The organism is Mycobacterium europaeum, assembly GCF_002102155.1.
GTDB lineage: Bacteria > Actinomycetota > Actinomycetes > Mycobacteriales > Mycobacteriaceae > Mycobacterium > Mycobacterium europaeum.
The window spans coordinates 1-56,519 of sequence record NZ_LQOU01000065.1 but is presented as its reverse complement, the minus strand read 5'-3'; the positions used below and the strand labels follow the sequence as shown (position 1 = coordinate 56,519).

General features: G+C 69.6%; 53 protein-coding genes (1 of these 53 running past the window's edge). 18 read left to right on the top strand and 35 right to left on the bottom strand.

Annotated features, from left to right (window positions below; all coding sequences use genetic code 11):
* A protein-coding gene (locus tag AWC03_RS25100; RefSeq protein WP_085243506.1) for an Hsp20/alpha crystallin family protein crosses the window boundary here: on the top strand, nt 1–424 show its 3' portion. Its footprint begins 26 nt before the window's first position; 424 of the gene's 450 nt are visible here — the last part of the coding sequence; its start codon lies off the left edge, out of view; its stop codon occupies nt 422–424.
* 90 nt (nt 425–514) lie between these two features.
* Nucleotides 515–1,195, top strand: coding sequence for a PAS and ANTAR domain-containing protein (locus AWC03_RS25095; protein WP_085243401.1), 681 nt, complete (start codon nt 515–517; stop codon nt 1,193–1,195).
* On the opposite strand, the gene AWC03_RS25090 is transcribed toward AWC03_RS25095, so the two are convergent.
* Entirely contained in the window at nt 1,190–2,566 is a 1,377-nt protein-coding gene (locus AWC03_RS25090; protein ID WP_085243400.1) for a WS/DGAT/MGAT family O-acyltransferase, read from the bottom strand. The genes AWC03_RS25095 and AWC03_RS25090 overlap by 6 nt on opposite strands.
* Before the next feature lie 109 nt (nt 2,567–2,675).
* Between AWC03_RS25090 and AWC03_RS25085 the strand changes: the two genes are divergently transcribed.
* The 4 genes from AWC03_RS25085 to ppsA are packed head-to-tail and all read left to right on the top strand — an operon-like array spanning nt 2,676 to nt 11,353.
* Nucleotides 2,676–4,349 carry an NAD(P)-binding protein gene (locus AWC03_RS25085; protein ID WP_249025968.1) on the top strand — a complete coding sequence of 558 codons (1,674 nt, stop codon included), beginning with the start codon at nt 2,676–2,678 and terminating at the stop codon, nt 4,347–4,349.
* Nucleotides 4,346–7,912 (top strand): pyruvate:ferredoxin (flavodoxin) oxidoreductase, encoded by a 3,567-nt coding sequence (gene nifJ / locus AWC03_RS25080; protein ID WP_085243398.1) that lies wholly within the window; start codon nt 4,346–4,348, stop codon nt 7,910–7,912. Before AWC03_RS25085 ends, nifJ begins: the two co-directional genes overlap by 4 nt.
* On the top strand, nt 7,912–8,928 hold the full coding sequence (locus tag AWC03_RS25075; protein WP_085243397.1) for a dihydroorotate dehydrogenase-like protein: 1,017 nt from the start codon (nt 7,912–7,914) through the stop codon (nt 8,926–8,928). The genes nifJ and AWC03_RS25075 overlap by 1 nt, the downstream gene beginning before the upstream one ends.
* Nucleotides 8,929–8,956: 28 nt before the next feature.
* On the top strand, nt 8,957–11,353 hold the full coding sequence (ppsA, locus tag AWC03_RS25070; protein ID WP_085243396.1) for a phosphoenolpyruvate synthase: 2,397 nt from the start codon (nt 8,957–8,959) through the stop codon (nt 11,351–11,353).
* A 20-nt stretch (nt 11,354–11,373) separates the two neighbouring features.
* On the opposite strand, the gene AWC03_RS25065 is transcribed toward ppsA, so the two are convergent.
* The 6 genes from AWC03_RS25065 to AWC03_RS25040 form a co-directional block, all read right to left on the bottom strand.
* On the bottom strand, nt 11,374–12,624 hold the full coding sequence (locus tag AWC03_RS25065; RefSeq protein WP_085243395.1) for an HNH endonuclease signature motif containing protein: 1,251 nt from the start codon (nt 12,622–12,624) through the stop codon (nt 11,374–11,376).
* Nucleotides 12,625–12,685: 61 nt separating this feature from the next.
* On the bottom strand, nt 12,686–13,573 hold the full coding sequence (locus AWC03_RS25060) for a beta-ketoacyl-[acyl-carrier-protein] synthase family protein (RefSeq protein WP_085243394.1): 888 nt from the start codon (nt 13,571–13,573) through the stop codon (nt 12,686–12,688).
* The gene (locus tag AWC03_RS25055) at nt 13,557–14,672 is read right to left on the bottom strand and encodes a 3-oxoacyl-ACP synthase III family protein (protein ID WP_085243505.1); all 1,116 of its coding nucleotides are present in this window, start codon (nt 14,670–14,672) and stop codon (nt 13,557–13,559) included. Before AWC03_RS25055 ends, AWC03_RS25060 begins: the two co-directional genes overlap by 17 nt.
* Before the next feature lie 37 nt (nt 14,673–14,709).
* Nucleotides 14,710–15,708, bottom strand: coding sequence for an Acg family FMN-binding oxidoreductase (locus tag AWC03_RS25050; protein WP_085243393.1), 999 nt, complete (start codon nt 15,706–15,708; stop codon nt 14,710–14,712).
* Nucleotides 15,709–15,807: 99 nt separating this feature from the next.
* On the bottom strand, nt 15,808–17,268 hold the full coding sequence (locus AWC03_RS25045) for a bifunctional aminoglycoside phosphotransferase/ATP-binding protein (protein WP_142278517.1): 1,461 nt from the start codon (nt 17,266–17,268) through the stop codon (nt 15,808–15,810).
* A gap of 15 nt (nt 17,269–17,283) precedes the next feature.
* A complete protein-coding gene (locus tag AWC03_RS25040; protein ID WP_085243504.1) occupies nt 17,284–18,171 on the bottom strand; it encodes a universal stress protein in 888 nt (295 codons plus the stop codon).
* A 188-nt stretch (nt 18,172–18,359) separates the two neighbouring features.
* Between AWC03_RS25040 and otsB the strand changes: the two genes are divergently transcribed.
* Nucleotides 18,360–21,992, top strand: coding sequence for a trehalose-phosphatase (otsB, locus tag AWC03_RS25035; RefSeq protein WP_420845697.1), 3,633 nt, complete (start codon nt 18,360–18,362; stop codon nt 21,990–21,992).
* A 122-nt stretch (nt 21,993–22,114) separates the two neighbouring features.
* A complete protein-coding gene (locus AWC03_RS25030; RefSeq protein ID WP_085243391.1) occupies nt 22,115–22,930 on the top strand; it encodes a universal stress protein in 816 nt (271 codons plus the stop codon).
* A gap of 9 nt (nt 22,931–22,939) precedes the next feature.
* Here AWC03_RS25030 and AWC03_RS25025 read toward each other — a convergent pair whose 3' ends face one another.
* From AWC03_RS25025 to AWC03_RS24970, 12 genes are all read right to left on the bottom strand, one after another.
* Nucleotides 22,940–23,308, bottom strand: coding sequence for a SpoIIAA family protein (locus AWC03_RS25025; RefSeq protein WP_085243390.1), 369 nt, complete (start codon nt 23,306–23,308; stop codon nt 22,940–22,942).
* A gap of 34 nt (nt 23,309–23,342) precedes the next feature.
* A complete protein-coding gene (locus AWC03_RS25020) occupies nt 23,343–24,221 on the bottom strand; it encodes a universal stress protein (RefSeq protein WP_085243389.1) in 879 nt (292 codons plus the stop codon).
* Between the two features lie 11 nt (nt 24,222–24,232).
* Nucleotides 24,233–24,766: a GNAT family N-acetyltransferase gene (locus AWC03_RS25015; protein ID WP_158090004.1), complete on the bottom strand. Its 534-nt coding sequence runs from the start codon at nt 24,764–24,766 to the stop codon at nt 24,233–24,235.
* Between the two features lie 86 nt (nt 24,767–24,852).
* On the bottom strand, nt 24,853–26,499 hold the full coding sequence (locus AWC03_RS25010) for a GAF domain-containing sensor histidine kinase (RefSeq protein ID WP_249025973.1): 1,647 nt from the start codon (nt 26,497–26,499) through the stop codon (nt 24,853–24,855).
* A 189-nt stretch (nt 26,500–26,688) separates the two neighbouring features.
* Entirely contained in the window at nt 26,689–27,357 is a 669-nt protein-coding gene (gene dosR / locus AWC03_RS25005; RefSeq protein WP_085243386.1) for a hypoxia response regulator transcription factor DosR/DevR, read from the bottom strand.
* Between the two features lie 58 nt (nt 27,358–27,415).
* On the bottom strand, nt 27,416–28,240 hold the full coding sequence (locus tag AWC03_RS25000; protein ID WP_085243385.1) for a universal stress protein: 825 nt from the start codon (nt 28,238–28,240) through the stop codon (nt 27,416–27,418).
* Between the two features lie 7 nt (nt 28,241–28,247).
* On the bottom strand, nt 28,248–29,018 hold the full coding sequence (locus tag AWC03_RS24995; protein ID WP_085243502.1) for a universal stress protein: 771 nt from the start codon (nt 29,016–29,018) through the stop codon (nt 28,248–28,250).
* Between the two features lie 70 nt (nt 29,019–29,088).
* A complete protein-coding gene (locus AWC03_RS24990) occupies nt 29,089–30,093 on the bottom strand; it encodes a 1-phosphofructokinase family hexose kinase (RefSeq protein WP_085243384.1) in 1,005 nt (334 codons plus the stop codon).
* 14 nt (nt 30,094–30,107) lie between these two features.
* The gene (locus tag AWC03_RS24985; protein ID WP_208859440.1) at nt 30,108–32,168 is read right to left on the bottom strand and encodes an erythromycin esterase family protein; all 2,061 of its coding nucleotides are present in this window, start codon (nt 32,166–32,168) and stop codon (nt 30,108–30,110) included.
* A 77-nt stretch (nt 32,169–32,245) separates the two neighbouring features.
* Nucleotides 32,246–32,485 carry a hypothetical protein gene (locus tag AWC03_RS24980; RefSeq protein WP_085243383.1) on the bottom strand — a complete coding sequence of 80 codons (240 nt, stop codon included), beginning with the start codon at nt 32,483–32,485 and terminating at the stop codon, nt 32,246–32,248.
* Between the two features lie 9 nt (nt 32,486–32,494).
* Nucleotides 32,495–32,764, bottom strand: coding sequence for a DUF1918 domain-containing protein (locus AWC03_RS24975; protein WP_085243382.1), 270 nt, complete (start codon nt 32,762–32,764; stop codon nt 32,495–32,497).
* 46 nt (nt 32,765–32,810) lie between these two features.
* The gene (locus AWC03_RS24970; RefSeq protein WP_085243381.1) at nt 32,811–33,788 is read right to left on the bottom strand and encodes an Acg family FMN-binding oxidoreductase; all 978 of its coding nucleotides are present in this window, start codon (nt 33,786–33,788) and stop codon (nt 32,811–32,813) included.
* Nucleotides 33,789–33,977: 189 nt separating this feature from the next.
* Between AWC03_RS24970 and acsA the strand changes: the two genes are divergently transcribed.
* The 7 genes from acsA to AWC03_RS24935 all read left to right on the top strand — a co-directional run bounded on the left by acsA (nt 33,978) and on the right by AWC03_RS24935 (nt 40,782).
* Nucleotides 33,978–35,777 carry an acetate--CoA ligase gene (gene acsA, locus AWC03_RS24965; protein WP_085243380.1) on the top strand — a complete coding sequence of 600 codons (1,800 nt, stop codon included), beginning with the start codon at nt 33,978–33,980 and terminating at the stop codon, nt 35,775–35,777.
* Nucleotides 35,774–36,745, top strand: a complete 972-nt coding sequence (gene pdhA / locus AWC03_RS24960) for a pyruvate dehydrogenase (acetyl-transferring) E1 component subunit alpha (RefSeq protein WP_085243379.1) — start codon at nt 35,774–35,776, stop codon at nt 36,743–36,745. The genes acsA and pdhA overlap by 4 nt, the downstream gene beginning before the upstream one ends.
* On the top strand, nt 36,742–37,719 hold the full coding sequence (locus AWC03_RS24955) for an alpha-ketoacid dehydrogenase subunit beta (RefSeq protein WP_085243378.1): 978 nt from the start codon (nt 36,742–36,744) through the stop codon (nt 37,717–37,719). The genes pdhA and AWC03_RS24955 overlap by 4 nt, the downstream gene beginning before the upstream one ends.
* The gene (locus AWC03_RS24950; RefSeq protein WP_085243377.1) at nt 37,716–38,933 is read left to right on the top strand and encodes a dihydrolipoamide acetyltransferase family protein; all 1,218 of its coding nucleotides are present in this window, start codon (nt 37,716–37,718) and stop codon (nt 38,931–38,933) included. Before AWC03_RS24955 ends, AWC03_RS24950 begins: the two co-directional genes overlap by 4 nt.
* Nucleotides 38,934–38,939: 6 nt before the next feature.
* Nucleotides 38,940–39,191, top strand: a complete 252-nt coding sequence (locus AWC03_RS24945; RefSeq protein WP_085243376.1) for an acyl carrier protein — start codon at nt 38,940–38,942, stop codon at nt 39,189–39,191.
* A gap of 54 nt (nt 39,192–39,245) precedes the next feature.
* Nucleotides 39,246–40,238: an Acg family FMN-binding oxidoreductase gene (locus tag AWC03_RS24940; protein ID WP_085243375.1), complete on the top strand. Its 993-nt coding sequence runs from the start codon at nt 39,246–39,248 to the stop codon at nt 40,236–40,238.
* 127 nt (nt 40,239–40,365) lie between these two features.
* Complete coding sequence (locus AWC03_RS24935) at nt 40,366–40,782, top strand: pyridoxamine 5'-phosphate oxidase family protein (protein WP_085243374.1); 417 nt, start codon at nt 40,366–40,368, stop codon at nt 40,780–40,782.
* Between the two features lie 8 nt (nt 40,783–40,790).
* Here AWC03_RS24935 and AWC03_RS24930 read toward each other — a convergent pair whose 3' ends face one another.
* The 6 genes from AWC03_RS24930 to AWC03_RS24905 all read right to left on the bottom strand — a co-directional run bounded on the left by AWC03_RS24930 (nt 40,791) and on the right by AWC03_RS24905 (nt 45,944).
* Nucleotides 40,791–42,185, bottom strand: coding sequence for a bifunctional lysylphosphatidylglycerol flippase/synthetase MprF (locus AWC03_RS24930; RefSeq protein ID WP_420845696.1), 1,395 nt, complete (start codon nt 42,183–42,185; stop codon nt 40,791–40,793).
* 8 nt (nt 42,186–42,193) lie between these two features.
* Nucleotides 42,194–42,985 (bottom strand): universal stress protein, encoded by a 792-nt coding sequence (locus tag AWC03_RS24925; RefSeq protein ID WP_085243372.1) that lies wholly within the window; start codon nt 42,983–42,985, stop codon nt 42,194–42,196.
* A 16-nt stretch (nt 42,986–43,001) separates the two neighbouring features.
* Nucleotides 43,002–43,643 (bottom strand): hypothetical protein, encoded by a 642-nt coding sequence (locus AWC03_RS24920; protein ID WP_085243371.1) that lies wholly within the window; start codon nt 43,641–43,643, stop codon nt 43,002–43,004.
* Nucleotides 43,644–43,736: 93 nt separating this feature from the next.
* Entirely contained in the window at nt 43,737–44,534 is a 798-nt protein-coding gene (locus AWC03_RS24915) for an HPF/RaiA family ribosome-associated protein (protein ID WP_085243370.1), read from the bottom strand.
* A 67-nt stretch (nt 44,535–44,601) separates the two neighbouring features.
* Nucleotides 44,602–45,432, bottom strand: coding sequence for a slipin family protein (locus tag AWC03_RS24910; RefSeq protein ID WP_085243500.1), 831 nt, complete (start codon nt 45,430–45,432; stop codon nt 44,602–44,604).
* Between the two features lie 26 nt (nt 45,433–45,458).
* A complete protein-coding gene (locus AWC03_RS24905) occupies nt 45,459–45,944 on the bottom strand; it encodes a flavodoxin family protein (protein WP_085243369.1) in 486 nt (161 codons plus the stop codon).
* A 217-nt stretch (nt 45,945–46,161) separates the two neighbouring features.
* Between AWC03_RS24905 and AWC03_RS27170 the strand changes: the two genes are divergently transcribed.
* The 3 genes from AWC03_RS27170 to AWC03_RS24895 are packed head-to-tail and all read left to right on the top strand — an operon-like array spanning nt 46,162 to nt 48,199.
* Complete coding sequence (locus AWC03_RS27170; protein WP_141659276.1) at nt 46,162–46,359, top strand: hypothetical protein; 198 nt, start codon at nt 46,162–46,164, stop codon at nt 46,357–46,359.
* Nucleotides 46,360–46,370: 11 nt separating this feature from the next.
* On the top strand, nt 46,371–47,777 hold the full coding sequence (locus AWC03_RS24900; RefSeq protein WP_249025965.1) for a trypsin-like peptidase domain-containing protein: 1,407 nt from the start codon (nt 46,371–46,373) through the stop codon (nt 47,775–47,777).
* Nucleotides 47,774–48,199 carry a DUF302 domain-containing protein gene (locus tag AWC03_RS24895; protein ID WP_085243367.1) on the top strand — a complete coding sequence of 142 codons (426 nt, stop codon included), beginning with the start codon at nt 47,774–47,776 and terminating at the stop codon, nt 48,197–48,199. The genes AWC03_RS24900 and AWC03_RS24895 overlap by 4 nt, the downstream gene beginning before the upstream one ends.
* On the opposite strand, the gene AWC03_RS24890 is transcribed toward AWC03_RS24895, so the two are convergent.
* The 10 genes from AWC03_RS24890 to AWC03_RS24845 all read right to left on the bottom strand — a co-directional run.
* On the bottom strand, nt 48,150–48,650 hold the full coding sequence (locus AWC03_RS24890) for a hydrogenase maturation protease (protein WP_085243366.1): 501 nt from the start codon (nt 48,648–48,650) through the stop codon (nt 48,150–48,152). The genes AWC03_RS24895 and AWC03_RS24890 overlap by 50 nt on opposite strands.
* Nucleotides 48,647–49,939 (bottom strand): Ni/Fe hydrogenase subunit alpha, encoded by a 1,293-nt coding sequence (locus AWC03_RS24885; protein ID WP_085243365.1) that lies wholly within the window; start codon nt 49,937–49,939, stop codon nt 48,647–48,649. Before AWC03_RS24885 ends, AWC03_RS24890 begins: the two co-directional genes overlap by 4 nt.
* On the bottom strand, nt 49,936–50,691 hold the full coding sequence (locus tag AWC03_RS24880; protein WP_085243364.1) for an NADH-quinone oxidoreductase subunit B family protein: 756 nt from the start codon (nt 50,689–50,691) through the stop codon (nt 49,936–49,938). Before AWC03_RS24880 ends, AWC03_RS24885 begins: the two co-directional genes overlap by 4 nt.
* Nucleotides 50,692–51,534, bottom strand: coding sequence for an FAD/NAD(P)-binding protein (locus AWC03_RS24875; protein WP_085243363.1), 843 nt, complete (start codon nt 51,532–51,534; stop codon nt 50,692–50,694). It lies immediately after the preceding gene.
* Nucleotides 51,527–52,651 (bottom strand): 4Fe-4S dicluster domain-containing protein, encoded by a 1,125-nt coding sequence (locus AWC03_RS24870; RefSeq protein WP_085243362.1) that lies wholly within the window; start codon nt 52,649–52,651, stop codon nt 51,527–51,529. Before AWC03_RS24870 ends, AWC03_RS24875 begins: the two co-directional genes overlap by 8 nt.
* Before the next feature lie 58 nt (nt 52,652–52,709).
* On the bottom strand, nt 52,710–53,270 hold the full coding sequence (locus tag AWC03_RS24865; RefSeq protein WP_085243361.1) for an Rv1733c family protein: 561 nt from the start codon (nt 53,268–53,270) through the stop codon (nt 52,710–52,712).
* Between the two features lie 41 nt (nt 53,271–53,311).
* Nucleotides 53,312–54,310, bottom strand: a complete 999-nt coding sequence (locus tag AWC03_RS24860) for an Acg family FMN-binding oxidoreductase (protein WP_085243499.1) — start codon at nt 54,308–54,310, stop codon at nt 53,312–53,314.
* A gap of 110 nt (nt 54,311–54,420) precedes the next feature.
* Nucleotides 54,421–54,690 (bottom strand): hypothetical protein, encoded by a 270-nt coding sequence (locus AWC03_RS24855; RefSeq protein WP_085243498.1) that lies wholly within the window; start codon nt 54,688–54,690, stop codon nt 54,421–54,423.
* Between the two features lie 86 nt (nt 54,691–54,776).
* Nucleotides 54,777–55,961, bottom strand: coding sequence for a cation:proton antiporter (locus AWC03_RS24850; RefSeq protein ID WP_244275379.1), 1,185 nt, complete (start codon nt 55,959–55,961; stop codon nt 54,777–54,779).
* 56 nt (nt 55,962–56,017) lie between these two features.
* Nucleotides 56,018–56,519, bottom strand: a 502-nt coding sequence (locus AWC03_RS24845; protein ID WP_085243359.1) for an MCE family protein, incomplete at its 5' end; no start/stop codon positions are given.

The window sequence follows — 56,519 nt, the reverse complement described above, 5'->3', positions numbered from 1 at the left end:
TGACCTCGACCGCTTTACCCAGCAGGCGTTCGGCACGGCCGCCCGGCCGGCGGTGATGCCGATGGACGCCTGGCGCCAGGGCGAGGAGTTCGTCGTCGAGTTCGACCTGCCGGGCATCAACGCCGACTCGCTGGACATCGACATCGAGCGCAATGTGGTGACCGTGCGCGCCGAGCGGCCCGGCCTGAACCCCGACCGCGAAATGCTCGCCACCGAGCGGCCGCGCGGCGTGTTCAGCCGGCAACTGGTGCTGGGTGAGAACCTCGATACCGACAAGATCGAGGCGTCCTACCGCGAAGGTGTTCTGCGCCTGCGCATTCCGGTAGCCGAGAAGGCCAAGCCGCGCAAGATCACCATCGAGCGCAGTGGCGCGCAGACCGCCATCGACGAGAACACCTCGCAGCGCGAGGTCATCAACGCCTGATCGCCGGCGGGCAGGGCGGCGGCGCGGGCCGGTGCCAACCGCACGGTGCCGCCGCCCGGCTCCCGGGCAGCACATTCGACGGGGTGCGAAATGAAGTGGGAACTCGACGGGCAAACGGCCGACGTCGAACTGGCCTTGGCCGGCGGTGCCGCGCAGCCGGCCGGCTGGTTTCGCTTCTACTTCACCGACCAGCGCTGGGAGTGGTCGGAACAGGTGCAACGCATGCACGGGTATGAGCCCGGCAGCGTCACGCCCACCACCGACCTGGTGCTCTCCCACAAGCATCCGGACGACCGCGGGCAGGTCGCGGCCACCATCGATCAGATCGTGAGCACCCGACAGGCATTCAGCACCCGCCATCGGATCGTCGACACCGCCGGGAACGTGCGCCACGTCGTCGTGGTAGGCGACCGGCTCTTCGACGATGACGGCGACGTGGTCGGAACGCATGGTTTCTACATCGACGTCACCGGGGCCCCGGGGCAGGCGAACGAAGAGCTCGTGAGCGAGAAGCTGGCCGAGATCAGCGAGAACCGGGCGGGCATCGAACAGGCCAAGGGCATGCTGATGCTCGTCTACGGCATCAGCGCCGGCGCGGCCTTCGAGTTACTCAAATGGCTTTCCCAGGAGGCGAATATCAAGCTGCGGCCGCTCGCCGAGCAGATCGCCGAGGATTTCCGCAGTGCCCGTCTGAGTCTGGGCGCCCAACCGGAGTTCGACCACTTACTGCTGACCGCGCACCAGCGCGTCACCCAAGCCGACGGGTCATGACGACTTGCGCCGCCGGGCGCGGGCGGCCACCACGAGCCGCGCGATGCCGTCCTCGATGCCGGCGGCGAGCGTGTCGATGTCGGGCGCGGTGTCGTAGTCGGCGGTGATGCCGAAGACGAAGGTGTCGGCGTAGCTGAGCATCGCGACGCCGGTGCGCACCTGAAGGGCGATCGGCGGAATCGGCAGCAGCTCCAGCACCCGACGACCCATCAGCCGCTGCCGGGTCCGCGGACCGGGAACGTTGGTGGCCAACGCGACCACCGCCCGCTGGGGCAGCCGGGAGAGCAACCGAATCGCCCACGCGGACAGCGCGAACGGGCTGCGTTGGGCCGCCACCACCACCGCGCTGCCACCCTCGCTCTGGCCGCTCGCCTTGGCACGGGCAAGCCGGTCGTGCACGAGCTTGAGCTGCCGCACCGGATCCGGCTCGTCGACCGGCAGCAACGGCAGCATCGCCGAGACCCGGTTACCCGCGACATTGAAGTGGTCGACCGCGCGCACCGAGACGGGAACGAGGGTGCGCAGCGAATCCGGGCCGGGCCGCTCGCCGCGCGCCAGCAAGACGGCCCGATAGCTGTGCGTGATCGCGGCCAGCGCAACGTCGTTCAGCGTGACGTCGAATGCCCGGGCCACCTTGTTCATGTCGGCCAACCGGGCGCGTGCGGCGCTGTACCGCCGCATCGTGGTGACCGACCCGTGCAGCGACGATTCCGGGGCGGGACGCAGTAGGCCGGCCGCCAGCTCGGCCACCCCGATCGCCGCGTGTTCGGCCGCGGCCACCGCGCCGAAGGTGCTCCGAGCGATTCCGCCGGCCCAGCTCAAGGGGTTGAGGCTCACCTTCGGGGCCGCCGCAGGCGCGGGCTTTCTCGCGGCGCCGACGTTGGCGGCGAAGGTGTCCCCGTGGCCGTCGTCGCTGAACTTCGCCAACAGCTGGGTGGTCGCGATGCCGTCGGCGATGCAGTGGTGGATCTTGGTCAGCACCGCCCACCGGCCCTTGCTCAGCCCCTCGATGATCCAGCATTCCCACAGCGGGCGCTCGCGATCGAGCCGGCGCTCCATCAGCGTGGCGACCATGTCGAACAGCTCCCGCTCGCCGCCGGGGTGCGGCAGCGCGACCCGGTGCAGGTGACGCGCGAGGTCGAAGTGGGGGTCGTCCACCCATTCGGGCGGCCGCAGGTCGAGCGGGTGGGTCCGCAGGACCTGCCGGCAGCGCGGGATGGTCTCGACGCGTTTGGCAAACGACGCGGCAAACTCCTCGTACGTCGGGGCCGGTCCCTCCACGATCGACACCCCGCCCACCGCCAGGCTGACGTGCGGGTCGGAATCCTCGACCTCGAGGAAACCGGCATCGAGCGCGGTCAATCGCTCCATGGTCGCTACTTTCCGCGCCGCAACGGCCCGCTGGCAGGGCCGTAAGTCCTCAACTACTGAGGCCAAACGGCGGCTGCGGCGGGGCGCCCCCGGCCATATCGTAAGGGGGGTGCAGGGACAGCAATTGAGCAGCGAGGCAGATGCTTTCGCCGCCGCGTCCCGCACCGACCTGACCGCACTGCCCGACCTCGTGCACGGGCGGCCGCGCGCGGGCCCGGTCCGCGAACGCCGCCCGATCTACGTCGATCTGCTGCCGCCGTGCAACGCCGGTTGCCCCGCCGGCGAGAACATCCAGGCGTGGCTCGCCCACGCCCGGAGCGGACGCTTCGAGCAAGCCTGGCGGCAGCTGACCGCCGACAACCCCTTCGCCGCGATCCACGGCCGCGTCTGCTACCACCCCTGCGAATCCGTCTGTAACCGGGCGCATCTGGACTCCTCGGTGTCGATCCACGCGGTGGAACGGTTCCTCGGCGACACCGCCCGCGCGCAGGGATGGCGGTTCGACCACCCGCCGCAGACGACGGGCAAGCGGGTGCTGGTGGTCGGCGCCGGCCCCAGCGGCCTGTCGGCCGCCTATCACCTCGCGCGGCTCGGCCACCTGGTGGAGGTCCGTGACACCGGCGCGCAGCCGGGCGGGATGATGCGCTACGGCATCCCGAAATACCGGCTGCCCCGCGACGTGCTGGACGCCGAGATCGACCGCATCGCCGCGCTGGGCGTGGAGTTCACGTGCGGGCACCGGGTGGAGGACCTCGCCGCCGAACGCGACGCCGGGGGTTTCGACGCGGTGTTCGTCGCCGTCGGTGCCCACCTCGCCAAGCGCGTGGACATCCCGGCCGCCGATGCCGCTTCGATGCTGGACGCGGTCTCCTTCCTGCGCGCCGTCGCCGTCGGCGAAACACCCGAACTCGGCCGCCGCGTCGCCGTGTACGGCGGCGGCGACACCGCGGTGGACGCCGCGCGCGTCGCGCGCCGACTCGGCGCCGAGGACGCCGTCATCATCTACCGCCGCACGGCGGCCCAGATGCCCGCGCACTCCCACGAAGTGCAGGAGGCCGAGCGCGAGGGCGTGCGGATCCACTGGCTGCGCACGATCACCGCCTTCGACGGCCCCGAACTCCAGGTGGAGCTCATGCGACTCGACGAATCCGGATGTCCGGTGCCGAGCGGGCAATTCGAGACGCTGGCGGCCGACACCGTGATCATGGCGCTGGGGCAGGAAACCGAGTCGGCGTTCATGCGCAGCCTGCCCGGTGTGGAGTTCGACGACGACGGTTCCGTGCGCGTGTCGTCGTCGCTGATGACCGGCTGCCCGGGGGTGTTCGCCGGCGGCGACATGGTGCCCTGCGAGCGCACCGTGACGGTCGCCGTCGGGCACGGCAAGAAGGCGGCCCGTCACATCGACGCGTGGCTGCGCGGCGTCGACGGGGAGCGCGCCCCCAAAAATCCGACCGCGGAGTTCGGCCTGCTGCACCCGTGGTACTTCGGCGACGCCTCCCGGCGCACCGAGCCCGAACTTCCCGCCACGCAACGCATTAGCGGGTTCGATGAGGTGGTCGGTGGCCTGTCGGCGCAGGCAGCGACGTTCGAGGCCGGCCGGTGCCTATCGTGCGGCAACTGCTTCGAGTGCGACGGCTGCCTGGGCGCCTGCCCGGAGGACGCGGTGATCAAGCTGGGGCCGGGTCACCGCTACCGCTTCGACTACGACCGCTGCACCGGTTGCGCCACCTGCTACGAGCAGTGCCCGGTGCACGCCATCGAGATGATCCCGGAGCCCCGGTGACGCGCGCCACGATCGACGGCAACGAGGCGGCGGCGTCGGTCGCCTACCGCCTCAACGAGGTGTGCTGCATCTACCCGATCACCCCGTCCTCGCCGATGGCGGAGCTGGCCGACGACTGGTCGAGCCGGCACCGGCCCAACATCTGGGGCACCGTGCCCACGGTGGTGGAGATGCAGAGCGAGGGCGGGGCCGCCGGAGCGCTGCACGGCGCCCTGCAAGGCGGCGCGCTGGCCACGACGTTCACGTCGTCGCAGGGCCTGTTGCTGATGATCCCGAACATGTACAAGATCGCCGGCGAGCTGACCTCCGCGGCGATCCACGTTGCGGCCAGATCAATTGCCGCGCAAGGTCTTTCGATTTTCGGCGACCATCAGGACGTGATGGCCGCGCGCCAGACCGGCTTCGCGCTGCTGTCGTCGGCCTCGGTGCAGGAGGCCCACGACCTGGCCCTGGTCGCGCAGGCGGCGACGCTGCGCACCCGAATCCCGTTCATGCACTTCTTCGATGGCTTCCGCACCTCGCACGAGCTGAACACCATCGAGCTACTCGACGACGACGACCTGCGGGCCCTGGTTCCCGAGGAGCTGGTGCTGGCGCACCGGGAGCGCGCCCTGTCCCCGGAGCGGCCGTTCATCCGCGGCACCGCCCAGAATCCCGACACCTACTTCCAGGCGCGCGAGACCGTCAACCCGTTCTACGCCCGGGTGCCCGAGGTGGTCGATGACCTGATGGCCGAGCTGGGCCGTCGCACCGGGCGGCCGATGCGCATCGTCGAGTACACCGGGCACCCGCAGGCCGAACGGGTGGTCGTGCTGATGGGATCCGGCGCCGAGACCGCCGCCGCGACGGTGGCGGCCCTCACCGAGCGCGGCGAGCGGGTCGGGGTGCTGCGGCTGCGGCTGTACCGGCCGTTCCCGGTGCGGGCGCTGCTGGCCGCCCTGCCGCCAGCCGTCCGCGCGGTCGGCGTGCTCGACCGGACCAAGGAACCCGGCTCGCACGGCGAGCCGCTGTATCTGGACGTCGTCGCCGCCCTCGCCGAGGCGTATGTGAGCGGCGAACGGTCGGCCCTGCCGATGGTGTGCGGCGGGCGCTACGGGCTGTCGTCGAAGGAATTCACCCCGGCCATGGTCGCCGGCGTGTTCGCCGAACTGGCCCGCGACCGGCCCCGGCCCCGCTTCACCGTGGGCATCGACGACGACGTCAGCCGGACGAGCATCGACTACGACCCGGCCTTCGACATCGAGCCGGCCGACACGGTGCGCGCGGTGTTCTTCGGCATCGGCTCCGACGGCACCGTCGGCGCCAACAAGAACACGATCAAGATCCTCGGCGGCGAGGACGACCTCTACGCCCAGGGCTACTTCGTCTACGACTCGAAAAAATCCGGCTCGCAGACCGTTTCGCACCTGCGGTTCGGGCCCGAGCCGATTCGCGCGCCCTACCTGGTGCAGCGGGCCTCCTTCGTCGGCTGCCACCACGAGCGGTTCCTGCACAAGCTCGACGTGCTGGGTGGCGCCGCCGAGAACGCCGCGCTGTTGGTCAACACGAGACGTCCGCCCGAGAAGGTGTGGGACGCCCTGCCGGGCAGCGTGCAGCGCCAGATCCTCGACAAGCGCATCCGGCTGTACGTCGTCGACGCCAGCGGCATCGCCCGCGAGGTGGGGCTCGCCGGACGGATCAACATCGTCCTGCAGACCTGTTTCTTCGCCATCTCCGGTGTGCTGCCGCTGGAACAGGCGCTCGCCCGGATCAAGGACAGCGCGGCCAAGACGTACGCCGGGCAGGGTGCCGACGTGGTGGCCCGCGAGGCCGAGGCCGCCGACCGCGCCCTGCAACGGCTGCACCAGGTCGACGTCCCGGACACCGCGACGTCGGCCGTCGCGCTCGAACCGCCGGTCGGACCCGACGCCCCCGAATTCGTGCGGGCGGTGACCGGCGAGATGATCGCCGGCCGCGGCGACGCACTGCCCGTCAGCGCCCTGCCGATCGACGGCACCTACCCCAGCGGCACCGCCGCCTACGAGAAACGCAACATCTCCGACCTCGTCGCCGTCTGGGACCCCGACACCTGCATCCAGTGCGGCAACTGCTCGTTCGTGTGCCCGCACAGCGTCATTCGCACCAAGTTCTACGACCAGGAACACCTCGAGGACGCGCCCGCGACGTTCCCCTCGGCACCGCTCGACGCAGTTGGCCTGCCCAACGCCCGCTACACCCTGCAGGTCTACGTCGAGGACTGCACCGGATGCGACCTGTGCGTCCAGGCCTGCCCCGCCGTGGTGCCCGGCACGCCGGTGACCAAGGCGATCAACCTGGCGCCGCGCGAACCGCTGGTCGCCCCCGAACGCGAGAACATCGCGTTCTTCGAGACGCTGCCGGTGGCCGACCGCTCGAGGGTCGATTTCGGCACCGTCCGCGGCACGCAGTTCCTGCAGCCCCTGTTCGAATTCCCCGGCGCGTGCGCCGGTTGCGGGGAAACGCCCTACCTCAAACTGCTGTCGCAGCTTTTCGGGGATCGGTTGGTGATCGCCAATGCCACCGGCTGCTCGTCGATCTACGGCGGCAACCTGCCCACCACGCCCTGGACGGCCAACGCCGAGGGGCGCGGGCCCGCCTGGTCGAACTCGTTGTTCGAGGACAACGCCGAATTCGGCCTCGGGCTGCGGCTGGCCGCCGACACCCATCTCCGCCAGGCCCGCCGGCGGCTGACCGAACTGCGTGACGCGCTGGGCCCCGACCTCGTCGACGCCGCCCTGGCCGCCCCGCAGCGCCGCGAATCCGAACTGGACGAGCAGCGCCGCCGCGTCGCCGAGCTGCGCGGCCGGCTCGACCGGCTGCAGGTCGGCGACGAATTGCAAAGCGTAATCGAGCATCTGGTGCGCCGCAGCGTGTGGATCGTCGGCGGGGACGGGTGGGCCTACGACATCGGCGCCGGCGGACTGGACCACGTGCTCGCCAGCGGACACAACGTCAACGTGCTGGTGCTCGACACCGAGGTGTATTCGAACACCGGCGGACAGATGTCGAAGAGCACACCGCTGGGGGCGGTGGCCAAGTTCGCCGCCGGCGGCAAGACCGTGCCGCGCAAAGATTTGGCGCTACAGGCAATTTCGTACGGCAACGTGTATGTCGCGCGCGTCGCCATGGGCGCCGACCCGCAACAGACGCTGCTGGCCTTCCGCGAGGCCGAGGCCTACGACGGGCCGTCGCTGATCATCGCCTACAGCCACTGCATCGCGCACGGCTTCGAGATGCGTCACGGGTTGGACCAGCAATACCGCGCGGTGGCCAGCGGACACTGGCCGTTGATCCGCTACGACCCCGTGCTGCGTGCGACCGACCGGCCGCCGTTCCTGCTGGACTCCCACCGGCCGCACGTCGCGCTTGCCGACTACCGCAACCGCGAGCTGCGCTACCGCAGCCTGGCCAATTCCGATCCCGACGAGGCCGACCGGCTGCTCGCGCTTGCGCAGGAGTCGGTCGACCAGCGGTGGGAGATGTACGAGGACATGGCTTCTCGGGCGCCCCACGAGTTCCCGTCCGACGCGCGCCGGGAGGGCTGATGGACCTATCCACGCGCTACCTCGGCCTGAGCCTGCACAACCCGCTGGTGGCCGGGGCGTCCCCGCTCAGCCATACCGTCGACGGCGTGCGCCGGCTCGCCGACGCCGGGGTCGGTGCGGTGGTGCTCTACTCGCTGTTCGAGGAGCAGCTGCGGCGCGAGGCGGCGCACAACGAGCGAATGGCGTTGCAGGGCAGCGAAAGCTACGCCGAGTCGCTGAGCTACTTCCCCGCCAACGTCGAATCGTCAGGCAACGGCGGCCCCGAGCGCTACCTGCGCCAGCTCGAGCGCGCGGTCGCCGCGGTCGACGTTCCCGTGATCGGCAGCCTCAACGCGTCCACGCCCGGCGACTGGGCGCACTACGCCCGCCGCATGCAGGACGCCGGCTCGGCGGCGATCGAGCTGAACATCTACTACCTGCCCGGCGACGCCGGCGTGGACGGCCGCGCGGTGGAGCAGCGCCACCTCGACGTGCTGGCCGAGGTCAAAAGCGCGGCCGGCATCCCGGTCGCAGTCAAACTCAGCCCGTACTTCAGCGCGACCGCCGACATGGCGCACCGGCTGGACGCGGCGGGCGCCGACGGCCTGGTGCTGTTCAACCGGTTCCTGCAGCCCGACATCGACCCCGAGACGCTCACCGCGGTGCGCACCGTGACGCTGTCGACGGCGGCCGAAACGCGCGTGCCGCTGACCTGGATCGCGTTGCTGAGCGGCCGGATTCGCGCCTCGCTGGCCGCCAGCACCGGGGTGGAGTTCGCCGGCGACGTGGTCAAGTACCTGCTGGCCGGGGCGGATGTCGTGCAGTCAGCATCAGCACTGCTGCGCCACGGTCCCGAGTACGCGGACGTGCTGCTGCGAGGGCTGTCGGAGTGGATGGCCCGCAAGGGTTTTCAGTCCCTCGCCGAGGTGCGCGGGCTGCTGGCCGCGCCCGATACCGAGCACTCCGGGCTCCGCGAACGCGCGGATTACGTCTGGGCGGTCCGCAAGGCCAACAACGGTATCTACGAAGCATATTGACGCGGTAACTACAGGGAGGAAAGAGACGATGAGCGACTTGACCTACATTCGCTTCTTCGAGGAGGTCGGCATCAGCGACGTCCCGCTGGTCGGCGGAAAGAACGCCTCGCTCGGCGAGATGTTCCAGAAGCTGTCCGGGCAGGGCATCCGGGTGCCGCACGGGTTCGCGACGACCGCCGCGGCCTACAAGCACGTCCTGGACAGCGCCGGGGCGTGGGACGCGCTACACGCCGAGCTCGACGATCTGGACCCGGGCGACGTGGCCGCGCTGGCGCGCAAAGGTAAACGCGCCCGCGAGATCGTCTACGGCGCAGGCCTTCCCGACGACCTGGCCGCCGAGATCGTGGCCGCCTACCGGATGCTGCAGGACGAGTACGGCGAGGATGTCAGCCTGGCGGTTCGGAGCTCGGCCACCGCGGAGGACCTGCCGACGGCGAGCTTCGCCGGCCAGCAGGAGACCTTCCTCAACGTCACGGGGGCCGAGAGCCTGCTCGACGCGTGCCGCCGCTGTTTTGCCAGCCTGTTCACCGACCGGGCCATCCACTATCGCATCGACCAGGGCTTCGACCACTTCAAGGTCGCGCTGTCGATCGGCGTGATGAAGATGGTGCGCTCCGACCTCGCCTCGTCGGGCGTCATGTTCACCATCGACACCGAGTCGGGCTTCAACGACGTCGTGTTCATCACCGGCGCCTACGGGCTCGGCGAGAACGTGGTGCAGGGCGCCGTCGACCCCGACGAGTTCTACGTCCACAAGCCGACATACCTGGCCGGCCACCGCGCCGTGCTGCGCCGCCTGGTCGGCGACAAGGCCGTGAAGATGGTCTTCGTCGCGGGCGGAACGAAGCACACCACCCGCAACATCCCCACGCCCAAGGCCGACCGCGCCCACTTCTGCATCACCGATGAGGACGTCCTCGAATTGGCCGGCTACGCCTGCACCATCGAGCGGCACTACGGGCGGCCGATGGACATCGAATGGGCCAAAGACGGTCTCGACGGGAAGCTCTACATCGTCCAGGCCCGCCCCGAGACGGCGGCCTCCCAGCGCAGCCTGACGACGGTGGAGAGTTACGTCCTGGAAGGCAAAGGCGAGGTACTCGCCGAGGGCCGGTCGGTCGGCGAGAAGGTGGCTACCGGCGTGGCGAAACGGATAGAGCACCTCGATCAACTGTCGGAGTTCCAACCCGGCCAGGTTCTGATCGCCGACATCACCACGCCGGACTGGGAACCGGTCATGAAGACGGCGGCCGCCGTCGTCACCAACCGGGGCGGGCGCACCTGCCACGCGGCGATCATCGCGCGCGAACTCGGCATCCCGGCCGTGGTGGGGGCGGGCGACGCCACCGCGAGCGTGCCGGACGGCGAGGTCGTCACGGTGTCCTGCGTGGAGGGCGACACGGGGCGCGTCTACCGCGGCGAGGTCGGCTTCCACGTCGACCGCACGGAAGTGGCCGACCTGGCGCGGCCCCGCACCGAGATCATGATCAACCTCGGCAACCCCGACCTCGCGTTCAAGACGTCGTTCCTGCCCAGTGACGGTGTCGGGCTTGCCCGGATGGAGTTCATCGTCAGCGAATACATCAAGGTTCACCCGCTGGCCCTGCTGCATCCCGACAAGGTCCACGACCCCGAGGCCCGCCGGACCATCGCCCGACTCACCCAGGGCTATGCCGACGGCGGCGAGTTCTTCGTCCAACGGCTCTCCGAGGGGATCGGCACCATCGCGGCCGCCTTCTGGCCCAAGCCCGTGGTGGTGCGGATGTCGGACTTCAAGACGAACGAATACGCCAGCCTGCTCGGCGGGACCGCCTTCGAGCCCGTCGAGAGCAACCCGATGATCGGGTTCCGCGGCGCCTCGCGCTATGCGCACCCGGCCTACGCCGAGGGATTCGCGCTGGAGTGCCGGGCGATGAAGCGGGTGCGCGAACAGATGGGGCTGACCAACGTCGTGCTGATGTTGCCGTTCGTGCGCCGGGTGGCCGAGGCGGACCTGGTCCTGGCGGAGATGGCCAAACACGGTCTGCACCGCGGGGAGGACGGGCTCAAGGTGTACGCGATGTGCGAGATCCCCAACAACGTCATCCTCATCGACGAGTTCGCCAAGCGCTTCGACGGGTTCTCCATCGGATCCAACGACCTCACCCAGCTGACGCTCGGCGTCGACCGGGACAGCGAGATCGTGGCCTTCGACTACGACGAACGCGACGAGGGCGTCAAGGAGATGATCCGCCTGGCCGTGGAGGGCTGCCGCCGCAACGGGATTCACTCCGGGTTGTGCGGTCAGGCGCCGTCGGACTACCCCGACATGGCCGAGTTCCTGGTTCGCTGCGGCATCGACTCGATCAGCCTGAACCCCGACGTGGTGGTCAAGACCACCCGCCGCATCGTCGACCTGGAGCAGCAGGTGGCAGCTGCCCGCTGAATCGACCGGCTGCCAGGGGGCTAATTGGTTGTCGGTGGTGGTTGGGGCCGGAAGGGTTCGTACCACCACCAGTCGGCGCGCTCGCCGGTGGGCCCCGGGCACGGCGCGACAGCCGGTGGGGGCCCAGTGGGTGGGTGCGCCAGCGATCCGGGGCTCAGTGCGCGGCCGGCGCTATCGGTGATGACGAGAGCGTCTGGGGTCCCGGTGATGGTGATGACGCCGCGGTGGTGCAGCCGGTGGTGATACGGGCAGAGCAGCACCAGGTTGGCCAGCTCGGTGGGGCCGCCGTCTTCCCAGTGCCGGATGTGGTGGGCGTGCAGACCGCGGGTGGCGCCACAGCCGGGAACCGCGCACATGGGTTGGCGATACTCCAGCGCGCGGCGAAGCCGCCGGTTGATGGTGCGGGTGGTACGGCCCGCGCCGATGGGCTCGCCGTGCCGTTCGAACCAGACCTCACATGTGGCATCACAGGTCAGGTAGCGGCGTTCGGCGTCGGACAGCAGCGGACCCAGGTGCAGCGCGGCGGCGCGCTGCTCAACGTCGAGGTGCACCACCACCGTGGTGTGCTGCCCGTGCGGCCGCCGTGCCGCCTCGGCGTCCCACCCCGCCTCGACCAAACGCAGAAACGCCTCGGCGGTGCTAGGCAACGGGGGCCGCCGATCTGAACCGCCATCGCCCTCGCCGTGATCGCGCTTCCACTCGGCGATCAACGCCTCACGATGCGAGGCCAGCGCCGCGTCGAACTTGGCGGCGTCCCGGCGGGGAAGTGCGATCCGGTAGCAGCTGCCGGCCTCAGTACGGGTCGTGGTGATCGAGCACTCAGGCTCGGGCCGAGGGTCGGGGCCGGGTCCCGGTTCCAGCTTGACCGCGGTGCGCAGCTGGTTGACCGTGGCCACCTGCGCCAGCTGCGCATAGTGCTCATCGGATCCCGCGCCGGCGCGCGCGGCGATGACCCCGACCCGATCCAGCGACAGCCGCCCCTCCCGCAAGCCCTTCGCGCAGCGCGGAAACTCCTCCAGCCGCCGCGCCACGGTGCTGATCGTATGCGCGTTGCCCGACGAGCAGCCCAGCTTCCAGGCCACCAGAGCCGGCACCGATCGTGCGCCCGTGAGCCCGCACAACTCGTCGCGATCGATCTCGGCGACGATCTCCACGATGCGCCCATCAAGCGCGTTGCGCTGACCGGCCAACTCCGCCAACTCCTCGAACAACACCTCAAGACGCTCGCCAGGACTCACCGCCACGGCGCCAACAGATGCGGTCGAAGACATAACGCCATCCTCGCAGCCGGGTACGACAAGTGCGCTGCGACGACCGCTCGCGGGCGCGATCTCAGCCGTGCGGTGGCTGTCGATAGAGGGCGGCGCCGGCGACGACGTCGGCCCCGGCCGCGACGAACAGGACCCGCGCGCCCGCCGGCAACCGCTCGGCCCGCTGCCCGAACGCGGCGGCCAGGGCGGCGGTGTGCATGCGTTCGTCGTCGGCGACGCTGATCGCCTCGACCGGCACGCCCAGCCGGGCACCCAGCGCGGTGCGGTATCCGGCCCGGGCGGGGGCGGCGACGATCGCGTCGACGTCGGACAGCCGCACCGACTGCTCCTCCAGGCACGCCGCCACCGCGCGCCCGGCCGCCGCGGCGAACCGCTCGTCGATCGCCGCCGACTGACAGAAGCGCAGGACGTTGCGGGAGTCGGCGAAACCGACCGTGGCGCTGAATGTTTCGTCGCCGGCTTCACTCGGTTCGTTCACCCAGGAGACGCGGCTGAGGCCGTAGTCGTCGTCGGACCAGCCGCACAGCATCGCCGCGCCGGCGGCCGAGAACGGGAAGTGCTCGCTCATCCCGTGCCCGGGGTCGGCGTCGCTGGCGACCACCAGGGCGCGCCGGATGGCGCGGCCGCGCATGAACCCGTCGACTATCTGCAGCGCCGTCAGCAGCCCGCACGTGCCGTTGGCGATGTCGAAGGAGAAGGTGCCGTGGGCGCCGGCGTGTGGGTCCTCCGGGTTGGCGCCGATATCGTCCTGGATCAGCGCGGCGAGCGCCGGCTCACCGAGGTTGCGGTCGCGGTAGATGCCGGCGTTGACGACCAGGTCGAGCTCCGAGGCGTCGCATCCGGCCCGCTTCAGGCAGTCCTTGGCGGCGACGACGGCCAGGTGCAACGCGCTGTGGCGCCCCCGCAGCCGCGGGTGCAAGACGTCGATCCGATCAATCACCGTGCCCATAGCGGCTCACCACATCCTCGTCCAGGGTCAACAAGACCACACCGATCTCCAGTCCCGAGGCCAACGCCAGCAACGCGATTCGCTCCCCGGGCTTGATGCGGCCGGCTTCGAGTTCCTCGACGAGGGCCACCGTGTGGGTCGTCGAGGCCGTGTTGCCGTAGCGGTCGACGGTGATCACCGCGTCGTGGCGCGGGCTGTCGCCGAACACCTCCGACATCCGGGCCATTCCCTTGCGGATGGCGCGCGCCGAGGTCTGGTGGGTGATGACGTGGTCGATGTCGTGGATCGAAAGATCCACGGTGTCAAGCACTTCACTCAACAGCAGCGGGGTGTTGGCGATCGCGGCCTTCTGGATGGCGCGGGAGTTGGTGAACATCCGCGCGCCCGGGTCGTGCCCCTGCGGATACGCCAGGCAGAGCCGGCTGTAGTCGGCGACGGTGGTGAAGCCCGCCAGGGCGATGCCGGCCGAACCGGCCGGCGCCCGCTCCAGCAGCAGCGCCGCGCCGGCATCGCCCAGCGTCAAAGAGGCCAGCTCCTTGCTCATGATGTTGCGGATGTGCCGGGCAGCGTTGTTACCGAGCTGCGAGATGTACTCGCCGCTGACGACGAGCCCGCGCTCGACGACGCCCTGGCGGATCCAGTTGTTCAAAATCGTCACGCCCGTAAGCATTCCGGCGCACGCGTTGGACACATCGAACGTCATCGCATTCACCGCCCCGATCCCGCGCGCCACGGCGCTGCTCATGGTCGGCTCGAGCCACTGGGTCAGCCCGTCGCGGAACTTGGTGATGCTGCAGCTGATCACCACGTCCAGCGCCGCCGGATCCTGCTGCGCGGTGGCCAGGCAGTTCAGCGCCGCCGAGCTGGCCAGGGTGTAGGAATCCTCATCGCCCACCGACACCCGGCGTTCGCGGATCCCGGTCAGCCGTTCCAGGTCGATGTGGGTGCGGTGGCGGGTGGACGCCATAAGCTCGTCGGTCGTCAGGTGGGTTCCGGGCAGATGCCGGCCCGCGGCCGCGACCCGCGCGACGAAGGGCGCTGCACCGCCCGTCCCGGTTGTTTCCCCGGTTGTTTCCATCACCAGCCAGTGCCGAGTCATCGATGGCACCTCCTTGGCATCGTCCTTGGCATGTCGGTCACCCACGCATCTCGAGGACTTCGGTCACCGGACGCCGGGCGGTGGGTTTCGCGTGCGGGTCCTTGGCCGGTGACCGGCCGACCCGGATCAGCAGCTGCGGCTGGCCGGAGCCGCCGGTGATCTGCCTGATGATGTCGCGGCTCTGCGACATCTCCGTCATGTGGGTCAGCGTGCAGGTGGCCATGCCGGCCAAAGTGCATTCGAGCAGCACCGCCGACAGCGCCTCACCGCAGCGCAGCACTTCGGCCGGCGCATCATCGTGAGGGGTGGACAGGACCACGATCTTGGAGTGGTCCGCCTCGATCGCGGCGCGGCGACGGCCCCCACCGGCCGGCGGGAACGCGCGGGCGATGTCGACGCGCGCGGCCTCGGAACTCGACAGCAGGGCGCTTTCGGGCACATGGTCGGCGTTCGCCTCGAAGGGCGATGTCCACCAACGCAATTCGGTGAGGTAGGACGTATCGCTTCGGCGCAGCTGCTCGGTGAGCCGCGACGCCTCGGCCAGCCTCGGCCGTTCGTCGTCGTCGACCACGTCCAGCGACACGCCGTACGGGGTTACCGCGCGGCTCAGGGCCGAATGCAGCGTGGGCCACGCGGTCGGTGCGGCCAGGGGCAGCCGGTCGGTGCGGCGGCGAAGGATCGCGTCGGCCCGCAGCCGGCACTGCGCCGTCACGTTCTGCACGGGCAGAAAGCCCACACTCGCGAGGTGATCCGGTCTGCCCTCGGTGGGAAAACGTTCGGTGACGCTTTCCCAGCCCGCGGCGGCCATGGCGACCCGCAGGTGGTCGAGGACGGCGCCGCAGCTCAGGATCAGTTCCCGGCCGGTGTGGTCGGTGGAGTGCATCGCGTGGCGCGGGTCGGCCCACAGGTGCAGCCTCGTGCCGTCGGCTAACCACCGCCAGGGCTGGCTGTTGTGCAGCGAAGGCGCGCGGCACGCGAGCGTCACCGCGTCCCGGATGACCTGCTCGGTCGGCACTTTCGCGTCCATCTCCACCATTTCGTCGACTTCGGTGAGGCAAACTGTATGCCCGTGCGGCGGGTGCGGGCAGGGCCGTTGGTCCCCGACGGCCGGGACGTTGGAACCTGCTGAGGGCTGTTACGTCGCGCGCACCCAGAGCTCGTGCGCCTCGCGAGCGACGAGGTCCGGGCGCCGCGAGGTGTCGATCCGGTGCGCGCCGTCCCAGTCGGCGTGCCCGGCGGCCAGGGCGGCGGCGATCTCCGGGGTCACCTCCGAATTGCCCGCGGGCCTGGTCTTGATCCGGTCGGCCGCCACGTCGGCCGTCGCCGAGCACACGAATTCGACGAGCGCCGAGTGGGTCTCGGTGGCCAGCCGGCGAGCCGCCTCGCGCGTCCGCGGATCGCGCCAGGTGCCGTCGAGGATCACCGAGTGCCCCTCGCCCAGCAATTGCCGCGCGCGGCGGAGGGCGGTCTCGTAGACCACCGCGACCTGGTCGGGACTGTAGAGCCCGGCGTTCAGCACGCCGGGCTCACCGGCGATGGCGCCCGAGTCCCGAAGCTCCCGGCGTACGTCGTCGGTGGAAATAAGCCGCGCACCAAACGATTCGGCCAGCCCGCGGGCCACGGTGGACTTCCCGGTGCCCGGGTTGCCGCCGACGAGCACAAGCCGAATGGTGCCGCTCTGCAGGTGCCGCGTGGCGATGGCCAGGTGGCGGGCGGCGTCGTCGGACGCGCCCGGGCTGCCCTGCGAAACGCGGACGCAGTCCACCTTGGCCCGCACCGCGGCCCGGTAGGCGATGTAGAAGTCGGACAGCGCCGGTGGCGCCGCCCGACCCGCATGCTCGGCGTAGCGCCGCAGGAAGTAGTCGCCGAGGTCCTTGTGGCCCAGATACTCCAGGTCCATTGCGAGGAAGGCGGCGTCGTCGATGCAGTCGACGTGGCGCAGCCGGTCGTCGAACTCCAGGCAGTCCAGCAGTGCCGGGGTGCCCCCGACCCAGAAGATGTCGTCGGCGAGCAGGTCGCCGTGCCCGTCGACGATGCGCCCTTCGCGGATGCGCCGCGCGAACAGCCGCCCGCGCCCGGCGACGAACTGGGCCACCAGGCGCTGCAGATGGGCTACCTCACTTTCGGCTATGCCCGGAATCGCTTGGTTCGCATATCGTTCCAATTCGGACAGGTTCTCCTGCCAGCGCCCCTCGATCGCGGCCGGCTCGCCCTGGGCGTCGATCCGCTCGCCGCGCTCGGCGCGTTCGTGGAAGCGGGCCAACACGGCCGCGATCGCGTCCAGCACGCGGTGCACGGACTCTGAAGTGTCGTGGGCCACCAAGTGCGCGAGGCGGTCCTCGTCGCGGTAGCGCCGCATGACCACGACCGGCTCGGCCGGCCCGCCGAGCGGGTCGGTGAGGTGGGCGACGCCGAGGTAGCTCTCGGGCGAGAGCCGGCTGTTGAGCTCGACCTCCCGGCGGCAGGCGTGCTCGCGCTGCTGCGGCGCGCGGAAGTCGAGAAAGTCGGTCAGCACCGGCTTCTTGGCTTTGTATGCGCGGTCGCCGGCGAGAATCACGACGCCCGTGTGGGTTTCGTGCAGCTTGAGATACGGCACGGCGGCGCGGCGGCTCTACGAGGGCCGCGCCACGATGACGGGCATGCGCACCGAGTGCACGACGGCGTTGCTCACCGAACCCAGCAGCATGCCGGACAGGCCGCCGCGGCCGTGGCTGCCCACGACGACGAGTTGCGCGGACTCCGATTGTTCGATGAGCTGGCGGGCCGGCCGGTCGGCGACGACGAGGCGTTGCACGGTGACGTCGGGATAGCGTTCCTGCCAGCCGGCCAATTGCTCCGCCAGGCTCCGCTCGGCCTCCGACCTCACCGCCGACCAATCCACCCCGGGCAGTTCGAAGACGTCCACGTCACTCCAGGCGTGCACGGCGGTCAGCTGCACACCGCGACGCGACGCTTCGTCGAACGCCACGCCCACCGCGGCCTCCGAGGCGGGTGAGCCGTCGATGCCCACCAGCACCGGGGCCTGCTGGGGATGCTCCATGAGCGGATCCTCGTCGCGGATCACCGCGACCGGGCAGCGCGCGCCGCGCACCACGGCGCTGCTGACCGAACCCAGCAACAGCCTGCCCAGCGCCCCGCGCCCGTTGCTGCCCACGACCACCATCTCGGCCTCTTTGGACATCTCGACCAGGGTGGGCACCGGGGGTGCACACCTGAGCTCGCTGCGGACGTCGACCTTGCGGTCGGTGGTGACGGCCTCCTCGGCGATCTTGACGGCCTGCTCGAGCACCTCGCGGCCCTGCTCCTCCTGCCACACCGCCACACCGGTCGACAGGGGCAGGGCGGGATACATCGGCACGGTGGCGTTGACCATGTGGACCACGGTCAGCGGGACGTGCCGCAGGGCCGCGTCCCGGGCCGCCCAGCAGACGGCAGCGTTGGAGGCCGGCGATCCGTCGATCCCGACGACGATGCCATGGGGGTTTGCAAGTGCAGACATGATGTTCTCCCTCTCCTCGCCCAAAACGCTATGGCGCGAACCACCGTCGATCATGAGGCTTTAGTCACCAACCGCATGGCCATGAGGCCTCGCCTGCGTCGACGGCCCTTGATCGGCGCCCGCGCTGTGGCATCGTCACAGACGTGTCCGAATCGCCAGTCACTGTCGACAAGCGCTACCACGACGCGGTGATCCTCGGGCTCGACTGCGTGATCGCCCAGGCGGCACCGGGCGTGGTCGAGGCCCGCGATTCCACCGCTGCATTCCTGCAGCGGTCGCGCGACGCCGGCGTGGCCACCGCCGTCTACTCGTCCAGCCGAGACTGCGCCGCCCTGTTGCGCGCCGCGGGAATCGAGGAACTCGTCGGCGTCGCCGTCGGCGCGGCCGACACGGCCGAGCAGGTCGACGCGGCGCTGATCATGACGTCGACGCGGCTGGGCGTGCACCCGGTGCGCTGCGTCCTCATCGACTGCGACGAGGCGGGGGTGGCAGCCGGCCGGGACGCCGGCTTCGGCCTCGTCATCGGCCTCGAGCGCAACGGCGGGGGCGACGGGTTGCTGTCCCGCGGGGCGGACACCGTCGCCGCCGACCTTGCGGAGATCTCGGTGCGACGCGGGGGCGCCCCGTTGTCGGGTATCGCCGACGCGATGGGGGTCTACAACCAGCTCAAAGAGCTGGTGGCGAGCCGGCGGCCGGCGGTGTTCCTGCACTTCGACGGCACGCTGTCCGAGATCGCCGCCCGGCCCGAATCCGCCACGCTCGTCGAGGGCGCCCGGGAAGCGCTGCGCGCGCTGGCAGCGCAATGCCCGGTCGCGGTGATCAGCGGCCGCGACCTGGACGATCTTCGCGAACGCGTGCAGGTCGACGGGATCTGGTACGCGGCCGGTCACGGCTTCGAGCTCGTCGCACCCGACGGAACCCACCACGAGAACGCCGACGCCGATGCGGTGGGCGCCCTGACCCGCGTGGCCGACCGGATGGCGGAGCTGCTCACCGACGTCTCCGGAATCTACGTGGAGCGCAAGCGGTTCGCGGTTGCGATCCACTATCGCAACGTCGACCCGGCCGAGGTCGACCGCGTGATCGCGACGGCGCGCAAACTCGGGCGGTCGCACTGCCTGCGGATCACGATGGGCCGCAAGGTCATCGAGCTTCGCCCCAGCCTCGACTGGGACAAGGGCAAAACGCTGCGCTGGATCCTCGAACAGATCGAGGGTGCCGGCTCCGGCACCATGTTGCCGATCTACATCGGCGACGACATCGCCGACGAAGACGCTTTCGACGCGGTGCAGTTCGACGGGGTGGGAATTGCGTTGCGGCACAACGAGGACGGCGACCGCACCTCCGCCGCATTGTTCAGCCTCGCCGACCCGCCCGCGGTATCCGGCTTCGTCCGGCGCCTAGCCGACGACCTGCGCGACGCGGCGACCGCACCCCGCGATCCGTGGGAACTGGTCTACGAGGGCTATGACCCCGCATACGAGCGGCTGCGCGAAACGCTGTGCACCGTCGGCAACGGCTACGTCGCCACCCGGGGCTGCGCTCCGGAGGCCACGGCAGCGCAGGCGCACTACCCGGGCACCTACGCCGCGGGCGTCTACAACACGCTGTCCGATCGGATAGCCGACCGATCCGTCGAGAACGAGAGCCTGGTCAACCTGCCCAACTGGTTGTCGCTGACATTTCGGATCAACGGCGGTCCGTGGTTTCACATCGACGATGTCCACCTGTTGTTCTACCGCCAGACGTTCGACCTGCGGCATGCGACGCTGACCCGCACGCTGCGGTTCTCCGACGCTGCGGGGCAGATCACGAGAGTGACCCAGGAACGGTTCGCATCGATGGACCAGCCACACCTGGTCGCCATGCGGACCACGATCGTTGCGGAGAACTGGTCGGGCACCGTGGAATTCCGGTCGCTGCTGGACGGCAGCGTGCGCAACACCATGGTGGAGCGCTACCGCTCGCTGTCGAGCACCCACCTCGCGTCACCGGTGATCGACGAATTCACGGAAGACGCGGTGGTGCTGCGCACCGAGACCGTGCAGTCGCGCATCGCCATCGCGGTGGCCGCGCGCAGCACCGTGTGGTGCGGCGACGCCCGGGCCGTCGCGCAGTACCAGATCGTCCGGGAAGCCGACCGGGGCGGTCACGACATCCGGGTGGAGCTGGCCGCGGGGCAATCGGTCACCTGCGAGAAGATCGCGACGATCTTCACGGGCCGGGACAGCGCGATCTCCGAACCGGCCGGCACCGCCCAGCTGCACCTCGACGCCGCCGACAGGTATGGCGAACTGCACCGTCAGCACGCCCGCGCGTGGGACCTGCTGTGGGAACAATGCAGCATCGGCCTGACCGAAGGCCCCGACGCGCTGCGCATCCTGCGGCTGCACCTGGTGCACCTGCTGCAAACGCTCTCGCCGCACACCGCCGAACTCGACGCCGGGGTCCCCGCGCGCGGACTGCACGGCGAGGCCTACCGCGGACACGTCTTCTGGGACTCGCTTTTCGTCTCCCCGGTACTGAGCGTGCGCATGCCCAACGTGGCGCGCTCACTGCTGCTCTATCGCTACCGTCGGCTGCCCGAGGCCCGCCGGGCGGCCCGGCGAGCCGGCTACCTGGGCGCGATGTATCCGTGGCAATCGGGCAGCGACGGCCGCGAGGTGAGCCAGGAACTGCACCTCAATCCGCAGTCCGGCCGGTGGAATCCGGATGCCAGCGCGCGCGCCCACCACGTGGGCCTGGCCATCGCCTACAACACCTGGCAGCACTACCAGGTGACCGGGGACCGGCAGTTTCTCGTCGACTACGGCGCGGAGATGCTGGTCGAGATCGCGCGGTTCTGGGTGGGGCTCGCCGGCTTCGACGAAGCTCGCGGCCGCTACACGATCAACGGCATCATCGGCCCCGACGAGTTCCACTCAGGCTACCCGGGCAAGGAATACGACGGGATCGACAACAACGCGTACACCAACGTCATGGCGGTGTGGACGATCCTGCGAGCGATGGATGCCCTGGACCTGCTTCCGCTGCGGGACCGCCTCGACCTGGTCGGCAAGATCGACCTCACCAGCGACGAGCTGAGCCGGTGGGAGCACGTGACCCGGCGCATGTTCGTCCCCTTCCACGACAACGTGATCAGCCAGTTCGAAGGCTATTCCCAACTGGCCGAGCTGGATTGGGAGCGATACCGGCAGCGCTACGGCAACATCCAGCGGCTCGACCGGATCCTGGAGGCCGAGAACGACAGCGTGAACAACTACAAAGCGTCCAAGCAGGCCGACGTGCTGATGCTGTTCTACCTGCTGTCGTCGGACGAGTTGCTGGCCCTGTTCGGCCGGCTCGGTTACCGCTTTGCGCCCGAGCGCATCCCGGCGACCGTGGACTACTACCTCGCGCGCACCTCGGACGGATCGACGCTCAGCGCGCTCGTCCATTCGTGGGTGGTCACCCGCGCCAACCGGCACCACGCCATGAAGTATTTCGTGCAGGTGCTCGCCTCCGACATCGTCGACATCCAGGGCGGCACCACGTCGGAAGGGATACACCTGGCCGCGATGGCCGGCAGCATCGACCTGCTGCAACGCTGCTTCACCGGGCTGGAAACCCGCGACGACCGGCTGATCCTGAGCCCACAGTGGCCGAAAGCGCTGGACCCCATCGGGTTCCCCTTCGTCTATCGTGGCCAGCGGCTGCACCTGCGGGTCAGCGGGCGGGAGGCCGATCTCACCTCCGAGGCGGGCAACACCGCGTCGATCGCGGTGGAATGCCGCGGCCGGGTGCAACGCCTGGCGCCCGGGCACACCGTCGGAGTCGCCTGAACCGTGGTGACCAATGCCCGGCAAGGGGGGTCGAACGGCCCTGCTGGACCGCGCCGCCGGGCCCATAACGTGGGCAGTGGCGCGCGTTGGCGCCCCGGCAGCCACTCATACAGGAGGATTCGATGAGCAATCCGCAGTCGTCGCAGCGAATCGTGGTGGGTATCGACGGCTCGGACGCCGCGATCAACGCGGCCAAATGGGCCGTCGCCGAGGCCGTCAGCCGCAACATCCCGCTGCGGCTGATCCACGCCATCCCCGAGCGTCGCGCGGGCGCGGCCGGCGACGACAGCCTGGACCTCCAGTACGCCCAGACGTCGTTGCGCGCCGCCGACGCGGCGCTTCAGGCCATGGGTCAGCCGGTCAAGATCGAGTGCGACGTCGTGCGGGGCTCCTCGGAAAGTGCTTTGATCGACGAATCCCGCGGCGCCGCAATGGTTTGCGTGGGATCGGTGGGGACCGGCTGGGTGGCCCGCAAGGTCCTCGGCTCGACCGCGGCCACGGTGGCGCAGAAGGCGCTCTGCCCGGTGGCCGTCATTCGCAGCGGCCCCGACGCCACCCTGTCGGATGGCGGGTACGTGGCCGTGGCCGTCGACGAGTCGGCCGCCAACGACGCGGTGCTCGAGCACGGCTTCCGCGAGGCGCGCCTTCGGGAAGCCCCCATCCTGGCGATGGGAGTCTGGCGTTGGGGCCTGGGCGAGATCCCCTACCAACAGCTCGATCACCGGCTCCACCCCTGGGTGTCGCAACACCCCGAGGTGCACGTCCAACCCGCCGCCGCGCGGCGTGGGGCCGCCGAATTCCTCACTCATACCTCCGAACCCGTCCAGCTGGCGGTGGTGGGCAGCGGGGACGCCGACAAGGTCGCCCGCATGGTCGGCCCGATCACCACGCACCCGAACGGCCACCCCGGGTGTTCGGTGCTCGTCGTACGCGACTGAGTGGGTGGGCTATCCGGCCGCCCAGGCCTTGGCGCGGTCGAGCTCACCGAGCCCGAAGACGGCGATCTCGCCCGGCACCATCCACGCCAGAGCGTGCAGGACGGGCGCGACCCAGTCCTTGTCGGAGACCACCGCGATCCGCTTGAACGCCGAATGGTGCGGCAGGACGGTGCCGAAGCCGAGCTTGAGATCCTCGAGGAATCCGCCGGGCCCGAATCCCTCGTAATCGGATTCGATCACCTCGACGATCCTCACCTCGCCGGCCTGCAGCACCCGGTCGATTTCGGGCTTGACGCCGCGCAGCTCGTCACCGCGCAGCCGCCCCGACACGCGAATGCCGATCACCTTCTCCGGCATGCCCTCGAGCAGTTCGATCATGACCAGCCTCCTGCAACGCCAGCGATTCTCTTCGTCAACGGACGACCAGCACCGGGACGCGGGCCGACTGCGCCACCGCGGAACTCACCGAGCCGAGCAACATCCCGGGGAATCCGCCCCGGCCGCGGCTGCCGACCACCACCAGCTGAGCGTGTTCGGATTCCTTCAGCAGCCACTCGGAGGGCTTGTCGCAGAACAGTTTCCGCTCCACATGCACGTCGGGATAGCGTTCCTGCCAGCCGGCCAGGCGCTCGGCGAGGATCTCCTGCCCTTCCTTCTCGCGGTCATGCCAGTCCATGCCGAGGATGGGAAACACCCCCACATCGCTCCACACGTGCAGCGCCACCAGCCCCACTTTCCGGCGCGACGCCTCGTCGAAGGCGATCGCGGTCGCGGCTTCCGACGCCGGGGATCCGTCGACGCCCAGCAGCACGGGCGCGCCGGGGTCCGGCGCCGCGCCCTCGCCGGAGTGGATGACCGCCACCGGACAGTGCGCGTAGTGGACGAGTCCCGTCGTCACCGAGCCGAGCAGCAGGCGCCCGAGGGCACCGAGCCCCTGGCTTCCGGCGACGAGCATCCAGGCGTCCCCGGAGGCCTCGATCAGTGCCGGGACGATCGCCGAATACACGGTCCGGGTGCGTATCTCGGGCGGTTCGGCGCCCCCCAGGCTGGCGGCGAGCGCCGCGCGGGCCTGGTCGATGACGTGCTGGGCGCTGTCCTGCTGCCACTCGGGCATGTCCGCGTACAGTTGGCCCACCGGCCACCCGACCACGACCGGCGGGACGGCGTGCATCAGCGTGATGGGCATGCCACGCATGACCGCCTCGCGGGCCCCCCAGGCGACGGCGGCGTCGGACGCCGCCGACCCGTCGACACACACCAACACCCCGTGCTTCTTCCCGCTTTCCGCCATCTCCTGCTCCTTTATGCCGGCGCCTCGTCGAATTCCGGTAGCTCGATCTCGAGGTGACGAATCGATCCGTAATCAATCGGCCGGCATGGCCAGCCGAGATCGAAGAAAACCGTGAGCATGAGGTGATTCTCGCCGAGGACGTCCGCGACGAACCGCGCGATCCCGTGAGCTCTGGCGATGGGAGCGAGGTGCTTGAGCAGGGCGGTGCCCACGCCCATCGAATGGTCCTCGTGCGCCACCACGATCGCGATCTCGGCGACCTTTGGGTCCTCGAGGACGACGCAGTGGGCCACGCCGATCAGCCGCCCGGCATCGAAGGCCCCCAGGGCGTACAACCCGTCCGCGGGCTCGGTGAGCATGGCGACGAGATCGTGCAGCGGCGACAGCTGCAGCGTGAAGAAGCGGAAGTAGCGGTCGTGGTCGGAGAGGTGTTCGTGCAGCGCCAGGACGGCGTCGGCGTCGATGGCCGCGAGGGACCGCAACGTCACCAGGCGCCCGTCGAGTAGCCGGGCCGTAGCCGCAACGTCCACCGGCCGATCAGTCACCTGACCGAGGCTAATCGTCGGGCGACGCGGTTGGGCAGGGTCGTTAGACCCCCGGTCCCTCCCATTGGTCCCGGCGCGAACGATCGCTACCGGTCGATGATGGGCGCCACCCAGTGGACCCGGGTACCGCCCTCCGGCGGCTGGGTGATCTCGCAAGCACCGCCGAGTTGTTCGGCGCGGCGCTTCATGTTGGCCAAACCACTGTGGCGCGTGTTGCCGGCAGGTATGCCGGAGCCGTTGTCGACGATGTCGAGGACGAACATGTCGGCGACGCTGATCTCGACGGTCAGCCGCGACGCGCCGGAGTGGCGCAGGGCGTTGCTGACGGCCTCCGCGGTCACCGCCTCGGCGTGGTCGGCCAGCTCGCCGCCGACGGCGGTCATCGGTCCGTGCATGCGCAGGGTGGTCACGATGTCGCGGTTCTCGGTCAGGTCGGCAACCACCTGCTGGATGCGGTGCCGGAAGTCGTTCTTCCCCGGCGGGGATTTCAGCTGGAAGATCGTCGTGCGGATCTCTTCGATGATGGTTTGGAGGTCGTCGAGCGTGCGGTTGAGCCGGTCGGACACCTCCGGGTTGCGCGCCCGGGCGAGCGTTCCCTGCAAATCCATGCCGGCGGCGAAGAGCCGCTGGATCACGTGGTCGTGCAGGTCGTGCGCGATGCGTTCGCGCTCGGCCAAGATGGTCACCTGGCGCGCGTCGTCACGAGCCGAGGCGAGCACCAGCGCTATCGCGGCGTGGGTGGCGAAATCGCTGACCAGGTCAAGGTAGCTCTCGTCGAAGGGCGGCTCGTGGCTCCCGCGGGCGATGGCGATCACGCCGACGACCTCGTCGTGGGCGCGCAGCGGCATGAGGATCGCCGGGCGCTGCCCGACGTCGGTGAAGGCCTGAATCGGATACCGCAGGCTCTCGGTGATCAGCGGTTCGCCGGAGCGGAAGACGGCGCCGCTGGTGGAGCCGTCCACCGGCACCCGTTGGCCGACCACCTCGGCGGCGTGCAGCCCCACCCCCGCCGAGACCACCAGCGTGTCGACCTCGTCCTCGGGCGCGTCGGGATCGGCGGGCACCAGGACGATCGCCTGCTCGGCATCGGTCAGGGCCCGGGCCCGTTCGGCGATCAACTGCAGGGGGCGGCGGTGCGGCTCGGAATCGGACAGCAGCGCGGTGGTGATTTCGCGGCTGGCCTCCATCCACTTGGCGGTGGTGCGCTCGCGTTCGAACACCTGCGCGTTGTCGATGGCGATCGCGGCGGCGAACGCCAGCGCCCGGGCGGCCACCTCGTCGGAGTCGGAGAACACCCGGCCGGGCTCGACGTGGGTGAGGTAGAGGTTGCCGAACACGTTGTCGCGGATGGTGATCGGGACCGCGAGGAAGGCACGCATCGGGGGGTGGTGTTCGGGGAAGCCGACGGCTGCCGGATGGGTGGTCAGGTCTGCCATCCGCAACGCCGGCGTGTCCAGCATGGACAGGCTCAGCAGGCCCTTGCCCACCGGCAGGTGCCCGATGCGCGACGCCGTCTCCGCGTCGATGCCCTCGTGGACGAAGGAGAGCAGGTTGCCCTCGGGGTCACGGACGGCCAGGGCGCCGTAGGGGGCGGACGCCAGTCTCCTGGCCGCCGAGATGATCCGGTGCAGGGTGGCGTCGAGGTCGAGCCCCGCGCCGATCTCGACGATGACGTGCAGCAGCTGCTCCATTTGATCGCGGGCCGCCAGCAACTCGTCGAGTTGCTCGTGCATCCTGCTCACCAGGCCGCGCTGGCCGAGTCCGGCGAATGCCGAGCCGCTATCGTCGCTCGTCATTGCGACCGACCTCCCCGCTGCTTTAGACACGGCGCCATGACCGATGGTCAGACCAGCCTAGTCGCAATTTGTCAAGCGCCCAAGCGAAGAGTCGGCGGCGGGCGCGTGGCGTTTCGTGGCCGCCGGCTAGTCGGGCGGCGCCGCCGGCGTCTGGGTCTGGCCGGACTGTTGGTCCAGCTTGGACGCGAATACCGCCGCCTGGGTACGGCGTTCCATACCCAGCTTGGCCAGCAGCCGCGACACGTAGTTCTTCACCGTCTTCTCGGCGAGGAACATCCGGGCCGCGATTTGCCTGTTGGTCAGGCCCTCGCTGAGTAGCCCCAGCAGCGTTCGCTCCTGCTCGGTGAGCCCCGACAGCGGGTCTTCGCGTTCGGCCGCACCGCGGAGCTTCGCCATCAGCGCGGCCGCCGCCCGGTTGTCCAGCAGGGATTTTCCGGCGCCGACCTCCTTGATGGCGTGGGCCAGCTCCATCCCCTTGATGTCCTTGACGACGTAGCCGCTGGCCCCGGCCAGGATGGCCTCGAGCATCGCCTCGTCGGAGGTGAACGACGTCAGCATCAGGCAGCGCAGATCGGGATGATCGGACACCAGGTCACGGCACAGCTCGATGCCGTTGCCGTCCGGAAGCCGCACGTCGAGCACGGCGACGTCGGGTCGCAGCGCCGGTATCCGCGCCTTGGCTTCCGAGACGGAGCCCGCCTCGCCGACGATTTCCAGCTCGGGGTCGGAGGCCAATAGGTCGGCGAGGCCGCGCCGGACGACTTCATGGTCATCGACCAGGAAAACCTTAACCATTACGAGCCCTTTCGCCGGTCATACGACCTGGATATCACATCTCCATCATCGTCCAGGGTCACAAGTGTTGCCGATTTACCACCAACAGCGAACAGTTGGCGTCCTGCATCACCGAGCTGCCGACCGGTCCGACGAGCTCGGCCACATGCGCACGATTGTGGGCGCCGACGATCACCAAGCCGACCGGCCCGCGGGGGCCGGCCAGGTATTGCAACAGGCCGACGTGCACGGCGACCGACTCGACGCGCAGTTGCGGATGGCGCCGCTTCCACCGGGCCAGCCGGCGATCCAGGTCCGCGAGCGCCCGGCGATCGGCCTCGCCGGCCCCCACACCGCGCTCCGCCGGGCCGATCCGTCGCGAGATGACCGCCTCGAGGGTGGTGCCACGCAGCAGGGCCTCGTCGATGGCGGCATCGAGCAGATGCGGGTCCGCGGACCCGTCGATCTCGACGACAGCCTTGTCCCCGGGTTGCGGGCGGTGACCGTCCCGGCCGCGGACGATCCCCACCGGGCAGTGCGACGATGTGGCCAGGGCCGCGGCGGTGGAGCCGGCCCGGCCCGGTTGGAAGTGGCGCAGTCCCACGGCTCCCACGCAGACCATGGCCGCCGACGCCGACGCGCGAATCAGCGACCCGACCGCGGGTCCGGCGACGACCTCCGTCTCGATCTGCACCGGCTTGCCCGTCGCCCGAATCGCCGTCACCGCCTGCCGAACCGCCAGTTCCGCGTGTTCGGCGCCGCCTTTGCGCTCGGTCACGTGCAGGAGGCGCAGCGGAACACCGCGGCTAACCGCCTCGTCGACCCCCCACAGGGCAGCGCGGACCGCCGCCTTGGAGCCATCGATACCGGCGACGATCGACTGGGTCCTGGCTGACTCGGTCATCGGTCTTCTAGTGGCGGAGCACAAGCACCGAACAGTCGGGGTAGCCGACGATCGGATGGCAATTCGGGGTGGCCAACCCCACCATCTCGTCGGCATCGGCACTGCCCACCACCGCCAATTCGATCGCGCCACCGGGCGTTTCGCCGTGTTTGGCGCCGGTTCCGGCGGCGACGGTCTGGACGTAGACATCGGGGTAACGGCGGACCCAGCTGTTCAGGCGGCGGTCGATCTGGCGCACCGTGGCGTGCCTGCGCCGCCCTTCCTCCATGGCCTGGTGCACAACCTCGTCGTTGTCGGGGTCATCGTTGAGCACCACGGCGATCACACCGAGTTCCATCGGCGATCCGTCGGGATTGGTGCGGATGACGGCTACCGGGCAGTGCGCGTGTGCCACCAGGCCCGCCGCGGTGGGGCCCAGCAACCCGTCGGAGACCCATCCCCGCCTGGCGGTGCCGACGCAAACCAGCGCCGCGTCCTGCGACTGGTCTGCCAGCACTTGCGCCGGGTCCCCCGAGAGGATCGCCGTCTCCACCTCGACCGGCCTCGGCGACCGCTGCAGGGCCCACTCCGCTTGCGACAGCGCCGTTTCCGCGCGCTCGAGCTCCCACTCGGAGGCGGGCACCACCTCGCCCGCCGCCTCCCGGGCGGCGATGACGTAAACAAGGCGTAGGGGCAGCTGCCGACTCACCGCCTCGTCGACCGCCCACCGGGCGGCGTTCACCGCGGCTTGCGAGCCGTTGACGCCCACGACCACTGACTTGGCGTCCAGCTCCGTCATGTCGGCTCCTGAGGTGATTTCCATCGCTGCCCGCCAGGATATTGCGCCCGTCGCCGTTGCGGAGGGGCCGTTAGGCCTCAGCCCGGATGCCTTTCGTCCCAACGTCACTGACGTCGTAGGCTTCGCCGACGAGGTCGAAAAGCCGCTCCACGTCCGCGCGGTCGCAGACCGCCGTCCCGGGCGTCATCAGCATCGCCGTGCCCGCGGCGATGCCGAACCGCACGGACTTCGCCAGCGGCCATCCGCGGCTGAGCGCCACCGTGATTGCGGCAACCATCGCGTCGCCCGCTCCGACGCCGCTCCCGCCTGACATGGGTATGGCCGAAAACCGCTGGCTGGTATGGCGTGTGGCCAGCAGCGCACCGTACGAACCCAGGGACACCACGACCACTCGCGCCACGCCGCGGTCGATCAGCTCATGGGCGGCGGCGAACTGCTCGGGCTCGGTGGCGAGCCGGCGCCCGACGCATTCCCTCAGTTCCCGCACGCTCGCCTTGAGGAGGTACACCCCCGACGAGATGTGCTGCAGGCCCCCGCCGGACGTGTCCAAGATGAGCGGCACGCCCAGCTGCCGGCAGATATCGGCGACGCCCTGGTAGTAGTCGGCCGGCACACCCGGCGGCAGGCTGCCGCTTGCCACGACGAATCCGGCCGATTCGGCCGCGATCCGCAGCAGGTCGAGGCATTGCTCCTGCTCCGCACCGGTCAACTGCGGGCCCGGCAGGACGAACCGGTATTGCTGGCCGGTGCTGGTCTCGTTGACGGTGAAGCTCTCCCGCGTCTGCGCGTCGATCGGAATCCGCCGAAACGGCACCTCCGCGTCGCTGAGCAGAGTCGTCAGGAGGCCGCCGTGCGAGCCGCCCGCGGGAAACAGCGCCAGCACCGAGGCGCCCAGGACCCACGCGACCCGGGCGACGTTGATGCCGCCCCCACCCGGGTCGTAGCGCGTCGCGGAACAGCGCAATTTGTCGGTCGGCCGCACGACGCCGACGCTGGTCGTGATGTCGAGCGCCGGGTTCATGGTCAGCGTCACGATCTGCGTGCGGCGCGTGTTCCCCTCGGCTGGCGTCTCCATTGCTGTCGGCGCCCCTAGAGACCGCTCGGGTACGTTTCGGGCGTTTCGCCGGCGACCCACACGCTGGTGACCTCCAGCGGTTGCAGCGCCCGGGTCCTGTCGACGTGGATCATCGCATCGAACTGGTCGGCCGGCCGGACGTGGAAGTAGTGGCTCTGCCGCTCGGTTTCGGGCCGGTAGATCACGCCGATGGCACGCCCCAACCGGACCGCGCTCAGCGGCTCGGCGGCCCCCGAGCCGATGTGCGGCGACACCAGGAACTCGCCGCGGCCCGTCTCGTGCAGGAGTTCTTCGATGCTGCCGTTGAGCGCGGGGCGGACGACCTTTCGTTCGGCGATGCCACCCCAGTCGCTGGCGGCGGTGACCGTGCCCGAGTACGTGCTGAAGCCGATCAGGCGCGAATCGTCGCCGTGCCGCTGCCGGGCCAGCTGCCCCAGGGTGAGTTGACCGTCCGACCACACCTCGGTGGCGCGCGCGTCCCCGACGTGGGAGTTGTGTGCCCACACCACGATGCGCGCCGACGGGACATCCTGGTGGCGGTCCAGATGCTTGAGCAGCGCCTCGAGCGTCTGCGCCATGTGCTTGTCCCGCAGGTTCCAGGAGGTGACCCGCCCGCTGAACATCGCCCGGTAGTACACCTCCGCGTTGTGCACCGTCTGGGCGTTCTGGTGGGCGTAGAACAGTTCGTCCTCGGCGAGCAGCCCGTCCCGGCGCGCGTAGGCCAACGCGTGGCGCTGGATGTCGACCAGCTGATCGATCGCTTCCTTCTCGCACGACGGCCCGGCGCCGAACGCCGCCGAGAACCCGTACGCCTGGCCGTCGTCCGCCGACGCGTGGTCGAAGCACGCGTAGCGCTCCCGCGCCCGCGCCGCCGCCCTCGGGTCGATCTTGTCCAGGTAGCCGATCACTTCGTGCATCGACCGGTGCAGGCTGTAGAGATCCAGGCCGTAGAATCCGGCCTGGCGCTGACCGTTGTTCTCGTGCAACCGGTTTCGGGTGCGCAACCACTCGACGAAGTCACGGACGACGGTGTTGCGCCACATCCAGGCGGGGAACCGCTCGAATCCGCTCAGCGCCCCGTCGGCGCTGGTGTCGTCGCCGATGCCGCGGACGTAGCGATTCACCCGGTACGCGTCGGGCCAGTCGGCCTCCGCCGCGACGGCACAGAACCCCTTCTCCTCGATCAGCCACTTGGTGATCTCCGCGCGCGCTTCGTAGAACTCATGTGTGCCGTGCGAACTTTCGCCGATCAGCACGATGCGCGCATCACCGATCAGCTGCTCGAGCGTCTCGCGGGGCGGGACGCCCGCGGGCGCGTCGATGGCCGCCCGGCCGATCAGCTCGGCGGGCGTGCGCGCCGCGGCGGGCGCCGAGATCCCGATCGTCGGGGTGGCGAGCAGCCGACGCACCTCGTCGTCGCTGACCTGGCGGAAATCCCAGAACGACTCCCCCACGGCGAGGAACGGGGTGGGCATGCTCGCGCATACGACGTCGTCGACCAGCCCGGCGAATTCCCGGCACGTCGACTCCGGTGCCGCCGGCACGGCGACGACGATGTGCGCGGGTTCGGCTTCGCGCAGCGCCTGCACGGCCGCGGACATGCTCGCGCCGGTGGCCAGGCCGTCGTCGACGAGGATGACCGTCTTGCCGGCGACATCCACGGGCGGACGGCCGTCGCGATAGGCGGCCTCGCGCCGGATCAGTTCCCGGCCTTCGCGTTCGGCGACGGCGCGCAATTCCTGCGGGGTGATGCGCAAGCCCCGCACGACGTCGTCGTTGACCACGACGCGACCCCCGCTCGCCAGTGCGCCCACGGCGAACTCCTCATGGCCGGGAGCGCCGAGCTTGCGGACGATGAAGGCGTCCAGCGGCGCATGCAGCGCCGCCGCCACCTCCCAGGCGACGGGTACGCCGCCCCGCGCCAACCCCAGCACGATCACGTCGTGCCGATCGCGGTAGGCGCCGAGAAGGTTCGCCAGAACCCGGCCGGCTTCGGCGCGGTCGCGGAACACACGCCGCGGCGAGCGCCGGGTGGCATCAGTTGCTCTGGTCATCACACACCTCTTCTTGACCATTGACCAGTCCATCCGACCAGCACCCGCGTAATCGGCGGTAGGGACCGAAGTCCCGGGCTTGCGGGTCGTTCGTCGGCTCAGCGTCGTCGACGCAGCTCGCCGATATAGGCCATGACGCGGTTGAGGATGAGCCCGTACGCGTCGCCGTCTTCCACCAGACGGACCAATCCGCGGTGCCGGAGAAAGCCGTCCAGACGCTGGTCCAGGCGCCAGTCGACATAGGTGTCGCCGGCATAGGGCGAGTGCAGGAACTCGTACGCGAGCTCGTCGACGTCGGAATCGGTCAACGACGGGCATCCGTCTGTGGCGGAGGGCATTTGAGCTTCCTATCCGCCTTGGGCCCGGTTCCTGATGGCGGCCTGGACGGCGGTGATCCGCGACAGCGCCCGCTCGTCGGCGGCCTTCTGCTCGGCGGCCGTGACGACTATCGCGTCGGGGCCCGGGAACACGGTCGCTTCCTCCCCGGTGGCCAGCCACCGGACCCGGTAGGGCGGTTCACCGTTCGGTGCGCCCACCGAGGTGATCAGTCCCCGCAGATCCGGGCGGCCGATCGTGCCGCTCTTGATGATGAGCCAGTCCCCCGTCTCGGCGTGCATTTGTCGTTCTCTCCCTTCGGAACAGATTGGGGTGCAACCGGACTCGCTATCGGCGCATCTCCAGGACGTCGTGTATCCGGCGCCGTGGTGTCGGTTCGGGAGCGCCCCGGCCCGGCAGCGCGGTGCCGACCCGGATCAGCACCTGCGGTACCGCTTCGGCGTCGGGTATCAGCTCGGAGATCATGTCGCGGCTGGGCCGCAGCTCCGTCACGTGCGTCACGGTGCAGGTCGCGAACCCGGCCATGGTGCACTCCAGCAGGATCGCCGACAGCACCTGCCCGCACCGCAACGCGTCGGCGCGGGCCTCCCCGGGTGTGGACAGGACGAGGACCTTGGCCTGATCCTGGGGACCCGAGGAGCTTGCCCGGGGGTGCTCGTCGACGGAAAACCGGCGGTTCACGTCGACGGCGCGTTGCTGGTTCACCAGCGCTTCGGGTATGCCGTCGTCGTGCCTGCCCGGCGCCGTCCACCAACGTAATTCGTGCTGATAGACGTCGTCGTAGCGGCGCAACGCCTCGTTGAGGCGGGCGGCCTCCACCAGCCGCGGCCGTGCGTCGTCGGCCAGCGCGTCGAGGCGGGCCAGGGCGGGATCGAAGGCGCTGCGCAGCACCGGCTCGAAGGACGCCCAGCCCCTGGGGGCGCCGAACGGGCGCCGGTCGGTCCTGCGACGCACGATCGCCGCCGCGCGGTCTCGCCGGGCGACGGCGACGTACTCGGCGGAGACGAAGTCGATCGACGCCAGGTGGTCGAGGTTGTTGGGATTGGGAAACTCGTCGACCATGGTGTCCCACCCCTCGGCGGCCATCGCCACCCGGAAGTGGTCGAGCACCGCGCCGCAGCTGATGATCGACTCGCGGCCCGAGCTGTCGGCCGAGGGCACCATGCGGTCTGGGTCGGCGAAGAGGTCGACGGTCGGGCCGCCGGCAATCCATCGCCACGGCTGGCTGTTATGCAGCGAGGGTGCCCGGCACGCCAGCTCCACCGCCCTGGTGAGCACCTTGGTGTCGACCATCGTTGGGGTCATTGCTCGTCGCCTCCTGTCTCTCCTTGGACCCTCTGGCATGCGGGCAGCACGCGCCAGGGTCCTTGGTCCCCAGGGGCGCGTCATTGGGCCCGGGCCCGGCGCGGCTGATGACCACTGATGACCTTGGTCTCTATTGCGGGGTCGCGGCGCGGCAAACGATGAAGTCGACCACCTAACCGAGGACTTGTTATGGACGTCATCCACAAAACCGCCGCCGATTCTCGTGTTCGGCCCAACCTCACCGACTACGAGCACGAGCGGGCCCGCTTCCAGTGGTCGGACGTACCGAACCTGTGCGAGGGCATGGGGCCGGGCCTGTGCAACATCGCCTACGCCGCCCTGGACAGGCACGCCGACGGCCCGGCGGCGACGCGCCCGGCCCTGCGGTTCGTCACCGACAGGCCGTGGGACGGCGTGATCACCACCCAGGACCTCACTTACGCGGAGCTCGGCCGGCTGGCCGGGCGGTTCTCCAGCGCGCTGCGCTCGCTGGGCATCAACAAGGGCAGTCGCGTGTTCACCCTGATGGGCCGCAGCCCCGAGCTCTACATCGCGATGCTGGGCGCGCTGCGCAACGGAAGTGTCGTCTCACCGTTGTTCTCGGCCTTCGGACCCGAACCGATCGCCACCCGCGTCAACATCGGCCAGGCCGACGTTCTGGTGACCACCAGGGCGATCTATCAGCGCAAGGTCGCCAAGATCCGCGATCGGCTGCCCTCGGTAAAGCACATCTTCGTGGTCGACGACGGCCAGGCCGACGGCGCGCCGCCGGGCACCTTCGACTTCCGGCAGTGGGTGGAGGCGGCCGACGAGAACTCACCGATCGAGCCCACCACCGCCGACGACCCGTCGCTGCTGCACTTCACCAGCGGGACCACGGGTACCCCCAAGGGCGCCATCCACGTGCACGGCGCCGTCACCATGCACTACGTCACCGGCCTCTACGCGCTCGACCTTCATCCGGACGACATCTATTGGTGCACAGCCGATCCGGGCTGGGTGACGGGCACGTCGTACGGCATCATCAGCCCGCTGCTGCACGGTGTCACCTCCATCGTCGACGAAGCGGAGTTCGACGCCGAGCGCTGGTACCGCATCCTGCAGGACCAGGCGGTGTCGGTGTGGTACACCGCGCCGACCGCCATCCGGATGCTGATCAAGGCCGGCCCGGAACTGGCCGCGCAATACCGCTTTCCGCGGCTGCGCTTCATCGCCAGCGTGGGCGAACCCCTCAACCCGGAGGCGGTCTGGTGGGGAAAGCGGGTGCTGGGCTTACCGATTCACGACAACTGGTGGCAGACCGAGACGGGCGGCATCATGATCGCCAACACGCCCGCGTTCGACATCAAGCCCGGCTCCATGGGCCGGCCACTGCCCGGCGTGGACGCCTTCATCGTGCGGCGCGACGACGACGGACCCGTCGAGGTGATCGACGAGCCCGGCGTCGAGGGCGAGCTCGCGCTCAAGCCCGGCTGGCCGTCGATGTTCCGCGGCTATCTCAACGCCGAGGAGCGCTACCGGAACTCCTTCGCCAACGGCCTGTATCTGAGCGGGGATCTCGCCAAAAAGGATGCCGACGGCTATTTCTGGTTCGTCGGGCGCAAGGACGACGTGATCAAGTCCGCGGGCCATCTGATCGGTCCGTTCGAGGTGGAGAGCGCGCTGACCGATCACCCCGCGGTCGCCGAGGCCGCCGTCATCGGCATACCCGACCCGACGGTCGGAGAGATGGTCAAAGCCTTTGTCACGCTGAAGAACGGGGTCGTGGCCGATGAAGACCTGCGGCTGCAGCTGCTCGGCCATGCCCGCAAGCGGCTGGGCGCCACGGTGGCGCCCAAGGAGATCGAGTTCGTCGACTCGTTGCCGCACACCAGCAGCGGCAAGATCATGCGGCGCCTGTTGAAGGCCCGCGAACTCGGGTTGCCCGAAGGCGATACGTCCACCATCGAGCGACAACCCGCCGAGCGAGCCCAGGGGGTGCCGTCATGAGTGATACGAAATTGGCCCATGAGCTGTTGTCCGACATGGTCCGCGTGCGGCGCATGGAGGAGAAATGCGCGGAACTCTACAGCGCGGCCAAGATTCGCGGATTCCTGCATCTGTATGTCGGCGAGGAGGCCGTGGCCGCCGGGTCGCTGCGCGCGCTCGCCGACGACGACGCGGTGGTCGCCACCTACCGCGAGCACGCGCACGCGCTGCTGCGCGGCATCCCGATGCCTTCGATCATGGCCGAGATGTTCGGCAAGCAGGAAGGCTGCTCGCGCGGCCGGGGCGGTTCGATGCACCTGTTCGACGCGGGCAGACGCTTCTACGGCGGTAACGCGATTGTGGCCGGCGGCTTGCCACTCGCGGTGGGCATCGCGCTGGCCGACGCCCAACTGCAGCAGAAGCGGGTGACCGCCTGCTACTTCGGCGACGGCGCCGTGGCCGAGGGCGCGTTCCACGAGTCGTTGAACATGGCGGCCTTATGGAACCTGCCGGTGCTGTTCTGTTGCGAGAACAACCTTTACGCGATGGGCACCGCGCTGGACCGAGCCCAGTCGCAGACCGACCTGACCGTCAAGGCGGCCTCTTACCGTGTTCCCACGCTGGCCGTCGACGGCATGGATGTCGAGGCCTGCCATGCGGCCGCGCAGCAGGGCGTCGATCACGTCCGCGACACCGGCGGTCCGTTCTTCATCGAGTTCCGCACCTACCGGTTCCGCGCGCATTCGATGTTCGATCCGGAGCTGTATCGGGACAAGGCCGAGGTCGAGCGGTGGCGCGAGCGCGACCCGATCCAGGCGTTCACCGAGAAGTGCCTGGGCGACGGCACGCTGTCCGACAGCGACGTGCGGGAGATCGAGGACGCGGCCGCCACCGAGATCGGGGAGGCGGTGGCCTTCGCCGAGGCCGGAACGTGGGAGGACGTGGCGGACCTCGAACGCGACGTGTTGACTCCGGAGGGGGCACGATGAAGACCAGTTACCGGACCGCCGTTCACGATGCCCTGCGCGACGCCCTGCGCGACGACGCGCGGGTGGCGGTCATGGGCGAGGACGTCGGCCGCTACGGCGGCACCTACGCCGCGTCCAAGGGCCTGCTGGAGGAGTTCGGCCCCGACCGGGTGCGCGACACCCCGCTCTCCGAGCTGGGCTTCGTCGGCATCGGGATCGGCGCGGCGCTCAACGGGTTGCGTCCGATCGTGGAAGTCATGACGGTGAACTTCAGCCTGTTGGCGCTCGATCAGATCGTCAATACCGCTGCAGCCCTGCGTCATATGTCCGGCGGCCAGTTCTCGGTGCCGCTGGTCGTCCGGATGGCGACGGGGGCCGGGCGTCAACTCGCCGCCCAGCACTCGCACAGCCTGGAGCCGTGGTACGCCCACATCCCGGGCATCAAGGTGGTGGCCCCGGCCACCGTCGAGGACGCGTACGGCATGCTCGGTCCGGCCCTGGCCGACCCCGACCCGGTGGTGATCTTCGAACACGTCCAGCTCTACAACACCTCCACGGACGTCGACGTGCTCAGCCCCACCGACATCTCCCGGGCGGCGGTCCGCCGCAGCGGCGGCGACGTCACCCTGATCACCTACGGCGGCAGCCTGCCCAAGACGCTGGACGCCGCCAACGAGCTTTCGCTGGCCGGAATCGACTGCGAGGTCATCGATCTGCGGGTGCTGCGGCCACTCGACGACGCCACCATCCTGGAATCCGTCCGCAAGACCCATCGCGCGGTGGTCATCGACGAGGCGTGGCGGACCGGCAGCCTGGCCGCGGAGATCACCGCGCGCGTGATGGAGGGCGCCTTCTACGACCTCGATGCACCGGTGGCCCGGGTGTGCAGCACCGAGGTGCCGATGCCCTACGCCAAGCACCTCGAAGAGGCGGCCCTGCCGCAGGTCGGCAAGATCGTGGCCGCCGTGCAAGGCCTGTTCGGAGAACGGTCGTGATCGAATTCAAGATGCCCTCGCTCGGGTCCGACATGGACGAAGGCACCCTCAACGAGTGGCTGGTCAAGCCCGGCGACAAGGTGACTCGCGGCCAGGTCGTGGCGATCGTCGAGACCACCAAGGCCGCGGTCGAGGTCGAATGCTGGCAGGAGGGCATCGTCGACGAGCTCGTCGTGTCGGTCGGCGAAACCGTCCAAGTGGGAACGACTTTGGCCACGCTGACCGCACCCGGCGAGCAGGCGGAGAAGCAGCCCACGCCACGCCTGTCGGCGAAGGCCGCCGCCGCAAAGGCCGCCGCCAGACCGGCGACCGCGCCGCCGAAGCCGCCGCCGGTTCCCAGCGCGCCCCCGGCCGCCCCCGGGCGGCGCCGCTGGGTGTCACCGGCCGCGCGTCGGTTGGCGACGTCGCTGGGCGTCGACATCGACGCGGTGACCGGCACCGGACCGCAGGGCGCGGTCACCATCAACGACGTCGAGCACGCGGCCGCAGCCAAGCCGCCCAAGCCGGTCACCCAACCGGCCGCCAAACCGACCGCGGCCGACCGCGCGGCGCAGATGCGCAAGTCGATCGCCGCGGCGATGAGCCGGTCGAAGCGGGAGATCCCGCACTACTACCTCGCCCAAGAGATCATGCTGGAAAAGGCGCTGTCCTGGCTGACGGCGCGAAACGCGCAGCGGTCCATCGACGAACGGGTGCTGCCGGCCGTCCTGCTCTTGAAGGCCGTCGGCGTCGCCGCGCAGCGGTTCGCCGAGTTCAACGGGTTCTGGCGGGAAGAGGGGTTCGAGCCGGCGAATGGCGTTCATGTCGGCGTCGGCATCTCCCTGCGCGGCGGCGGCCTCGTCGCGCCCGCCATCCACGACGTCCCGGAGAAGAAGCTGGACGAATTGATGGAAGACCTCACCGATCTGGTGGCGCGGGCGCGGTCCTTCTCGCTGCGCAGCTCGGAGATGTCGGACCCGACCATCACGGTCACCAACCTCGGCGACCAGGGCGTCGACGCCGTCTTCGGTGTCATCTACCCACCGCAGGTGGCGATCGTCGGTTTCGGCCAGCCGGCCGAGCGGGTGTGCGTCATCGACGGCGGGATCCGGGTCGTCACCACGGTCCAGGCCACGCTCGCCGCCGACCACCGCGCCAGCGACGGACACCGGGGCGCGCTCTTCCTTGCCGCGATCAACGAGCTGCTCCAACAGCCCGACCTCCTAGAAAAGTGATGTGAAATGACCAATGAAGACACTCGCGCCGTGGTGCTGTCAGTCCTGACGACCATCGCTCCCGAGGTTGACCCGGACGAGATTCGCGACGACGCCCTGCTGCGCGACCAGGTCGACCTGGATTCCATGGACTGGCTGAGCTTTCTGCGCGGCATTCACAAGCGCCTGCACGTCGACATCCCCGAATCGGATTACGCGTCGCTGCGCACACTGGCCGACGTGGTCGGCTACGTGGAAAAGAACGCATCGGCGGTCTGAGCCGCGAGACGCGACGCGGGCCGCGCCTTTCGGCGCGCTCGGCAGGGGGTTGGCATGATGGCTGGTGTGCAGGGCAAGGCACCGGACGTCGACGTGCTCGAACGGGCGGTGCTGCTCGCCTGCCGCGCGCCCTCCGTGCACAACAGCCAGCCCTGGCGCTGGCTGATCGAGGGCGGCGCCCTGCACCTGTTCGTCGACCGGCGGCGGGCGATCGCGGCCACCGACTCTTCCGGCCGCGAAGTGATCCTGTCCTGCGGGGCCGTCCTGGACCACCTGTGCGTCGCCATGACGGCCGCGGGCTGGGAGCCGAAAGTCGCGCGGTTCCCCGACTCGGATGACCCCGACCGGCTGGCCTCCATTACGTTCGGCCCCTTGGAGCGCGTCACCGAAGCCCAGCGGCGCCGGGCCGAGGCCATCCTTCAGCGGCGCACCGACCGACTTCCCTTGGGGCGCCCGACGTATTGGGACCTGTTCGAACCCACGCTGCGTGACACCTTCGACGACACCGAGGTCGCCCTCGACGTCCTCGGCGAGGACGTGCGGCCGCTGCTGGTGCAGGTGTCGCAACTCACCGAGGAGATCCGCCGCGACGACTCTCACTATCACGCCGAACTCGACTGGTGGACTTCGTCTTTCGCTCTGGCCGAAGGGATGCCGCCGAGCGCCTTGGCCTCCGACAAGGAGAGCTGGCGGGTGGACGTGGCCCGCAGCTTCCCGATCAGGAGCCACGCGGACCGGCGCGGCGAGGTCAAGGCGGATTGGGCCAGGATCCTGGTGCTGTCCACCCCGCACGACACCAGGTCGGACGTGTTGCGGTGCGGCGAGGTGTTGTCGACGGTGTTGCTCGAATGCACGGTGGCCGGGATGGCGACGTGTCCGCTCACCCACCTGATCGAACTGGACGAGAGCCGCGACATCGTGCGGCAGCTCATCGGTGGGCGCGGCGAGCCGCAGGTGTTGATCCGGGTGGGGATAGCGCCGCCGCTGGAACACCTCCCGGCGGCGACGCCGCGACGCCCGTTGAGCGATGTGCTGCAGATCCGCTAGCGGCGCAACGGTGCTGCCACGCGGCCAGACAACCTTGGTCCCCGCCCCGCGGGACTTTCGGCCGACGCTGTCGGTGGGCCGGCGCAATACCATCGAGGGTGTCGTGCTGCCGATGAAGGGATGACTGATGTCACTGACCGACGACGGGGTTTCCATCCTGCCGGTGAACGAATGCTGGGATCTGCTGGCGGGCGTGACGCTGGGCCGGTTGGTCACCAGCGTCGGCGGTCAACCCGAGATCTTCCCGGTCAATTATGTTGTCCAGCGCCGTACCGTGCTGTTTCGCACCGCGGAGGGCACCAAGCTGGTCAGCACCGCGATCAACAACAAGGTGCTCTTCGAGGTCGACGACCACAACGTGGCCGAGGGATGGAGCGTGATCATCAAGGGCACCGCGCGCTCCCTTCGCACCGACGAGGAAATCGAGGACGCCGAGCGCGCCCAGGTCATGCCCTGGACGTCCTCGGACAAGTCGCACTACGTGCGGATCGTTCCCGAGATCGTCACGGGCCGCCGGTTCCGCTTCGGCGGGCAGTCGGACTGATCCCGCCGCTACCCGGGCCGCACGTGGCGTGGGCGCGGGATGAACTCCAGCGAGAGCAGGACCAGCAACGCGGCCGGAATATGGTGGGCGCACAGCACCACGTAGCGCCGCTGCGACAGGGCGTGGAACTTGCGGAGGTAGCGGTAGAGGGACTCCAGCCGGATCAGCGGGTCCAGCAAGTGGATCAGCCACAGCGCGATCCGCTGTAGCGGGCCCGGCCGCGCGGCCTCGAAGATCTCCGGGAACGCCGCGAATGCCAGCGAAAGACGCTGTCCTCCAGAGTCTTTCGCGTGAGCGATCATGTCGACGCTGAGCCGCTCGTCGACACCGTTGGGGGCGTCCGGGCGGCGGAACGGCACGTCGAGGCTGACCTCCGACCCCTCACCGGCGGTCAGGTAGCGGTGAAACGCGACCACTCGCCCACTCCGGTCCCGCGCGACGGCCAGGTGGACGCCGGGGTAACGGCCCTGCAGCGCACCGTCGAGGTTCATACAGAACCCGCGGTCGGTGCGCGCCGCGCGGTGAGCGGCGTACAACACCTCGGTCAGCTCGGCCTGCGTCGCACCGCTGAGCCCCTGCTCGTCGACGATCTCGGTCGTGACTCCGCAGTTGTGCGTGCGCTGCACCGCCTGGCGCAGATTGCGAAACCGCCGCCCCCTCAGGGTGAAGCGGCGGATGTCGACGACGACATCGCGGCCGATCGGCACCGACAGCATGGGCTGGCCCACCGTGTCCCCGCGCCACAACCGAAGGTGGCGTTCGCCGGCCGCCAACACGATGATCTGCCATCCCCGGCTGCGGCACATCCGGACGAAATCGGCTGCGAGATCCTCGAATTGCGCCACGTCGCCGATCGGGTCGCCGCTGACCACCGCGAACCCCAGCCGCGTGCGGTAGGCGATCGCCGCGGTCCCGTCCGCGTTGAGGTGATAGCTCTTGCTCGAATGCATCGCGAACGGGGCCAACGGGTCCCCCCGGGTCGCGTTGACCAGCCCCCACACCCGGCCCAGCAACTCCGGCTGCGGGCGGGCCGCGGTCGGCAGCATCAGCGCCAGTCCACTGCCGGCGATCAGCGCATTGCCCAGCACCGCCCAGGACACGACATGCGCGCCCACTCCGGCACCCACCGTGACGGCCGCATACATCGCGTGCGCGGTGGTCACCGGGCGGCCGAGAAAGATGCCGCGCGCGATCAGGGCGGCCGCGCCCAGCAGCGCCACCGACCACCCGAACCGGCCCGGGGCGACGCTTTCGTAACCGAGGCGTTCCCGCGCGACCAGCACCGTCAACCAGACCAGGACGCACAGCAGCAAAGCCACGCTGACGATGCGTGCCGCCGGGACGTCGGCACCCACCAAGACCCGCTCCCTGCCGGTTCGGCCGCCCCCGGGACTGATCTTCACGGCGCCCGCTAGCGCACGACGAGCACGGAGCATTCGGGGTGACGGAAGAGCGGATGTCCCTGCGGCCCTACCAATTGCGCGAGCTGGCGGGCCTCATCGGCACCGATGACGGCCAGCAGGACTCGTTCGTCGTTGGCGCTGAGGTAGCCGGCGATGCCCTGCCTGGTGGTGATCGGGTACACCCGCAGCTCGGGATTGTCTTCCCGCCACTGCGCCACCCGGCGTTCGAACGCGCCGTCGGCATGCTCGGTGAGCTCCTCGGGGCGGCCGCCGAGCACCAGCAAGGGCGCTCGACGCAGCTTCGCCTCCGCGGCAGCATAATTCACGACGGTGTCGTTGCCGGGGGCGTCCGTCATCCGGACCACGATCCAATTGACATCCGGCGGTGGCTGGTCGGAGCCGGTCCGCACGACCGCGACCGGGCAATGCGCCTTCTCGGCGAGTTCCGTCGCCGTCGAACCCACGATGGAGCGCGCGTAGCGGCCGATGCCGACGCACCCGACGCAGATCATGTCGGCCGCCGTGGAGGCTTCCACCAGCAGCGACCCGGCGGGGCCCCGCGGCATGTCCGTTTCTACCGCGACCGACTTGCCCGTGGCCTCGACCGCGAGCCTTGCCTCGCGCAGCGACTTCTCGGCGTGCGCGACGTCGCGCTCGTAGTCTTCCGGGGACTCATGCGTCGGCTTGACAACGGAGACGAGGCGCAGCGGCACACCGCGGGTGATCGCTTCGTCGACGCCCCACAGCGCGGCCGCGATCGCCGCCGACGAACCGTCGATTCCCACGAGGATGGATTTCATCGTCCGACCCGTCCCGTCACCTTGTCCCGGCGGACGAGCCGACCGGCCGTGTCAGGTCGAGGCGCTCGGCGCCGCGCTTGACCGCGACCAGTAGCGCACGCGTCCCCAGCGCTATCGCCGGCCTGGCCAATTCCAGGACGAACACCTCGCCCGGATAGCGCAAGCCGATTCGGGCGCGCGCGAGCAGTCGCACCCGGTCCTGCCAGTGCGGCTGCAGGTGAAAGGACAAGACCGCATTCCAGCGTGGGTCGGGCCGCGAGGCGTTGAGCACGACGTACTTTTCCGGCACGATCTCCGCGACACGTAACGTCACCCCGTCGGGCAACCCCAGCCATCCTTCGGGGGCCAGGCGCACCGCGTCCCCCACTCGGAGCCCCTCGGCACCTTGTCGCACAGGGCTTCTCAGCCCGTCGACGTCGTCGCGTTCGCTCCTGTCCTGGGCCATCTGCAGCAACCGGGACCAGACCGCGGGGGCGGACGCGTCGACGTCGGTCGCCTCGGTGGTCTGAATCGCCGGATCGCTCACCAGCGCGTCACCCGGAAATCGCATCTGTGACTCCGCCTTGGTCGCGCCCCAGTTGCGGTAGTACCTGCGCGCACCGTACAGCACGGCGAGCAGTGCGGTGGTCTGGACGATCCGCTTCGTCATGTTGGCCATGACGCCAGTCTGCGCGGAACGCCGCCATACCTGCGAGGGTCCTTGGTCCCCGGTGAGCGCGCCGATGTGCTCTGCACACCGCGGCCCGTGCAGCTAGCCCGCCGGGGTGATCAGGCCGTAATGCCCGTCGTAGCGCAGGTACAACACGCTGGCGCAGCCGTAGGCGGCGTGGATGAAAAACAGGAACGGCAGGCCGAGCACGGCCAGCCGGTCGGCCGCTCCTTCCTCGGTGAGACACGGCAGGGGTTGTCGGCTGATGGTCACGGGAAGCGCATGCTCACTCACCTGGCCGGCCAGGTCCGGCGCCGCCAGCGCCAGGCGGTAGCCCGTGGGTCCGGCGCGATACAGCACACCGGCAATGCCCGTGCCTTTCTCCGTGAACAAGTGGAAGTCGTAGTCGAGCAGGTCCATTTCGTTCGCGGCATCGTCGAGGGTGCAGGGCGCCATCGTGAACGACTTGCGCCGGATGACGCGGCGCTGACCCGCCGGCCGGGGGAAATAGCTTGGCCGGTGCGCCGGCCGGGATTCGTGGCGCCATTCGCCGGGACCCGCCGGTCGCTCGCCACGGCGAGCGTCCCAGTGCGCGGCGGCGTGTTCGAGGCGGCGCCGCAACCGCGCCGCCAGGAGATCGACCGCTTCCCGCACCGTATCGGCCTGGACCTGGGCGCGCACCGGCCGGCCGTCGAGGTCGAGGTTGGCCTGCGCGACGACGGGGCGCTGCACCGCCGGATCGCGGTGCCGGGTGAGCCGCACGCGGGCGTGCCGCACCGGCCGGCTCGCGTAGCGGGTGAGTTCACCGACCTTGCTGCGGACGTATTCGGCTTCTGTGGGAAGCACGTCGCCGGTGGCGACCTGGACGTCGACATCGGGTGTTGGTGTGCCGTGGCGCATAACTCAAGTGCTACGCCACTAAACCGGTTGCGGGACAGGGTCAAAGGTCACCGGAGCGCACCGACGATCAGTGCAGGGCGGCCGCCCGCATCAGGCTGTTCTCGGATTGGTCGCCGCTGTTGGCCGCGCCGGTCTCACGCGCCAGGAAGGCGGTGAGTTCTCCGATCGCGGTCATCAGCGGAGCGGGGAACACGATGGTGGTGTTCTTCTCGACTCCCAGTTCGATCAACGTCTGCAGGTTGCGCAGCTGCAGGGCCAGCGGGTGCCTCATCATGGTGTCCGAGGCGTCACCGAGCGCGGCGGCCGCGCGCGCCTCCCCCTCGGCTGCAATGATTTTGGCCCGCTTCTCGCGCTCGGCCTCGGCCTCGCGGGCCATGGCGCGCTTCATGCTGTCCGGTAGCTGAATGTCCTTGAGTTCGACCAGGGTGACCTCCACGCCCCATTCCACCGTGGTGGCGTCCAGGATCTGGCGGATGCTGCCGTTGATCTTCTCGGTCTGGGCCAGCACCTCGTCGAGGGAATGTTGTCCGACGACGTTGCGGAGGGTGGTCTGCGCGATCTGGTCGATGGCCGCGTTGACGTTTTCGATGACGACGACGGACTTGCGGGCGTCGACGACGCGGAAGTAGGCGACCGCGGCGATGTCGACGCTCACGTTGTCGCGGGTGATGATGCCCTGCGACTGGATGGGCATGGTCACGATGCGCATCGAAATCCGCCACAGGCGGTCGATGACCGGAACGATGAGCCGAAGACCGGGTTCGCGGACGCCGATCACCCGGCCGAGCCGGAAATGCACACCGCGCTGGTATTCCTGCACCACCCTGATCGACGCCAGGGCCAGCACCACCGCCACGACCACCGCGGAGATCACCACAGTGGCAGCAATATCGGTCATCAAGACCACCTCAACTCATTCGTTCGTCAGGAAGCGGCCTGAGCGCCCGCGGCGCGTTTGCGGACGCGGGCGGCGAACGCGGCGGCCCGATCGAGGTCGTGCTCGTTGGGCCGCCCCCTGTTGATGCCACCGATGAATCCGAACGGCCCGACCGTGTCGAACCCCCGGCAGGAGAACGATCCGATCACGTCGAAGCCCTTCTGCTCGAGGGTCTCCCGGATCGGCCGGTGATAGCCCAACAGCGGAACCTCGCGCGCGCCGCTGGTGAAGAACGTGAATGCCGCGGTGTGGTGTTCGGCGGCGGGCAGCCGGCGGATCAGTTTCCGCAGCCGCGCATCCATCATCATGTAGTAGATCCCCGAACCAAAACCGACCACGTCGTAGTCGCCGACGGTCCCGGGATCGACGGACTCGGGCGTGACGACCTCGGCATCCAGCACCCCGGCCATCCGATCGGCGACCAGGCGGGTGTTGCCGTGGGACCTTGAAGCGCACACGATCAGCGACTTCATGGCCAACTCCTTTGCGACGGGCGGCTCGGACACTCCATGCTGGCGCGGATTGGGTCGCGGGGTAAGGGCGCAAAGGCACCACGGCCCGGGGCCTTGGTCACTTTGCGGAATCACCCCTGGTAAAGCCCACGAACGGGGACGAACGGAGGTCCTTCGCGGTCGGGACTTCGGTCCCTATCCACTCGTCCGGCGAAGGGCTGGAATAGGGGTTGTGACTGTGACAGCTCCCGCAGCGGAGCGAACCACCGTGGCGTCGGCTGCCGGCGCGCAAGTGATCATCCTCGAGTCGCACCCCGCCTGGATCTCGGCGCGACGACACGCCGCCGAGCTCGTCGCGGCGATGCACCGTCATCCGTCATCGGTGGGCCGCCCGGCCTGTGCGGCTCACGCCCCGCTGCTGCGGCCGCTGCCATGACCGGAGCAGTAGTGGGTAGGCCGGTCTGGAGGACGGTCGGACGGGCGCTGGCATTGTCGGCGGCCGCGCTCATGCTGTGGGCGGGTGCGCCGGGCGTGGCCGCCGCCGACGGCGGCCGCCCCCAGGTCAAACCGGAGGAGCGGGCCGCGGCCCTGATCCGGCCGTCCATCATGTACCTCGCCGCCGAGGGCTACGGCCTGGTCCGGCTGCCCAACGGTGAGATCCTTTCCCAGTTCGGCCGGGGCTCCACCATGCCCTTCCTGGCCACCTGGAATTGCACGGCTTTCGTCGTCAACCCCGACGGCTGGGTGGCAACGGCGGGCCACTGCGTCGACCCGGCCAGCGCCACCGAACTGATCTTCAAGCGGGCCGCCGAGGAATACCGGAGCGAGTTTCCCGACGCGCCCGAATCGAGCGATCCGGCAACCACTGTCGAGTGGCTGCAGAAGAACGCGAGGGTGGAAGGCGACACGCCCGGTCAGGGCCCCCACGTGGGCATCACGCTGATGTCCGGCACCGGAACGAAACTCGTCGACAAGGTGGTCGCCAACGTCGTCGATTTCCGGCCGCTCGGCAAGGGCGACGCCGCTCTTCTCAAGGTGGCCAAGCGCAACCTCCCGTCGTCCGAACTCGACATCGACGCCGACGTCACCATCGGTACGCCCGTTCTCGCGGTGGGCTTTGCCGAGAGCACCCAAAACGTCACCGGCGCTTCGCTCGACCCGACCTACAAGAGCGGCAGGGTCAACAAGAAGACCATCGCGGGATCGAACCCCGCGTATGAGATCGACGCCGCGATGACCGAAGGTATGAGCGGCGGCCCGACGATCGGGCTGAACGGCAAGGTGATCGGCACGAACAGCTTCGCGCCCGCCGGCGAGACGCAACCGTTCAACTTCGTCGCGCCGGCCGACGGCCTGGCGTCGATCTTGGCGAGCAAGGGTGTCAAGCCGATGCTCGGACCCGCTGACCGGATCTACCGCAAGGGGCTTACCGACTTCTACGCGGGCCACTACACCGACGCGATCAGTGAATTCGACCAGACGCTGGCCATGTCGCCCGGCTACCCCGGCCTTGACGACCTCAAGACCAACGCGGCCAACCTGCGCCAGCAGTACGGCGATTCCTCCTCGCTAAGCGGACGGAATCTGTTGTGGTACATCGTCGTCAGCGTCTTGGCCGTGCTGGGACTCGGCGCCGGCCTGACCTACCTGGGACTCAAGACGCATCGCCGGATCCCCCCGGCACCCGACGTCCAACCCCTTCGCCTGATGCCCAGGCCCGAGCCGGCCGACGACGAACCCCACTTCTGCGCTCATTGTGGGGCGGAGCACCATCCGAACGAACGCTTCTGCCCGAACTGCGGCAAACACATCGACCTCCCCACGTCGGCGCGGGGAACCGGTCTCAGCTCTTGACCGACGCCCACATCGCGACGAACGCCGGATTGTCGACCAGACTGCCGGCCGGGTTCGACGACGCGGTGGCACACACCCGAACCGCCCTGGCGCAGCACGGGTTCGGCGTACTGACCGAAGTCGACGTCAGGGCGGCGCTGCGCGATCAGCTCGGAGTGGAGATGGAGGACTACCGAATCCTCGGCGCGTGCAATGCGGCGGTGGCGCATCGAGCTATCAGCGTGGATCGGGAGATCGGGCTGCTGTTGCCGTGCAACGTGTTGGTGCGCGCCGACCCGCGGGCCGCGGGAACCGTGATCGTCGAGGCGATGGATCCCAGGCTCCTGGTCGAGGTCACCGGCGAGCCGGCCCTCATCACCCTCGCGGCCGAGCTCACCGTGCACCTGCGTGGTGCGATCGCCTCGTTGACCGAAAGCCGTTGATCTCGGCGGCCACCATGTCGACCAGTACCGGCACGGCCGCGGCGACCCGTGGGGTCAGCCCGGTGCCGGGGCCGGTGTCCGCCGCCTCGACGGCGAAGACCACAACCGCGTCGGGTACCCGTCCGAGCGCTCGAGCCAACGCGTGAGTGCGGCCGACGTCGACGCGGTGCGAGCTCAATCCCTCGGGCTGGTCGGGCACTTCGGTCAGGTCATAGCGATGGATGCGACCGGGGGTGGCCGGATCGGCAACCGCCGCGTCGATGACCACGGCCAGCGCCGCACCCGTCCACGCCTCGAGAAGACCGGTCGGCTCCGCGATGCCGGTCGTGACAACGACATTCGGCCAGGCCAGGCCGTCCAGCTCGGTGGCGGCGGCGACACCGACACCGTCGTCGCGCCGGAAGCAGTTGCCGAGTCCGATCACGGCAACCGGTCGGTCATCCTCGGTCACCGTCGCTGCACCGTCAGCGTCAGGAAGTGCGCCGAACAGGAGATGCAGGGATCGTAACTGCGAATCACCCGCTCGCACAGGGCCGTCAGCGCGGCATCATCCAGGGCGAGGTTGTCGGACACCACGCGGGCGAGGTCCGCTTCGATGGCGGCCTGGTTCTGCGAAGTGGGCGGGATGATCGTCGCCGCGGAGACCAGCCCGCCGTGGTCGATGTCGTAGCGGTGATACAGCAGGCCGCGGGGCGCCTCGCTGACGCCGTGTCCGGTTGCCGGCCGCGCCGGGACGTCGACGAAGGGCCGTGGCGGCCGCTCGTATCCGTCGATGATGCGCAGCGCCTCCTCGATCGCGTAGACGACCTCGACGGCGCGAACGATGATGCTGCGAAAGGGGTTTCGGCATTGGCCCGAGAGCCCGGCCGCCGCGGCCGCCTGGGCCGCGACCGGTGAAAGCGCCGACGCGTTCAGGCTGTAGCGCGCCAAGGGGCCGGTGATGTAGAGGCCGCCGTCGAGCGTGGCGTGCAGGGCGGTGGAGTGGGGTACCTGCGACTCACGCACGTGCTCGGTGAAGTCGGCCACTGCGAACGCCTCCCCGGCGCTGCGCGCGATGGCGCCGTTCTCGATCGGATACTGGCCGTTCTGGGTCAGCGCCAGCATCTCATGGTCGAGCTCGAGGTCGGGGAAGTCGAAACCGGCCACCCACTCGACCGTCGCGACCGCGTCGTCCAGCGCGCGGCGCAGCTGCTCGGCCAGCGGCGCGAACGCCGACCGGGTGGGCACCGAGTAGAACCCGCCCAGGCGCACGTTGATCGGGTGGATCGAGCGCCCGCCGACGAAGTCCATCAGCGCGTTGCCCGCCTTCTTCAGGCGCAGCCCGCGTTCGACGATCTCGCGCTCGTCGCGGGCCAGCGCGATCGCGTCGGGGTAGCCGAGGAAGTCGGGTGCGTGCAGGAGATAGATGTGCAGCATGTGGCTGTGGATCCATTCGCCGCAGTACAGCAGCCGGCGCAGCGCGACGAGCTCTGGATCCACCTCGACGCCGCAGGCGGTTTCGATCGCGTTGCAGGCGCTCACCTGGTAGGCGACGGGGCAGATTCCGCATACCCGGGCGGTCAGATCCGGCGGCTCGGTGTGGGCGCGCCCCCGCAGGAATGCCTCGAAAAATCGTGGCGGCTCATAGATGTTCAGCTCGACGCTGTCCAGCGCGCCGTCCTTGAGCGTGACGTGCAGCGCCCCTTCGCCTTCGACCCGTGTCAGCGTGCCGACGCTGAGCGTGCGGTTGTCGGGGTTCATTGCTTGCCCCGTTCGGCGGCGAACTTCGCGACGTTGAACGTCGAGAACACCCTGTCGACGTCACCGTCGGACATGCCGTCGCGGCGCAGCAGCGGAATCAGCGTCCCGATCTGCGGCGTCGCGGCCGGGCCGAAACAGCCGTAGCAGCCACGACGATGACTGGGGCACAACGCCCCACAGCCGGCGTGGGTGACCGGCCCCAGGCACGGGGTTCCGTCGGCGACCAGGACACACGTCACCCCGCGCATTTTGCATTCGGTGCACACCGTCTTGGCCGGCAGCCGCGGCTTGCGCCCGATCAGCAGCGCGGCGAGCGTGTCCAGCAGCTGGCCGCGGTCGATCGGGCAGCCCTGCACCTGGTAATCGACCTTGACGTGCGCGGCCGCCGGGGTGGACGTCGCCAGCGTGTCGATGTAGTCGGGCCGGGCGTAGACGACGGAGGCGAACTCGTCGACGTCGGCGAAGTTGCGCAACGCCTGCACTCCCCCGGCCGTGGCGCACGCACCGATGGTGACCAAAACCTTGGACTGGTCCCGGATTTCGCGGATCCGTCGCTCGTCGTGAGGAGTGGTGATGGAGCCCTCGACGAGCGACACGTCGTAGGGCCCGCCGATCATCGAGCTGGACGCCTCGGCGAAGGTGGCGATCTGCACCTGGTCGGCGAGGGTCAGCAGCTCGTCCTCGCAGTCCAGCAGCGTCAGCTGGCAACCGTCGCAGGACGCGAACTTCCACACGGCCAGGCTCGGACTCATCTACAGCTCCTTGACTGTCAGCAGCGGGCCCGCGACGTCGTAGCCGACGACCGGCCCGTCGCGGCACACCAGCAACGGGCCCAGCTGGCAGTGGCCGCACGTCCCGATCCCGCATTGCATGTTGCGCTCCAGCGATACCCGGACATCAGGGGCGGCCACGCCTTTGGCCAACAACGCCTCGGCGGCGAACCGCAGCATCGGCTCCGGGCCGCACAGAAACGCGGTGGTGCGGTCGGGGTTCAGCGCGAGTCGCTTCAGCGGCTCGGTGACCAGGCCGACCTCGCCGTGCCAGCCGTGGACCGGGACGTCGACGGTCAGGTGCAGGTCGATCTGCGGGTCCTCGGCCCATTTCTCGAGTTGGGCGGCGAACACGAAGTCGTCGCGCGAGCGGGCACCCGCGATCACCGTCAGCTTGCCGTACCGCGACCGCCCCGCCAGCGCGCCCAGCACCGCCGGGCGCAGCGGGCACAACCCGACGCCGCCGGCGACCATGACCAGATCTCGCCCGGCGGCTTCCTCGAGCCCCCAGGTGGTGCCGAAGGGTCCCCGCACCCCGATGACGGCGCCCGGCTGCGCGTCGTGCAGGGCGCGGCTCACCGCCCCGACCGCGCGGATGGTGTGCGTGATCGAGCCGTCGGTGACCGTGGGGTCGCCGCTGATCGAGATCGCCGCCTCGCCGACGCCGAAGGCGTAGAGCATCATGAACTCCCCGGGCTGCGGGGCGCGCAGGACTTCGCCGAGCGGTTCGAGGCACAGGGTGGCCGAATCGGGGCTTTCCACGTCGCGGCTGCGTACCCGGTAGGGGATGGGCGCCATCGACGACGGTGGTGTGCCCTCAGTCATCGCGGGCCATCTTGTTCATTTCTTCGGTGATGTCGATCCCGGTGGGGCACCAGGCGATGCAGCGCCCGCAGCCCACGCAGCCGGACATGTCGAACTGGTCGTGCCAGGTGCCCAGCTTGTGGCTGATCCAGTGCCGGTACCGCGATTCGGGCGACTGGCGCACGCTGCCGCCGCCGTGCACGTAGGTGAAATCGAACTCGTAGCAGGATGCCCAGTGCTGCCAGCGCTCGGCGTGCTCGCCGGTCAGGTCGCTGACGTCCTCGGTGCTGGTGCAGTAGCAGGTGGGGCACACCATCGTGCAGTTGCCGCACGTCAGGCAGCGGCTGGCGACCTCCTCCCACTGCGGGGATTCGCGGTGCTCGATCAGCAGGTTGCGCAGGTTGGCGTCGGGCATCGCCCGGCCCATCCGGTGCGACGCGGCCTGCACCGCGGCGCGTGCCGAATCGATCTCCGCGTCGTCGGCACCCCGATGGGGAACGGCCGCAAGGACGTCGGCACCCTCGTCGGTGCCCACCTCGACCACGTAGGTCACACCATCGCCGCCGGACCGCTCGGTGAGCGCAAGGTCGTAGCCCGGCCCGGCCGCGGGGCCGGTGCCCATCGAGGCGCAGAAGCACAACCCGCCCGGCTCCGTGCAGTTCACCGCCACCACGAAGATCTGCCGATGCCGGCGGACGAAGGAGTTGTCGGGGAATTGGCCCCGGCCGAGGACCCGGTCGAGCGTCGCGATGGCGGCCAAGTCACACCCGCGCACCCCCAGGAATGCGTACCGCGGAACCTCCTCGTCGGAATCGGCGGTGCTGGGCCCGTCCCGGCTACCGGACCACAGCCGGCGCCGCGGCGGGTGCAGGAACTGCTTCCAGGACTGGGGCCCCGACGAATGCCCGAACGCCGCGCCGTCGTCGCGCGGGCGCACCCGGTAATGGCCCGGGGCCACGTCGACGCCCCACCCCCACGGCAGGTCCGCGGCGGAGCCCAGTGGGTCGAGGACGATGGCGTCGTCCCGCAACGTCGGACCGACGACGCGGTATCCGCGCTCGATCAGGACCTCGACCAGGCGGTGCAACCCGACGGTGTCCAACGATGCGGCACCGGAATTGTCGCCGTCTCCGCTCATCGCCACATCATCCGCCAATTCGACTGTGCTGTATAGGGGTTGACAACGGGGCGATCAGCTACCAGGTTTCGGCGAACAACTCGAGGTCGCGCTCCCAGAGGGCGTCACGAGTGCGATCCAGCCGCGACCGGACGACGGCGACGATCGTGGCCATCACCATGGTCGCGGCCAGCGCGGTCACCACCGCCACGCCGACCGCCTCGCCCGCGGCGAGCCAGGTCGGGGTGGGTGCGACTACCGGACTCCCGCCCCGGTCCACCCAGATTTCCACGGTTCCGCCGGCCTCGGCGCGCTGGGTGAGTTCCACTGTCCCGCTGCGCTCGCCACTCGGTCCGGGCCACTTCGCCTGCACGACGGTCAGACCGAAGTCCTCGACGCGGGCGTCGGTGACCCGTGCCGTCACGAGGTGGCGTTCGTGCGCCTCTCGGGTGTACACCCGATCCCGCGCCTCGTAGGTCACCGCCCCGACCACACCGGCGACGGGGACGGCGATCAGGGTCACGATCAGCGCGACCAGGACGACCAGGGCTTCGATGCGGTCCGTGCGGCGCAGCAACGGATTACGACCGACGAGGCGGGTGACCCGCCAGCGACGTGGGTCCAATGTGAACGTGTCCATGCTGTCCTTTGCGCCGCAACCGTTTTCAGTACTTCGCCGTCTCAGTGGACGGGCTGGTGTTCGTGCTCGACGGCCCACTCGACGAAGTCCGAGAGCTCGCGCCGCGGTGTCGCCGGCAGGGGGTCGGCATTGATGGGCGCCCAGCCCACCCGGAGCAGCATCTGCGGATAGTTGCTGTCGCCGAAGATGTCGGACTGGATCGCCGCACGGGTGCCCGGCGTCTCCAGTGGTTCGGTGACCGGGCAGCTGGCCAGCCCCAGCGACGTCGCGGTGAGGAGCACGACGCTGGTGGCCTCCCCGGCACGCAACTGGGCCAGGCGGTCGTCGTTGCGAGTGCCCAGCGCGAGGACGACGGCGTTGTCGTCGGCCGAGGAGGAGTCCGGGGGCATGGGCAGCACCGGTCCGGCGAAGAACCGGCCCGGGATCTTCGCGGCGGGGTCCGGTGCGGGCGTGTTGCGCGCGGGGACGCCGGCCAACGACGCGTAGCGGCCGCTCCAGGCCGTGAGTTCGGCGAGATAATCCTGGTTCAAGTGGTCTTGGACGGACTGCGCGACGATGTTGCGCAGGTTGTCCAAGTCCTCGACCTGGCACAGCGTCACCCCGCTGCGCGCCGCCCGCGCCGCCATCAGGGCGACATCGCCCACGGGCACCGGCCAGGAGCTGTAGTAGCGCCGGTCGGTTCTCCGCCGCGGTATCGCCGCGGCCAGCGCGATGTCGACGGTGTCGGCACGGTGCGGCGAAAGTTCGATCGCCGCAAGGTGGGTGGGGTCGGCGGGATTCGGCAGCCGCGTCACCTTGGACAGCCACCCGACCGCCGCGAGTGCGACGACGCAGTGATGCAGCGCCGCACCACAACTCAACATGAGGTCCCGGCCGTCCGGGTCGGTGTTGGGCAGTTGCCGGCTCGAGTCCGAATAGAGATGCAGACTCGCCGCGTCCACGCGCCACCGCCACGGTTGGGTGTTGTGCACCGAAGGTGCCCGAGATGCCAAACTCAGGACCGTCCGGATCGTGCCGGCATCCGGAAAGCGCGTGTTCATGGCGGTCGTTCCCTTCGACATTTCTTCGTCTTCTTTACGATCGCCGATTGCCGCCTGTCCGACGAGAGCCTGACGGCTCTAGCTCGAAGGACTTTGGGCCAATCGCGCGATCACGCGGCCGCCGAAATCGCCACGTCCACCGACAGCTGGTCGCCGATGGCGTAGGCCATCGACCAGTCGCCCAGGCACGCCGCCCGGGCCAGCTCGTCGACCAGGGGGCTGTGGGCACCCAGCTCCGCCAGCCATGCGGACACGATGGGTGCGATCTCGTGACCGGGCACCCGGACGGTGCGTCCGCCGTGCAGACGATCGGTAACGCGGAACATCGTTGCGGCCGGTATGTGTCGCAGGTGGTGGTGGGTTCGTGTGGTGAACCTCATCACGGCCTCCTCGATCGAGCTTGGAGTCCATCCGACCACTCCCCCGCTTCCGGCCACAGGGCCGAATGCAACGGGCGGCAAGTGCTTCAGTCGTGCTTTCGAGGATGCGGAGGTCCCGCGGCGGAAGGGCCTTTGGTCACTTGCTTGCGTGACGCGAGAGCCCCCGCGATCGAGGTGGCCGCGATGGTCAGCAAGGCGCCGAACATCAGGGCGGACGCTTCGCCGGCGACCAGCAGGTGTTCCTGGGTGCCGATGGTGGCGGCGGCCACCGGCACGCCGAGCTGAGCCGCCGAGAGCACCGCCAGGGTGAACGGCTGGCCGAGCAGCCTGCCCGCGCAGTGCGCCAGCACGGCTCCCAGGCCCAGCCCGGCGCCGAGCAGGATGAGCTTCGGGTGCGAACCCAGCTCACGCACCTGCAGTGACGCGCCCAGCCAGACGAAGAACAGCGGGCTGAAAAACCCCTCGGTGATCCCGAACAGCTGGCGGGCCAGCCGTCGCGGTTCGCCGACCATGCCGACCACCAGGCCCACCGCGAAGCCGGCCAGCATGACGGACACGTGCGTGCTGACGGCGAGCGCCGCCAGGGCGAACAGCACGACGAGGTTGGTCCGCAACTCCAGCGCGAACCGGCGTGTCTCGGAGTAGACGTGCAGGCGGCGGCGCAATCCCTTGGCGTCGGAGGCGCGCAGCAACATGAACAGCACCGTCGCGCAGCCGGCCACCGCCAGCGCGCCCAGTGCGGCCGTCGGCGCGCGTTTGAGGTCAATCACCAACGGCAGCAAAACGATAGAGGCCGCGTCGGCGACCGCGATCTGCGCCGTAACAGCGATCACCTGTGGGCCCTGCAATCGCAGTGAGTCGATCACCGGCAGTGCCAGCGCCGCCGACGACGAGGCCATGAGGACGGCGTACATCGCCGCATGGCCGGTTCCGAACGCCGCCGCCAGTGCGGCACCGAGCGCCGCCGCGACGGCGCCGGCCAGCGCGGCCCGCGCCAGGGCCTGCGGTAGCGAGGAGCGCAGCGCGCCGGCGCCGACCGGAACATGGGTGCCCACCACGAACATGACCAGCGCGAAACCGACGTTGGCGAGCAGCTGCAGCGTCGGGTTGGTGACATCGAGGACACCCAGGCCGGTCCGGCCGACGACGAGGCCGGCGAGCAGTTCACCGATGATCACCGGTATCCGCAGGCCCGGCAGCGCGGCCAGCAGCGGACCGGCCAGGCCGATGGCCGTCAGCAGGGCCAGGGTGTGGAAGCCAAACCCCGCCACGTCAGCGGTCCCTGCGCGCCGGCACGAAGACATTCTGCATTCTCGGCGGCACCCTCCTAGGGATTGATCGTGTTATCCCCGACCTGTCGGCCCCAGACGTACTCGATCGCATACGGCGATCCGGTGTCGAGGTGGTTGTACGGCGCGATGCTGTTGCCGGTGTCCATCACCAATTCGGGTGCGGGCCACAGGTGACGGGTGATGGGCTGCCAGCACCCCGGCGCGCCGCCCGGCCCGCCGTGCGCGTTCACCCGCGGCAGGTTCTCCGGGTAGGTGTACGGGTTCGGCGCGCCGCCGACGACACCCGCCAGGCCACCGACCAGGCTGGCCAGGGTGGCCACCGCCGACACGGGGTTGGCCAGCAGGCCCAGCCCGGACAGCGCCTCGGTGTTCATGTTCAGCGAGTAGCCGTTGAAACCGCCTTCGGACGCTCCGGTGAGGGGCACGACGTCGTGGTAGTTGCGCAGCGTGCAATAGATGGCGGGGCTGTAGGTGTCCAGCAGCTGCGCGCTGGGCACCAGGTCCTGCGCGCCGCGCGCCAGGTACGGGCCACCGCGG

Excerpts from the sequence above, each read along its gene's own strand:
- AWC03_RS25095 (WP_085243401.1), top strand. The coding sequence starts at position 515 with ATGAAGTGGGAACTCGACGGGCAAACGGCCGACGTCGAACTGGCCTTG.
- AWC03_RS25090 (WP_085243400.1), bottom strand. The coding sequence starts at position 2,566 with ATGGAGCGATTGACCGCGCTCGATGCCGGTTTCCTCGAGGTCGAGGAT.
- AWC03_RS25075 (WP_085243397.1), top strand. The coding sequence starts at position 7,912 with ATGGACCTATCCACGCGCTACCTCGGCCTGAGCCTGCACAACCCGCTG.
- ppsA (WP_085243396.1), top strand. The coding sequence starts at position 8,957 with ATGAGCGACTTGACCTACATTCGCTTCTTCGAGGAGGTCGGCATCAGC.
- AWC03_RS25065 (WP_085243395.1), bottom strand. The coding sequence starts at position 12,624 with ATGTCTTCGACCGCATCTGTTGGCGCCGTGGCGGTGAGTCCTGGCGAG.
- AWC03_RS25060 (WP_085243394.1), bottom strand. The coding sequence starts at position 13,573 with ATGGGCACGGTGATTGATCGGATCGACGTCTTGCACCCGCGGCTGCGG.
- AWC03_RS25055 (WP_085243505.1), bottom strand. The coding sequence starts at position 14,672 with ATGACTCGGCACTGGCTGGTGATGGAAACAACCGGGGAAACAACCGGG.
- AWC03_RS25050 (WP_085243393.1), bottom strand. The coding sequence starts at position 15,708 with ATGGTGGAGATGGACGCGAAAGTGCCGACCGAGCAGGTCATCCGGGAC.
- AWC03_RS25040 (WP_085243504.1), bottom strand. The coding sequence starts at position 18,171 with ATGTCTGCACTTGCAAACCCCCATGGCATCGTCGTCGGGATCGACGGA.
- AWC03_RS25030 (WP_085243391.1), top strand. The coding sequence starts at position 22,115 with ATGAGCAATCCGCAGTCGTCGCAGCGAATCGTGGTGGGTATCGACGGC.
- AWC03_RS25025 (WP_085243390.1), bottom strand. The coding sequence starts at position 23,308 with ATGATCGAACTGCTCGAGGGCATGCCGGAGAAGGTGATCGGCATTCGC.
- AWC03_RS25020 (WP_085243389.1), bottom strand. The coding sequence starts at position 24,221 with ATGGCGGAAAGCGGGAAGAAGCACGGGGTGTTGGTGTGTGTCGACGGG.
- AWC03_RS25010 (WP_249025973.1), bottom strand. The coding sequence starts at position 26,499 with ATGCACGAGCAACTCGACGAGTTGCTGGCGGCCCGCGATCAAATGGAG.
- dosR (WP_085243386.1), bottom strand. The coding sequence starts at position 27,357 with ATGGTTAAGGTTTTCCTGGTCGATGACCATGAAGTCGTCCGGCGCGGC.
- AWC03_RS25000 (WP_085243385.1), bottom strand. The coding sequence starts at position 28,240 with ATGACCGAGTCAGCCAGGACCCAGTCGATCGTCGCCGGTATCGATGGC.
- AWC03_RS24995 (WP_085243502.1), bottom strand. The coding sequence starts at position 29,018 with ATGACGGAGCTGGACGCCAAGTCAGTGGTCGTGGGCGTCAACGGCTCG.
- AWC03_RS24990 (WP_085243384.1), bottom strand. The coding sequence starts at position 30,093 with ATGGAGACGCCAGCCGAGGGGAACACGCGCCGCACGCAGATCGTGACG.
- AWC03_RS24985 (WP_208859440.1), bottom strand. The coding sequence starts at position 32,168 with ATGGTCAAGAAGAGGTGTGTGATGACCAGAGCAACTGATGCCACCCGG.
- AWC03_RS24980 (WP_085243383.1), bottom strand. The coding sequence starts at position 32,485 with ATGCCCTCCGCCACAGACGGATGCCCGTCGTTGACCGATTCCGACGTC.
- AWC03_RS24975 (WP_085243382.1), bottom strand. The coding sequence starts at position 32,764 with ATGCACGCCGAGACGGGGGACTGGCTCATCATCAAGAGCGGCACGATC.
- AWC03_RS24970 (WP_085243381.1), bottom strand. The coding sequence starts at position 33,788 with ATGACCCCAACGATGGTCGACACCAAGGTGCTCACCAGGGCGGTGGAG.
- acsA (WP_085243380.1), top strand. The coding sequence starts at position 33,978 with ATGGACGTCATCCACAAAACCGCCGCCGATTCTCGTGTTCGGCCCAAC.
- pdhA (WP_085243379.1), top strand. The coding sequence starts at position 35,774 with ATGAGTGATACGAAATTGGCCCATGAGCTGTTGTCCGACATGGTCCGC.
- AWC03_RS24955 (WP_085243378.1), top strand. The coding sequence starts at position 36,742 with ATGAAGACCAGTTACCGGACCGCCGTTCACGATGCCCTGCGCGACGCC.
- AWC03_RS24945 (WP_085243376.1), top strand. The coding sequence starts at position 38,940 with ATGACCAATGAAGACACTCGCGCCGTGGTGCTGTCAGTCCTGACGACC.
- AWC03_RS24940 (WP_085243375.1), top strand. The coding sequence starts at position 39,246 with ATGATGGCTGGTGTGCAGGGCAAGGCACCGGACGTCGACGTGCTCGAA.
- AWC03_RS24935 (WP_085243374.1), top strand. The coding sequence starts at position 40,366 with ATGTCACTGACCGACGACGGGGTTTCCATCCTGCCGGTGAACGAATGC.
- AWC03_RS24925 (WP_085243372.1), bottom strand. The coding sequence starts at position 42,985 with ATGAAATCCATCCTCGTGGGAATCGACGGTTCGTCGGCGGCGATCGCG.
- AWC03_RS24920 (WP_085243371.1), bottom strand. The coding sequence starts at position 43,643 with ATGGCCAACATGACGAAGCGGATCGTCCAGACCACCGCACTGCTCGCC.
- AWC03_RS24915 (WP_085243370.1), bottom strand. The coding sequence starts at position 44,534 with ATGCGCCACGGCACACCAACACCCGATGTCGACGTCCAGGTCGCCACC.
- AWC03_RS24910 (WP_085243500.1), bottom strand. The coding sequence starts at position 45,432 with ATGACCGATATTGCTGCCACTGTGGTGATCTCCGCGGTGGTCGTGGCG.
- AWC03_RS24905 (WP_085243369.1), bottom strand. The coding sequence starts at position 45,944 with ATGAAGTCGCTGATCGTGTGCGCTTCAAGGTCCCACGGCAACACCCGC.
- AWC03_RS24885 (WP_085243365.1), bottom strand. The coding sequence starts at position 49,939 with ATGAACCCCGACAACCGCACGCTCAGCGTCGGCACGCTGACACGGGTC.
- AWC03_RS24880 (WP_085243364.1), bottom strand. The coding sequence starts at position 50,691 with ATGAGTCCGAGCCTGGCCGTGTGGAAGTTCGCGTCCTGCGACGGTTGC.
- AWC03_RS24875 (WP_085243363.1), bottom strand. The coding sequence starts at position 51,534 with ATGACTGAGGGCACACCACCGTCGTCGATGGCGCCCATCCCCTACCGG.
- AWC03_RS24870 (WP_085243362.1), bottom strand. The coding sequence starts at position 52,651 with ATGAGCGGAGACGGCGACAATTCCGGTGCCGCATCGTTGGACACCGTC.
- AWC03_RS24865 (WP_085243361.1), bottom strand. The coding sequence starts at position 53,270 with ATGGACACGTTCACATTGGACCCACGTCGCTGGCGGGTCACCCGCCTC.
- AWC03_RS24860 (WP_085243499.1), bottom strand. The coding sequence starts at position 54,310 with ATGAACACGCGCTTTCCGGATGCCGGCACGATCCGGACGGTCCTGAGT.
- AWC03_RS24855 (WP_085243498.1), bottom strand. The coding sequence starts at position 54,690 with ATGAGGTTCACCACACGAACCCACCACCACCTGCGACACATACCGGCC.